Source organism: uncultured Roseibium sp. (genome assembly GCF_947499295.1).
Lineage (GTDB): Bacteria > Pseudomonadota > Alphaproteobacteria > Rhizobiales > Stappiaceae > Roseibium.
Map to the genome: position 1 here is coordinate 173,015 of NZ_CANMNP010000004.1, position 57,671 is coordinate 230,685.

At 54.2% G+C, this 57,671-nt stretch carries 53 protein-coding genes (2 of these 53 running past the window's edge); 19 read left to right on the plus strand and 34 right to left on the minus strand.

All coding sequences use genetic code 11. From position 1 onward, the window contains the following. A protein-coding gene (locus tag Q0835_RS09150; protein WP_298960495.1) for an AAA domain-containing protein crosses the window boundary here: on the plus strand, positions 1-3,883 show its 3' portion. The gene continues 1,307 nt to the left of window position 1, outside the view; 3,883 of the gene's 5,190 nt are visible here — the last part of the coding sequence; the start codon falls outside the window, past its left edge; it ends in the stop codon at positions 3,881-3,883. A gap of 548 nt (positions 3,884-4,431) precedes the next feature. Further along, complete coding sequence (locus tag Q0835_RS09155) at positions 4,432-4,884, plus strand: hypothetical protein (RefSeq protein ID WP_298960498.1); 453 nt, start codon at positions 4,432-4,434, stop codon at positions 4,882-4,884. 202 nt (positions 4,885-5,086) lie between these two features. Here Q0835_RS09155 and Q0835_RS09160 read toward each other — a convergent pair whose 3' ends face one another. After that, positions 5,087-6,634 carry a permease gene (locus Q0835_RS09160; RefSeq protein ID WP_298960501.1) on the minus strand — a complete coding sequence of 516 codons (1,548 nt, stop codon included), beginning with the start codon at positions 6,632-6,634 and terminating at the stop codon, positions 5,087-5,089. Further along, positions 6,631-7,428, minus strand: a complete 798-nt coding sequence (locus Q0835_RS09165; protein WP_298960504.1) for an ABC transporter ATP-binding protein — start codon at positions 7,426-7,428, stop codon at positions 6,631-6,633. Before Q0835_RS09165 ends, Q0835_RS09160 begins: the two co-directional genes overlap by 4 nt. A gap of 198 nt (positions 7,429-7,626) precedes the next feature. Here Q0835_RS09165 and Q0835_RS09170 point away from each other — a divergent pair, with 198 nt between their 5' ends. After that, entirely contained in the window at positions 7,627-8,538 is a 912-nt protein-coding gene (locus Q0835_RS09170; RefSeq protein WP_298960506.1) for a hypothetical protein, read from the plus strand. Between the two features lie 24 nt (positions 8,539-8,562). Here Q0835_RS09170 and Q0835_RS09175 read toward each other — a convergent pair whose 3' ends face one another. Further along, positions 8,563-9,174, minus strand: a complete 612-nt coding sequence (locus Q0835_RS09175) for an alpha/beta hydrolase (protein WP_298960507.1) — start codon at positions 9,172-9,174, stop codon at positions 8,563-8,565. 330 nt (positions 9,175-9,504) lie between these two features. Further along, positions 9,505-10,131, minus strand: a complete 627-nt coding sequence (locus Q0835_RS09180; protein WP_298960510.1) for a LysE family transporter — start codon at positions 10,129-10,131, stop codon at positions 9,505-9,507. A 996-nt stretch (positions 10,132-11,127) separates the two neighbouring features. Between Q0835_RS09180 and Q0835_RS09185 the strand changes: the two genes are divergently transcribed. Further along, a complete protein-coding gene (locus tag Q0835_RS09185) occupies positions 11,128-15,018 on the plus strand; it encodes a hypothetical protein (protein ID WP_298960513.1) in 3,891 nt (1,296 codons plus the stop codon). Between the two features lie 473 nt (positions 15,019-15,491). Here the strand turns inward: Q0835_RS09185 and Q0835_RS09190 are convergent, their stop codons facing one another. Continuing rightward, complete coding sequence (locus Q0835_RS09190) at positions 15,492-16,376, minus strand: hypothetical protein (protein ID WP_298960515.1); 885 nt, start codon at positions 16,374-16,376, stop codon at positions 15,492-15,494. A gap of 408 nt (positions 16,377-16,784) precedes the next feature. Between Q0835_RS09190 and Q0835_RS09195 the strand changes: the two genes are divergently transcribed. Beyond that, a complete protein-coding gene (locus Q0835_RS09195; protein ID WP_298960518.1) occupies positions 16,785-17,642 on the plus strand; it encodes an AraC family transcriptional regulator in 858 nt (285 codons plus the stop codon). 384 nt (positions 17,643-18,026) lie between these two features. Here Q0835_RS09195 and Q0835_RS09200 read toward each other — a convergent pair whose 3' ends face one another. Then, positions 18,027-18,509, minus strand: coding sequence for a MarR family winged helix-turn-helix transcriptional regulator (locus Q0835_RS09200; protein WP_298822157.1), 483 nt, complete (start codon positions 18,507-18,509; stop codon positions 18,027-18,029). A gap of 103 nt (positions 18,510-18,612) precedes the next feature. Between Q0835_RS09200 and Q0835_RS09205 the strand changes: the two genes are divergently transcribed. The 5 genes from Q0835_RS09205 (at position 18,613) to Q0835_RS09230 (ending at position 22,483) form a co-directional block, all read left to right on the plus strand. After that, the gene (locus Q0835_RS09205) at positions 18,613-18,981 is read left to right on the plus strand and encodes an antibiotic biosynthesis monooxygenase family protein (RefSeq protein WP_298822156.1); all 369 of its coding nucleotides are present in this window, start codon (positions 18,613-18,615) and stop codon (positions 18,979-18,981) included. A gap of 38 nt (positions 18,982-19,019) precedes the next feature. After that, positions 19,020-20,105 carry a CDGSH iron-sulfur domain-containing protein gene (locus Q0835_RS30350; protein ID WP_366142333.1) on the plus strand — a complete coding sequence of 362 codons (1,086 nt, stop codon included), beginning with the start codon at positions 19,020-19,022 and terminating at the stop codon, positions 20,103-20,105. A 21-nt stretch (positions 20,106-20,126) separates the two neighbouring features. Beyond that, positions 20,127-20,660, plus strand: a complete 534-nt coding sequence (locus Q0835_RS09220) for a cytochrome b/b6 domain-containing protein (protein ID WP_298822155.1) — start codon at positions 20,127-20,129, stop codon at positions 20,658-20,660. 267 nt (positions 20,661-20,927) lie between these two features. Then, on the plus strand, positions 20,928-21,686 hold the full coding sequence (locus Q0835_RS09225) for a DUF2189 domain-containing protein (protein ID WP_298822171.1): 759 nt from the start codon (positions 20,928-20,930) through the stop codon (positions 21,684-21,686). 335 nt (positions 21,687-22,021) lie between these two features. Continuing rightward, positions 22,022-22,483 (plus strand): hypothetical protein, encoded by a 462-nt coding sequence (locus Q0835_RS09230; RefSeq protein ID WP_298960520.1) that lies wholly within the window; start codon positions 22,022-22,024, stop codon positions 22,481-22,483. Positions 22,484-22,598: 115 nt separating this feature from the next. On the opposite strand, the gene truA is transcribed toward Q0835_RS09230, so the two are convergent. From truA to def, 5 genes are all read right to left on the minus strand, one after another. Then, entirely contained in the window at positions 22,599-23,420 is an 822-nt protein-coding gene (gene truA, locus Q0835_RS09235; RefSeq protein ID WP_298822153.1) for a tRNA pseudouridine(38-40) synthase TruA, read from the minus strand. A gap of 13 nt (positions 23,421-23,433) precedes the next feature. Continuing rightward, the gene (locus tag Q0835_RS09240; protein ID WP_298822152.1) at positions 23,434-23,970 is read right to left on the minus strand and encodes an N-acetyltransferase; all 537 of its coding nucleotides are present in this window, start codon (positions 23,968-23,970) and stop codon (positions 23,434-23,436) included. Positions 23,971-23,994: 24 nt separating this feature from the next. Continuing rightward, on the minus strand, positions 23,995-24,933 hold the full coding sequence (fmt, locus tag Q0835_RS09245; protein WP_298960522.1) for a methionyl-tRNA formyltransferase: 939 nt from the start codon (positions 24,931-24,933) through the stop codon (positions 23,995-23,997). Positions 24,934-25,057: 124 nt separating this feature from the next. Continuing rightward, entirely contained in the window at positions 25,058-25,690 is a 633-nt protein-coding gene (locus tag Q0835_RS09250; RefSeq protein WP_298822149.1) for an NAAT family transporter, read from the minus strand. A gap of 29 nt (positions 25,691-25,719) precedes the next feature. After that, positions 25,720-26,238, minus strand: a complete 519-nt coding sequence (gene def / locus Q0835_RS09255) for a peptide deformylase (protein ID WP_298960526.1) — start codon at positions 26,236-26,238, stop codon at positions 25,720-25,722. A gap of 89 nt (positions 26,239-26,327) precedes the next feature. Here def and rmuC point away from each other — a divergent pair, with 89 nt between their 5' ends. After that, positions 26,328-27,548 carry a DNA recombination protein RmuC gene (rmuC, locus tag Q0835_RS09260; protein WP_298822147.1) on the plus strand — a complete coding sequence of 407 codons (1,221 nt, stop codon included), beginning with the start codon at positions 26,328-26,330 and terminating at the stop codon, positions 27,546-27,548. A gap of 139 nt (positions 27,549-27,687) precedes the next feature. Further along, positions 27,688-27,987, plus strand: a complete 300-nt coding sequence (locus Q0835_RS09265) for a hypothetical protein (protein ID WP_298960529.1) — start codon at positions 27,688-27,690, stop codon at positions 27,985-27,987. Between the two features lie 32 nt (positions 27,988-28,019). Here Q0835_RS09265 and Q0835_RS09270 read toward each other — a convergent pair whose 3' ends face one another. From Q0835_RS09270 to Q0835_RS09280, 3 genes are read right to left on the minus strand one after another with little or no spacing between them, the layout of a single operon-like run. Next, positions 28,020-28,901: an NlpC/P60 family protein gene (locus Q0835_RS09270; protein ID WP_298960532.1), complete on the minus strand. Its 882-nt coding sequence runs from the start codon at positions 28,899-28,901 to the stop codon at positions 28,020-28,022. A gap of 30 nt (positions 28,902-28,931) precedes the next feature. After that, on the minus strand, positions 28,932-29,282 hold the full coding sequence (locus Q0835_RS09275; RefSeq protein WP_298822144.1) for a MarR family transcriptional regulator: 351 nt from the start codon (positions 29,280-29,282) through the stop codon (positions 28,932-28,934). Between the two features lie 59 nt (positions 29,283-29,341). Then, a complete protein-coding gene (locus tag Q0835_RS09280; protein ID WP_298960535.1) occupies positions 29,342-30,736 on the minus strand; it encodes a M17 family metallopeptidase in 1,395 nt (464 codons plus the stop codon). Positions 30,737-30,898: 162 nt separating this feature from the next. Here Q0835_RS09280 and Q0835_RS09285 point away from each other — a divergent pair, with 162 nt between their 5' ends. Continuing rightward, complete coding sequence (locus Q0835_RS09285) at positions 30,899-31,705, plus strand: tetratricopeptide repeat protein (protein ID WP_298822142.1); 807 nt, start codon at positions 30,899-30,901, stop codon at positions 31,703-31,705. 292 nt (positions 31,706-31,997) lie between these two features. Here the strand turns inward: Q0835_RS09285 and Q0835_RS09290 are convergent, their stop codons facing one another. The 9 genes from Q0835_RS09290 to Q0835_RS09330 form a co-directional block, all read right to left on the minus strand. Next, entirely contained in the window at positions 31,998-32,978 is a 981-nt protein-coding gene (locus Q0835_RS09290) for a type II secretion system F family protein (RefSeq protein WP_298822141.1), read from the minus strand. A gap of 10 nt (positions 32,979-32,988) precedes the next feature. Continuing rightward, entirely contained in the window at positions 32,989-34,008 is a 1,020-nt protein-coding gene (locus Q0835_RS09295; RefSeq protein ID WP_298822140.1) for a type II secretion system F family protein, read from the minus strand. A 17-nt stretch (positions 34,009-34,025) separates the two neighbouring features. Continuing rightward, the gene (locus tag Q0835_RS09300) at positions 34,026-35,528 is read right to left on the minus strand and encodes a CpaF family protein (protein WP_298960538.1); all 1,503 of its coding nucleotides are present in this window, start codon (positions 35,526-35,528) and stop codon (positions 34,026-34,028) included. A gap of 29 nt (positions 35,529-35,557) precedes the next feature. Beyond that, positions 35,558-36,865 (minus strand): CpaE family protein, encoded by a 1,308-nt coding sequence (locus tag Q0835_RS09305; RefSeq protein WP_298960541.1) that lies wholly within the window; start codon positions 36,863-36,865, stop codon positions 35,558-35,560. Between the two features lie 8 nt (positions 36,866-36,873). Next, positions 36,874-37,587, minus strand: coding sequence for a CpaD family pilus assembly protein (locus tag Q0835_RS09310; RefSeq protein ID WP_298960544.1), 714 nt, complete (start codon positions 37,585-37,587; stop codon positions 36,874-36,876). A 10-nt stretch (positions 37,588-37,597) separates the two neighbouring features. Next, positions 37,598-39,004 (minus strand): type II and III secretion system protein family protein, encoded by a 1,407-nt coding sequence (locus tag Q0835_RS09315; RefSeq protein ID WP_298822135.1) that lies wholly within the window; start codon positions 39,002-39,004, stop codon positions 37,598-37,600. A gap of 38 nt (positions 39,005-39,042) precedes the next feature. Further along, complete coding sequence (gene cpaB / locus Q0835_RS09320; RefSeq protein ID WP_298822134.1) at positions 39,043-39,810, minus strand: Flp pilus assembly protein CpaB; 768 nt, start codon at positions 39,808-39,810, stop codon at positions 39,043-39,045. A gap of 244 nt (positions 39,811-40,054) precedes the next feature. Next, complete coding sequence (locus tag Q0835_RS09325) at positions 40,055-40,561, minus strand: prepilin peptidase (protein WP_298960547.1); 507 nt, start codon at positions 40,559-40,561, stop codon at positions 40,055-40,057. A 149-nt stretch (positions 40,562-40,710) separates the two neighbouring features. Continuing rightward, a complete protein-coding gene (locus Q0835_RS09330) occupies positions 40,711-40,896 on the minus strand; it encodes a Flp family type IVb pilin (protein WP_298960549.1) in 186 nt (61 codons plus the stop codon). Positions 40,897-41,417: 521 nt separating this feature from the next. On the opposite strand from Q0835_RS09330, the gene Q0835_RS09335 reads away from it, so the two are divergent. The 5 genes from Q0835_RS09335 to Q0835_RS09355 all read left to right on the plus strand — a co-directional run bounded on the left by Q0835_RS09335 (position 41,418) and on the right by Q0835_RS09355 (position 45,793). Next, a complete protein-coding gene (locus tag Q0835_RS09335) occupies positions 41,418-41,882 on the plus strand; it encodes a pilus assembly protein N-terminal domain-containing protein (protein WP_298960551.1) in 465 nt (154 codons plus the stop codon). A gap of 49 nt (positions 41,883-41,931) precedes the next feature. Then, entirely contained in the window at positions 41,932-42,462 is a 531-nt protein-coding gene (locus Q0835_RS09340; protein ID WP_298960553.1) for a TadE/TadG family type IV pilus assembly protein, read from the plus strand. After that, on the plus strand, positions 42,446-43,057 hold the full coding sequence (locus Q0835_RS09345; RefSeq protein ID WP_298960556.1) for a TadE/TadG family type IV pilus assembly protein: 612 nt from the start codon (positions 42,446-42,448) through the stop codon (positions 43,055-43,057). The genes Q0835_RS09340 and Q0835_RS09345 overlap by 17 nt, the downstream gene beginning before the upstream one ends. 136 nt (positions 43,058-43,193) lie before the next feature. Then, positions 43,194-44,606, plus strand: coding sequence for a bifunctional enoyl-CoA hydratase/phosphate acetyltransferase (locus Q0835_RS09350; RefSeq protein WP_298960559.1), 1,413 nt, complete (start codon positions 43,194-43,196; stop codon positions 44,604-44,606). A 2-nt stretch (positions 44,607-44,608) separates the two neighbouring features. Further along, positions 44,609-45,793: an acetate/propionate family kinase gene (locus Q0835_RS09355; RefSeq protein WP_298960561.1), complete on the plus strand. Its 1,185-nt coding sequence runs from the start codon at positions 44,609-44,611 to the stop codon at positions 45,791-45,793. 20 nt (positions 45,794-45,813) lie between these two features. Here the strand turns inward: Q0835_RS09355 and Q0835_RS09360 are convergent, their stop codons facing one another. Beyond that, a complete protein-coding gene (locus Q0835_RS09360; RefSeq protein ID WP_298960564.1) occupies positions 45,814-46,788 on the minus strand; it encodes a PhnD/SsuA/transferrin family substrate-binding protein in 975 nt (324 codons plus the stop codon). Positions 46,789-46,838: 50 nt separating this feature from the next. Between Q0835_RS09360 and Q0835_RS09365 the strand changes: the two genes are divergently transcribed. Then, positions 46,839-47,459 carry an HAD family phosphatase gene (locus Q0835_RS09365; RefSeq protein WP_298960566.1) on the plus strand — a complete coding sequence of 207 codons (621 nt, stop codon included), beginning with the start codon at positions 46,839-46,841 and terminating at the stop codon, positions 47,457-47,459. Positions 47,460-47,466: 7 nt separating this feature from the next. Here the strand turns inward: Q0835_RS09365 and Q0835_RS09370 are convergent, their stop codons facing one another. The 10 genes from Q0835_RS09370 to deoA all read right to left on the minus strand — a co-directional run. Beyond that, positions 47,467-48,495, minus strand: a complete 1,029-nt coding sequence (locus Q0835_RS09370; RefSeq protein WP_298822126.1) for a histone deacetylase family protein — start codon at positions 48,493-48,495, stop codon at positions 47,467-47,469. Between the two features lie 55 nt (positions 48,496-48,550). Next, complete coding sequence (locus Q0835_RS09375) at positions 48,551-49,549, minus strand: aldose epimerase family protein (RefSeq protein ID WP_298960569.1); 999 nt, start codon at positions 49,547-49,549, stop codon at positions 48,551-48,553. Between the two features lie 128 nt (positions 49,550-49,677). Next, positions 49,678-51,177, minus strand: a complete 1,500-nt coding sequence (locus tag Q0835_RS09380) for a phosphomannomutase/phosphoglucomutase (RefSeq protein WP_298960571.1) — start codon at positions 51,175-51,177, stop codon at positions 49,678-49,680. 74 nt (positions 51,178-51,251) lie between these two features. Continuing rightward, entirely contained in the window at positions 51,252-51,767 is a 516-nt protein-coding gene (locus tag Q0835_RS09385) for a TIGR02281 family clan AA aspartic protease (RefSeq protein WP_298960574.1), read from the minus strand. Between the two features lie 80 nt (positions 51,768-51,847). After that, positions 51,848-52,747: a ribokinase gene (locus Q0835_RS09390; protein WP_298960579.1), complete on the minus strand. Its 900-nt coding sequence runs from the start codon at positions 52,745-52,747 to the stop codon at positions 51,848-51,850. A 112-nt stretch (positions 52,748-52,859) separates the two neighbouring features. Continuing rightward, a complete protein-coding gene (gene upp, locus Q0835_RS09395) occupies positions 52,860-53,489 on the minus strand; it encodes a uracil phosphoribosyltransferase (RefSeq protein WP_298822121.1) in 630 nt (209 codons plus the stop codon). Between the two features lie 69 nt (positions 53,490-53,558). Then, positions 53,559-54,803 (minus strand): DUF1688 family protein, encoded by a 1,245-nt coding sequence (locus Q0835_RS09400; protein WP_298960582.1) that lies wholly within the window; start codon positions 54,801-54,803, stop codon positions 53,559-53,561. 51 nt (positions 54,804-54,854) lie between these two features. Beyond that, complete coding sequence (locus Q0835_RS09405; RefSeq protein ID WP_298960585.1) at positions 54,855-55,859, minus strand: adenosine deaminase; 1,005 nt, start codon at positions 55,857-55,859, stop codon at positions 54,855-54,857. A 56-nt stretch (positions 55,860-55,915) separates the two neighbouring features. Then, on the minus strand, positions 55,916-57,136 hold the full coding sequence (locus tag Q0835_RS09410) for a phosphopentomutase (RefSeq protein ID WP_298960588.1): 1,221 nt from the start codon (positions 57,134-57,136) through the stop codon (positions 55,916-55,918). Between the two features lie 84 nt (positions 57,137-57,220). Then, a protein-coding gene (gene deoA, locus Q0835_RS09415; protein WP_298960591.1) for a thymidine phosphorylase crosses the window boundary here: on the minus strand, positions 57,221-57,671 show its 3' end. 866 nt of this gene lie beyond the right edge of the window; only the last 451 of its 1,317 coding nucleotides appear in the window; its start codon lies off the right edge, out of view — the gene reads right to left on this strand; it ends in the stop codon at positions 57,221-57,223.

Here is a 57,671-nt window from a genome sequence, read left to right on the forward strand (position 1 = left end):
GCTGAACGATCTTTATGAAGAGATCAAAAGGCAGATCTTGTCGTCGGAACCCGGTGTTTCTTTTACGTTGGCCGATAAGCCGAAGCGCCGTCTTCTGCACACCACCGTTCGCCGGCGGCTAGACCAATTTCAACGCCGCCAGCGCGGTAACAAGGGCAAACGCGACGGTAAAATTACCGACTATTCCTACGACGTGAAAAACTACAAACCGCTTGGTGTTCAACTGTTCCGCCAACGTGTACGCATTCCCGAAGCGCCTTTCCGCAATATCGCCGGTCGTCCGCTACCACGATATTTCAACATGCCTAAAATGGACGGGGTGACGCAGACGGAGAAAAGCCAAATCTTCGTGCAGGAGGTTGCGACTTCGGAGGGGCGGTTCGACTGGAGTGTGGATACCTCCTCTGTCATTCTCGGAAATTTCAACTACCAAAAAATGTCGCTTCTGCGTGACTATGACCTGCTTGCGCGGACAGAGAACCTGCGTGCCCCCCAGATTTCACGATTTTTCGGCAATGAGCCGCGGGAAAACTTGGCTTGGCAAGACGTTAAACCGGAAGATCTCCACAACATTCTGCCATCAGATCCGTCACAGGATCAGGCAGTGGCAGCCGCACAATGTGGAAGAAGCCTAGTGCTGCAGGGTCCTCCTGGCACGGGAAAATCGCAAACGATCGCCAACCTGATCTCGAACTTCGCCAATCGCGGCAAGAGGGTGCTATTTGTCAGCCAGAAACGTGCTGCTCTGGATGTTGTACGCAACCGCCTGACAGGGGCGGGCCTTGGCGATCTCACCGCCGCGTTTCACGACACGAATACCGGGCGTGCTGCGTTTGTTGAAGATCTGGGCAAGCTTTATCAGGCCTGGAGCGAAACACCGGCACCAAACACACTCGACCGGTTGAAGCGAGACAAGGAAAGCGCTCTGGAACGCCTGCAACAGGCTAGGACGTCAATTGAAACCCTGACACTTGCCATGGCAGATCCTGCAGAAGGCGCGCCGCTGCACCGTCTTCTTGAGAATGCGCTCTCAATGGGTTTAGATAAAGAATTATTCCAGACGTCTGCCCGTCAATCATCAGGTTTTTCGTTACCGAATGCCCAGGACTGGGAAGCGTGGCGTGGTCCAGTGGCTAAAGCACTGCCGATCCTCAACCGGTTGACCGGCACCCGCAACTTCGGCGAAACAAACGAGTTTGGACTCAGTCGTAAGATCTGGGAGGACTCCACCGAAACAGCCCGCCTACCTCAGAATTTAGCGGAGCTGGAAAGCCTTCTTCGCAAAATACAAACGAGGCTCACCAATTTTTTGTCCCAGCAGTCCGATGCTGCACTCCTTAACCTCAGTCAGTTTGCAGACTTGACCCGGCATGCCAGGGCGATTGCTTCCCTCGGTTCGAATGCGACCCGGGCAATTGCGGGTGCTGACCCGGAACTGCGAAAGCAGTTTGAGGAAGTTGCCCGGGTCTTGGAGGAGCTCAAAGGCCAACAGAAAAACACTGCACATCTCGCTTCGGTCTGGGTACTTCCTTTAGGGCTGCAAGAAGCCGCCGCCGCGCTTGCGGTCGCACAAGCGGAAGAAGGCAGATTTCTTGGCACGCTGTTTTCCTCCCAGCTGCAGTCTGTTCGAAGCCTTGTCCAGGCAAGGACTGATCTTTCTGCCTTGGCTGTGAAGCCTACGCTGACACAGCTATTGACCTGGCTTGTCGAACACCTCAAGGCAACCGATGCACTGAACGAAAAAACAGCGGCCTTTGAAAGGCTCTACGGCTCGAGATCCGCGAGTGATATCACGAAAAAGCTAGAGGCCGTCACCAAGAGCAGCGCGTCTCTTTCAGCAGAGCTTGCTCCGCTGGCGGAAAACCTCTTAAAAAGCCCGGACACAAACGGATTGAAATCACTTGCGGACAGCGTCTCGGACGTGGAAGAAGCGGAGAGCCTTGCATTGAGGCTGTTTGGTGACAACCTGCCAGCTTGTTCCTGGCATGAGTTGCTGGAAGTGCTCGATGATCTACGTAACCGGTCGGCTCAATTCCCGGTTTTGGCGAGTGTCCTCAAACCGTTTGTAAACGCTCCAGAAGAAATCTGGGCATTGCTGGCAACCCCGGAAACGGACGTCGAGGAAGTCGGTCACCAGGTGTTGGCCACGGCACTCGAACGGCGTCTTCTGGCCCACCCGGAATTGGAGGGGACCGACTACAGTCTTTTGTCGCTCGCCAGACACCAGCTTTGCGAAGCCCAGTCGGAGTCGCTCAAGATTAACGCAGAAATTCTCAAGGCGAGGCAGCGAAGTCGTTTCCGGAACGACCTCGTGTTGTCCAATCGCTCCGCGAGCGGTTTGTCTCCTGACGAGAAATCACGTCGCGAAACCGTCCTCGCGGCACGGCGTATTCTGGAAAACGAATTCTCGAAAACGCGAACATTTCGGCCGGTACGCGATTTCGTACATGGCGATTGCAGTCACATTGTTTCGGTGATCAAACCTATATGGATGATGAGCCCCACTTCGGTTGCCGACATACTGCCGCTTCACAATGACATATTCGATGTGGTCATCTTCGACGAGGCCTCCCAGATCACTGTGGAAGAAGCATTGCCCGCTTGCGTGCGGAGCAGTCAGATCGTCGTTGTCGGCGACAGCATGCAGCTTCCACCAAGCGTCTTCTTCAGTTCGGCCTCGCTGGACGATGATCTCGATCAAGAGGACCATGATTTCGAATTGAACCAGGAAAGCCTCCTTTCCTTGGCTGACGAAAAACTGCCGAGTGTCATGCTTCGCTGGCATTACCGGTCCCGCCACGAGGCGCTGATAGCATTCTCCAACACTGCATTTTACGATACAAGGCTCCTGTCCATCCCGTCACCCATCCAATTCGCGCAGCCTGGTGAAATTGTTGTGCCAGATGACACTAACCATCGGCCCGACCTGGAGGCACTCATCGGGCGCGCTCTGAGCTTTCATCATCTGCCTCATGGGGTTTATTCAGCACGCTGCAACGATGCCGAAGCGAACTACGTAGCCCAGCTTCTACGTACAATCCTGATGCAGGGTAGCGGCATGACGATAGGAGTTGTAGCATTTTCGGAGGCCCAGCAAAGGCGTATTGAAGAAGCCATCGCTGAGTTATCGGAGGAGGACGGGACCTTTGCGCAACTGCTTGCCGAAGAGCAGGAACGCAAGGAAAATGGAGAGTTTGTCGGTCTTTTCGTCAAAAACCTGGAAAATGTTCAAGGTGACGAACGCGACATAATGATCATCTCGGTGTGCTACGGGCCGAATGTAACGCGTAAGATGCGTATGAATTTCGGGCCGATCAACAAATTGGGGGGCGAAAGGCGTCTGAACGTCATTTTCTCTCGTGCCCGCCGGCACATGGCAATTGTTTCATCGATCACCGGAGATGAAATCACCAACGACTACAACACCGGCGCGCTTGCGTTGAAAACCATGCTGCAATTCGCGCAAGCAACCTCCGCCGGGTTGACCTCGGACGCCGAGCGTCTTCTGGATCGGTATCGCACCGGCGATATCGTCCCTACCCAAAAGGCAGGGCGTGGCATCGCTGCGGCGATCCTTTCGGACTGGGTGCAAGACGAAGTAGGCGTGTCTTGTGATACCAACGTTGGCCTGTCGGAATTTGTCATCGATGTCGTGCCTCGATTGCCGGCTGAAAAAACACTCACCGGCAAGCCAATAGCAATTCTTGTCGACAGTAGTGCTCTTTACGAACAGGGAAAAGCGCAGGAAATGCTCACAACCCGTTCAGAAGTCCTGGAAAATGCTGGGTGGGAGGTCGTAACTATCCCGCTCAAGGACATCTGGTACAAACCGCAAGATGTAAAGTTCGGCTTGAGGCAGTATTTTACAAAGGACAGTTCATGAAAACCTAAATTTGTCTTGTCCGTCATCCATCAAGCGCAGACTTCAATAAGCGAATTTGATCGCCAAATCAGGATCTGCAATAGGTGGCCAAAAGCGTCAAAGTGCCTATGTGAAATTCGATGCGGGAGCGTCGCGACCATCTTCCGGCAGCAGCTTCAAGTTTGTAGCCAGCCAAGCTATACAATCCGTCATCAGACTTGGCCTTACAATCTCAAATCAGAGTATTTCTTTGAAGATTTTTCTTTTCGTTGTGTCAGCAGTTTTTCTGATTGGACCGGTGGTTGCCTGGGGCTACGTTGTTGCGCTCGGGTGTGGTTTTAAAACAAATTCAACGAACTGCAGCGTTCGCCTTTCAGACTATCTGGACAGTGAGTTTCTCACCCTCTCCGCGCTGCCCTGGATCCTGGGTCTTCTCTGTCTCATCAGTGCCATTCGCAGATGATCAAGGTGTTTCCGATCTTAACTTCAGAGCTTTTATTGCGCGAAAGCAAATGTGTTCAGTTCACAGATTTCGGGAAACTTAGGCGATGAGCGTGCCCACAAATCTCGTGGTCCGAAACGACAGCTGGAATTTCAGCGAACTCGCTCACGAATTTACAGTTTGGTTGCGAGTTGAAAATCTGGAAGAGAAAATCAATACCGCAATTGCCCGCTACGCTGCCCACTTTGAAAAATACCCTGACCAAACAAACAGCAAATCACAAAATGCGGTGGAGCTTGGGCGGCTAAGAGCTTTCCAGGACCGGGTCAGGAAAATAGAAAATGCTTCCTTGCCGATTTCCATCGGCGCGACAGAGCTGCCCGTCAGTTTCAACGAACAGATCTTCGAGGGCGATTTTACCTCGGTATTTTGTTTGACGTGTTATCGTCTGAGCGCACCGGAACTGACCTGCCTTGCGCCATTTCAAAATGACACGTACGAGCAGGCTTTTGGGACAATGCGGCACTGTTTATGCGGCAAATGGATTGCTTGGCGCATTGAAGGCCAACGCAAGCCTTAGCAGTGCAGGACTGTGACCTGCCCCCTAGGCAGTCATCCCTGCCGGTCTTGAGTTCGCCTAATCAGCTCTTCGGGGTTGGATGGTATCGGGAACAGGCTCCTCCAAACAGGTTCGTTCTCCACACGCCTTGTGGTCGCCCGGCCGATAGGCTCGTTTCATGGAAAAACTGCAAAACCGCACATTTCAGGCGCGCGCATACCCGTTAGGTTTTTGCGCTGTGCTTCGGGCGGATACTCCATGAGGTCGTAAGCACAATCAAGAGCAGGACAACAGGGAGGAACGCTAGCGGGCTCCCTGCCACAATGAGTGCTGTGCCAGCCGCGCAAGCAATCGATGCTGCAGCCTCCGCAAGCGTCGAAGCCTTCGAAGCGACTTGCCGACGCCGGAAGGTGGTGCGTTTGGCTTGCGCCCGAAACCAGAGTTGAACCAGGATTGCACTTGCTGCCGCGATCATCGCGCCGATGAAGGTAACCACGGCACCCCATAGCGACAGGAGTGCCAGGCTCAGGGCAACCGGCAGCATTATCACGGCGATTATCGTAAGGACCGACAAGACTTTTGCCCAAAGGCGCGTAAACACAGAGATGGGCGCCGTTAAGATCAAATCGGGGGCATCCTCACCAGAGATGGTCAGCCAGGCAAGGCCACCGGCAAGCTGTCCGACAGCCATGACGATGACAGGAGCGACGATCACGGAAATCTCGGTGTTGTCGCCAAAACTGATCCACAGCATGACCGCCGGCGGGATGAGATAGAGAACCTGCATCAACGTCTGGGAAACAAGCCAGGGATCGCGGGCGATGAGTTTAAGTTCCTTATGAACGAGCGCGCCAAGAGGCGAGTAACCGCGAAAGGATCTTTCAGATGCGCGTATGCGCGGGGTCTTTTCCGAAACACCCAGAGCCAGCACGACAATGCGGCGGAACTGGACAGCGCCGCGCCAGGCTCCCACGGCAAAAAACAAAACCGAGGCTGCGAAGAACAGAAACACGGTGCTGGTCTGTCCGGCCACTGCGTGGGCCGGGAACCACCAGAAGGAGCCTGCTGCCGGCGCATGGCTGGCCAGGAAAGCCGGATCGAAGAGCGTGAACCGGGATATCGACCCGAAGGAGAGGATTGCAACCACTTGCATCCCGATCAGGAAGGCCGCACCGACGACTGCAGCCAATATCTGCGCGCAGAGACGCGTGCGCTGCGCCCCAACGGTTCTAAAGAGCGCGAGTGTGATCAACACCCCTGCTCCGGTCGCGCTCAGCGATACCGCCAGGAGAACCACATATCCGGCAAGCCAACGCTCCCCGCCAAGCATCACGGCAACGTTGAGGAATGGAGAAATGACCAGCGCTGACATCATCCAACTTGTCAAAGCCATCATGACGATGCGCACAAGAAACAGGTCACGGGAGGGCGCGGGAGAAGACAGTATCAGGTCGAGATCATCGCGGGCGTAAAACGCACGCGTCACCGACTCCATCGCCTGAGAGAGCATCATGGTGAAGCTGAGCAATACAGTGACCGACAGCATTGCCAGCGCGGTCAGATCGAGCACAAACCCCGCGGTCAAGCGGGGTGAAAGCACCGCGTATGCGATCAGATGCATGATCGCATAAAATATGCTCATGCCGATCAGTGCGCGCCGAAGGCTGGTGTTACGCCAGCCTGAGAACATCCAGGCCCAGTCACGCCAGGCGAGCCGCAATTCATGCCGCGAAAAGCGCAACAGGGCGGAAGGTGCCGCTATCGCGCTCATGCCACTTTCTCATCAAGGTAATTTGCTTTGCCCGCTTGCGCTGCGCCTTCGGAGGCATCACCCACAATTTCCAGGAAAATGTCTTCCAGAGAATTGCCATCGGCGCTTGCTCGTTCGCGCAACTCCTCCAGCGTTCCCTCAGCAACAAGCTGTCCACCAGCGATAATCCCGATCCTGTCGGCCATGCGCTCGGCGACTTCCAGGATATGTGTCGTCATGATGATCGACACTCCCTGCGCAACAAGGCCGGATAGCACCTTCTTCACCTGCCGCGCAGATCCTGCGTCAAGCCCGGTGAGCGGCTCATCGAGAATGATAAGACGCGGTTCATGGATCAAGGCACCGGCAAGCGCCACCTTCTGACGCATCCCTTTCGAGAAGCCGCCACAGCGTTCATGTGCATGGGGGGCAAGTCCAAAGGATTCAAGCAGAGTGTCGGCCTTGAAGCGCGCAAGGTCCGGTTCCATGCTCCACAGGCCTGCCACGAACTCAAGATATTCGAGCGGTGTCAGCTTGTCATAAACCATGGGTTCGTCAGGAACCCAAGCCAGAATTTGCTTGGCGGCGACCGGATCTGAAAAGGCGTCGATCCCGCAGACTTTGACGGAGCCGCTGTCAGCCTCGAGCAACCCCGCCACCATCCGCAGCGTCGTTGTCTTGCCTGCGCCGTTCGGGCCGAGCAAGGCGTAGAATTCTCCATCATGCACGGTCAGAGAAAGATCGTTGACCGCGGGTTCTGTGAAGCGCTTGTGGAGATTGAGAATATCGAGGGCAGCGGTACTGGAGGACGGCATCTATCTCTCGTCAAAAAGGAAGTTTCCTCCAGTTTACCGAGGGGACCTTTCGCTAGTGTAAAACCCCGTCATTTGTCGCAGATTGAGCCCCTTGAATGAAAGAAAGGTTTGAAGACGACCGGATGTGACGGCGGTAACAGACTGAGGCACCCGCGGGCAATAACGTAGCGTCACTTTCGTGCAAACGGGTACCTGGAAATGATCACGTTTACTGCTCCGATCAAGCTGAAACTGCCGCAAGAAAACAACCCGTACTATCAGTACGCAAAGCCGAATACCGAGACGCTCGACAAGGGCTGGAAAGCCGTGTTCGTCGGATCCGAGGGAGCCGATTACATCTTCGGCGATGGCTTTTCCGACACCATGTACGGGAACGGTGGAGACGACGGGCTGCATGGCGGCGGCGGCAGGGATTATCTCTATGGAGGCGAAGGAGACGACACTTTTATCGGTGGTGCAGGCGCGGACGAAATGTTCGGCGAAGCGGGTGACGACTTTTTCTGGGGCGAGCTTGATGGCAACAAGATCGACGGAGGCAGTGGTTACGACACGATAAGTTTTTCCGGGATGGACAAGGGCATTGTGGTGTCGTTGAGAATGGGCGGCGCGCTTGATCCGAATACATTCACCGTCAGAGAATATATCACCGATATCGAAAGCGTCATCGGGACCAGCTACGACGATAGCATCGTTGGCGATGACCGCCTGATCGGCAACCATCTTTTTGGCGGCGCGGGAAACGACGTCCTGGAAGGAGGTGGCGGAGCTGACACTCTTGTTGGCGGTCTGGGTGCAGACGTGCTTAGGGGCGGGACGGAAAGCGACACCTTTGTTTTCAATCTCGGCGACAGCCCTGGCGGCACGTCCGGCTTCGACACGATCAGAGACTTCGATCTCGATGACGACATCATGCAGTTCCAGGTCTATGAACCGACCCTGGCTGATTGGTCGGCCTATGAGACGACCGTTGATGGTGTGGCCGGAACCTGGGTCAGGATCACTGAGCTTCAGCTCGATGGACCGGTTGCTGAAACACAGGTTCGTTATGAAGTGTTTCTCGCAGGAACGAACCTTGCGACCGTCGGTGCCGACGACTTTGCTTTTGTTTGAGCCCGCACAGGTTGAAAGCTCACGTCATGCCTGGTCGCCAACGATGGCTTTTGCGACCAGTTCGGGTACCTTGATCATGCAATAGTGGTCCGCCTCTATCTCAAGACAGGTCCAATTCTCCTGCTCCAAATGCGTTTTGACATGAGCAACGACATTTTCAGTCATGACCAGAAACTGGCTTGCCAGACAGTGGATATAGGTTTTCGGGATCGCCTTGAACGTGGCGCGATCGAAGACAAGCTTCTCGGCAAAGGGCGGCCAGTCTGGCACTCCGAAATCCGCCGGGTCGATCCCTGCACTGGCAAAGAAGTCCAGCAGTGACTTTCCGCTCTCGGGTATCAGCGTGTCCAGAAAGACAAGTCTTTCGACTTTCTCAGGCATTCGATCTGCAGCGCCAGAGATAACAAAGCCGGCGTAGCTGTGCCCGACGAGGTGAAGCCTTTGCTCCCCGGTTTTCTCAATCCGGTCGCACAGCTCTTCAATATGATCCGACAGGGTTGCCTTTTCGGGGTCGGACAATGTCAGGGCATCTGTCTGATGGCCGTCCGCCTCCAGCAAGGCGCGAACCCTGTCGAAATCTTCTTTGGTGCGTTTCCCCCCGGGGACGAAAACAAAGTGGGTCACAAGCAGTTTCACCTTGCGTTGCCGACGTGCATTCGGAGCGAATGACTTTGGTGCGTGGAGCGGCTCTCACACGTATTCGCAGTTGAGGTTGGTATAACGCACCATGCGCCAACGGCAGGCGCTCGTGCAACATAAGCAATCGCTTCTGCTGCTTTTTCGCCGACATCACCCGCCATATCGCGCGATCAATTGTTTCCAAATGAAATGCACACAGAAAAATGGGTTCCTTTAACATGGAACGCCTTTTTGAGAGGCGAAGCGGTTGCGCAAGCCGCCACAGCGAAGGTCGGGTTCATACCCGACGTCTTCGATCCGGCGCCAGGCATGAGTGGCGGGTTTGACTTAGTGTCCGCTGCTTGCGAACAAATTCAGCCCTTCGCGGAAAAGAAGAACTGCGAAGAGGACAAGCACTATCGCCAGCCCGCGCATGATGAAGGGGTAAGCCCGGCCGGTTAGCAGATGGCGGTATCGCCCCGTAAGCGCGGCAACGCCAACCTTTGAGCCGACCAGAAGAAGATAGAACCCGACAATAAACCCCCAGGGGGCAAGGGCAGACGTCTCGGAAGCTGCAAGGACGTATGGGACACCGACTGTGATCCAGAACAGGTAGGGGTGCGGGCTCAGGAAATTGGCAAGAATTCCCTTTTTCAAGGATGCTGGTGCCGTTGCAGAACCAAATTCCCCGACTGAGTTCACCTTGGCGGTCTCGTAAGCCAAAAAGAGAGCGTAAAGGGCGCCAACGATCCCGAGTATACCCAGGGCTTTATTTGGGAGTTCCCGAAGCACAAAAAACAACGTCAGAACAATTGGGACGTCTGTTACAAGCGGCGCAGCCGCAACCAGCAATCCTTCCTTGAAGCCGTGACGTATGGTTTGAGCGATGGCAATGGTCATCAAGGGGCCGGGTGCCAGGCCAGCGGCCAGTCCCAAAGTGATGCCGGTCAGTGTCGCCGAGACAAATTCAGTCAAACCTTCGCCTCCAGTGTCAAGTCAGGCCTGACTGAGAATTCACGTGCCCAGCCTCGACCTTCAGGCGTCTGATTTGCCTTCGAAGCTTTGATCATAGGGGTAAAACCAACACGGCACCGTGTCTACAAGGCGATGTCCGGTTCGCATGCCCAGCTCATTGCGATGGAGAGTTTGCAATGGCGCAGGTCACTTTAGAGTTCAAATGCCTGTCGCTATGCACCCACTGCCGAATGGCTACTCACACTCGCATTGCGGTTTTTTTCCTGAACTGCCACGAGCGCCAGCTTTCGAAGTCTCATCGCAGACGATCAAATGTTCAAATTGGGTGGCTTTGCGGACTGACAACTTCGGGGCCGAGAAGGGAATGTCCGGTCTGGACCTTGTTGATTGTAAAGCGGACATCTCAGCTAGGCCCTTGCATAGTCACTGTCGGCCCTGAGCGGTCATTCACCCGCTGAAACGCTCCTGTAGGCGTATTTCCGACAACGGAGGAAACAAACCCCAGTCCGTTGCCCCGCTTCACCCCTTCCCGCATTTTTCCGCTTGGGAGGGGGCGGCTTGAGAAGCCGTGTTTTTTGCAGCCATGGTTCTGCCCGCACCCTTCGGGCGCAAGACCCCTTGCGGGTTGCGTGCACGGTTCTGGCTGTGAAAAAGTAAGGCTGCCCGCCCACTACCAGGCGAGAAAAAGAACAAAAAAGCCTACCTGAGAATTCAGGCAGACCGCATATCAATTGCATCAGGGATCGAAGCCAAATGGCCAAAATCGCACCTGCGCGGGTTCGGTACACGAGAGCCCGTTAGATGTCCAAAAATGCACATCGAAAATCAGACTAAAGTAAAATTACACCCGTTAGCAACTTCAGGGTTGTGGGTAATAAAACTTCAATTCTTGCTCTCCAACCTGCCTCTATTCTACATTTGTTCTCATGAATCAAAATGCGTTTTCAATAGGCTGTTTCTTGCTTTCTTACGCCGTTAGCGTGCAGGAGCTGTGAGATGGTGACCTATTCGCAGCTCCAACATCCCCGCTTAAAAGGGGAGAAAGCCTTTCAGGATTTTTGTCTCTTATTGCTCAAGCATGAGTGGGATGATGGCTATGCCCGCTTACATGGGCGCAGCGGTCAGGTGCAGCATGGCGCAGACATTACCGGAAGTGACAAACGCAACGGGTACGACAATGCGGCTTGCCAGTGCAAAGGATCGGAGAAAAATGAGCCGCGCCAGATTTCTCTTAAAGAGTTGGAAGAGGAAGTTGAGAAGGCTAAAAAATTTGATCCCAAACTAGATATTTTGATTGTGGCGTATGCCGGTGAGCGCGATCAAAAACTACAGCGCAAAGCCATTGCCCTGAACCTAGCAAACAAGGAAGAAGGGCTTTTCAAAGTCGAGCTGTGGTCATGGGACGACATGGTCGAACGCGCGGAATCTTATCCGGCCGTACAGCAAGAATTGCTTATTCAAAATCAGTACATACACCCACCCACGCTTGATCCACGCCGCCCTCAGATGGGCACTTACCAGAATATTGGTGCAATCTCTGCTCATCAAGATGCCAGCCTTTTGCTCTTGCATGGAGAAGATGGCGCTCGCCCTTCCGCGGAAAGCTTTGAAGATGCGAAGGCAGAAGCAAAAATCGATGCTTGGCGCGATCAGATTCTGGAGGGCAATGGGAAGTCTGTCATCAAGAGCCTTCGAACTTTCTTGGAAGATGCGAGCGCAGGGCATGGCGCACATGTTTTGTTCCGTGCACATGCCAATCTAGGAGCCGCCCTGATACAGGATGGGCAAACCGAATTAGCAGCCGTAGAATTTGAGGAGGCAGCGAAGGCTGAGCCGGATACTGCGGCCAGTGATGCGTTTTTGGGCCGGGCCTCATTTATTCGCGGACGCAAAGATGAGGCATTTGAGCATGCCGAAAAGGCTTTGGAAAAAGATCCCAAGAATCTCCATGCCGCGAGCTTGCTGATAAGCACTGCTCCCATTGCAATTACATGCGAAGAATTGGAAGAGCGTCTAGGAGAATTGGCGGAGCATGTTGATGTCGGATCGAGCCTGACAGAGCGATATTCCGAAGCCGGGCAACATGAAAAAGCGTTGGAAGTTGCCAGAAAAATTAAGATTGAAGGCAGCGCCGCCGCGCAAAATCTAGCGGTTGGGCAAGCAATTTTGTCTAGGCTGCAACACAATCTTTATGCTCGGATTGGGGCCAGGCTTTCCGATGAAGACCAAGCATTGGCCGAAGAGGCACGGGATCGGCTTTCAGAATCTTGGAGCGTTATGCGCGAGCGCTCAGATAGATATAATTGGGTCTTTGTTGGCGCAAATCTCGTGGGGGCCCTACGCCTTACCGGCGAACACGACAAAGCCGATGTGCTTGCTCTGGAAGTGTACGAGCTAAAACCTGATCAGCCCGAAATAGCCGAGCGCGGTATTGTAGCGATGCTGCACCTTGGAGAAAAGGAAAAGGCGCTAAAAGCTGCTGAAAAACTCGTAGTCAACACACAAGCCTCATCCTATATGCTTGCAGCAGATGTGGCAGCTTGGGCGCAGGATTGGGCAAAGCTAAAAGACTGGGCAGAAAAGGCCTATCAAAGCGCCGAGAATGACGAACAAAAAGCCCACGCTGCCGAGCTTGTAGTTTTGGCACAATATCGGCAATCAGATGCTGCGGCCGCTCTATCCAAAGCGGACGAACTCCGGTCTACTATTGTGCCAAGCGTGAGTTTTGAGGGTCGTGTTGCCGAATTGGCGCGCAGAGATAGGGATCAAGACAGGCTTGAAGCGGCGCGCAAAGCGCTTAATGAATTTAAAAAAGATACGCTTAATCCGATAGAGCGTTTTGATCTAGCCAATGCCTTTGCCGATGATGGGGAATGGGCCAAAGCAGCAGAGCTGCTTGAGGGGCTTTACGATGTATCGAGACCCTCCCCGCCACTCGGGCAAAGGCTCTTTTATCTCTTCCGGGCTGATTTAAGAGCGCAGGCGCGGGAATTGTATGAATCTTTACAAGGTGAAGCGCTGGAATCCATACAAATTCACAGGCTGGGCGCGGCGGCTTATGAGCGTTCGGGAATGTTGCCCGAGGCGTTAAAAGCCTTGAGCGCCGCAATGAAAACCGATCCAAAAGACCTTCGCTCACGTCTTGATTGGGCAAGAATTTGCCTGCGCAACAATGAAGAAAAGCGCGTTGCGAGCTGGATCGAAAAAACAGATCTGGACTTTGAAGGTGATGCGGAAGACCGCATGGAATTTGCGCAGTTGCTTGATCGCTATAAGCGGCGAGAAGAAGCACTGGCGCTTGGCTATCAAACGATCCGGGAACAATGGGCAAAAAGCGAGCAGATCCATCTTGGATACATGTCACTGTTTTTATTGCACCCGACTAAAGAGGAGTTTTTAGAACCAGGTCGTGTCGACATCGATACGGTTGTTACGATCAAAAGTGCCAATGGCGAAATAAGAACTCACCGCATTGAAGATGGTGCACCGCCGGATCCTGTTACGCTGGCCACGGGTCATCCTTTTGCGCAGCTTTTGTTCGGCAAATCCTTGGGTGATGTTGTGATTTCGGATGGCGGGATTGGCCAGGAAGAAAACTGGGAAATTATCAATATAAGCCATAAGTTCGTGGATCTGTTCCGAAAGGCGATGAACACCCATGACACAATCTTCCCAGGCAGCACATCTCTTGGACGGGTGCAGATCAACCCCGACACCGAGGATGGTTTCGAGCCGATATTCGAGCAAGCTAGAAACCGGGCGAAACTTGCGGAAAGTGTATCTGAGCTCTACCGGGACAATATCATTCCACTTGATATTGTCGCCAAGACACTGGGTATTGATATAATCGATGCTTCCCGCGGCCTGCGCTTTAAAGCCGGTATTACCCTTGATGCCTGCGGTGGAACGCCTGGCGAGCGAACGCAAGCCTTACAAGAAATGTCCGGATCGGAACGGGTTTTAGTGGACACCCATAGCCTAGCGCTTTGGGAAGAGATTGGCTTGCTTGAAGTTCTGGAGAACATTGAATCGCCGGAAGTTACGGTCGTGCAGGCCACGTTGGATGATTTAGTGCAACGCTGTGATGAGGCCGAATACGAACTCGGGCAAAAAGGCGGCTCTTTGGAGGTGGCAGGTGATAAATTTGCGCTCATAGAACCGAGTGATGCACAAAAGGAAAAGCAGCTTCGTCGGCAACAAAACCTTTTATCCTGGAGCCGGGCTCACCTATCCATTGTTCCCAGTGAAGCGTGCGAGGCACTGAACGCCTTTAAAGAAAAAGGCCTCCTCCTGGACGGTACGATTGATACGCTTGGCACAGCTATTGCAGGCGATATTCCGGCCATCATCGAAGATAGCAGAGTACGTTTGATTGGCCGGCAGAACGGCTTAAAAGCATCGTGCTGGACGCAAGCTTTTTTGATTTTCCTTCTGGAAAATGGCCAGATCGAGCGCAGGCAATATGCGCAATTTATCGCGAAGCTACACAGGCAGAATGTTGGTTTTGTCAGTATTGCGACCGAGGATCTTCTTATTTGCCTAGAAGGCGAAGCAGATACGCAGACATTTGAAGACTTGGCGAATACGTTGCTGGAGCCAAATGTCGAAATCAAATCCTTGGTGATCGTTCTTCTCAGTTTTTTTGAGCATCTCTGGACTTTAGCAAGACTTACCGAAGTCCGGCAGAGCTCCACCGGGATAATTCTCCGGAAACTCCTTAGTCGGGACGATGGGTTGGCACTTTTCAGGCGTGTCGTCGCCCACAGCCACAGACACCTTTCCAAAAATGCATTCCCTCGTAGGCTTAGCGCTGAGCAGTTCGAAAAGTACATGGGCGGGTTCGTTGCCGGCCATTTTCTCAGCTCTACTTTAGAACAATCTGAATAATTCTCTACAATCGGTCAAAAACTAATCAACCCCGTTTGGTTAGGCGCATAAGCGAATGAACTTACTTGTGGGCGAACCACAGCTCTGGCAATTGTCCTGGTCATCGGTGATGGACCACTTCTTCAATACAGTGAATTGCCTGCACAGTGCTCATTTTCGCCTTCCTGAGTCGATCTGAACCAAGGTAGTGATGGCTATGAAACAACAGCCGCAAAGGTCCGCTTTAAACTTCACAGCGCTGATGGAGCCGCGTCGCAGCGAAAATCCGCTTCCCGCCCAATCCGTGAATTTGCTGCCTCTCGAGTAAATGTCAGCTTTCGGGCTCAGGTTGCAACGTGTCGAACGTCCAATAAGGCGGCACATTGTTGCCATTCAGTACACTCGTAGCGAAGGTTGGTTTCGACACAGAGGGGAGACTGCCGGAAATAGCGCGCCTTCTCGCAGCAAAAAAGTTGGCCCCAGCCAACGGTAAATCAATTCAATCCGTTCAAATAACCTGACGCCGAGCCGCTTCCGGACATGGAGAAAAAGACTCTGTTATCGCGCTCAGCGCTGTTTGACTGCTTCCGGACCCTGTTCCTCAGAGCCTCTGCTGTATTGGAGAGCCCAACCTCAAGATTTGAATGATGTTCACCAAGGCTTGGATCAATCAGGCCATGCTGGTAACGGTCGACAAGCGCTTCAGGGAGATCAACCAGCCAGAAGTTTTCGTCAGAATGGAAGGACAGAAGGATCGTATAGGGGGCAATCCCGTGTTCTTTGATCATCGCCTCAATCAGAACCATGCCGTCATCAGGTGAAAGGCCTAACTCCTCGCGAATGGCCTGGGGGGCTGCTGTGTATCTGTAGGCGGGCGGCGCTCTGCGCGGCAATCGAAAGAACAATGGTGGCTTTTCAAGCAGGCTGGGGCAGAGAGCCCCAATTTTCTCGATGAAGACCTTTCCGACACCGAAATCGTCGCCCTGAAAGGCAATCATGTGTTCAGCCGATTTGTAGGCAATCTGTTCGTGTCCGGCGAATTCGGCGGTGGTCGCATCACCGATCCAGACGTCGTTCTGGTAATCGACATCCAAAAGCGTGAATTCACATCCTGTGATCCCGATGCTGAAATTCCATTGATGCTCAAAAAGCCGATCTACGTCTCCCGGATTGCGCATCAGGATCTTGATCCCAATGACGCCAAATGGCGCTTCGCGTGAGATTATCTTTTGAACGGCACCGTCCTGAATATCAAAGACTGTGGAGGTGTTCCACAAGTCGATGAGATGAGACTGGAACTCTGCGCCTATCGTATCAATCAGTCTTTCAACGCGGCCCTTACTTGGTGACACATCAGTCTCCGGTCTCTTTTTGGTCACTCATTCCTCCAGACCAATATATGTCATCCGCGCATTGTCAGTAACTCCCTGCCTTTGAAAAAAGCGAATCTGAAAAAGCGCACCTGAAGAGAATTGGAAAGTCCGGCACATAAGGCCTACTTCCAATTCACAATGAACGGCTATTCCGCGCTCACCTTGTGAATTCAATCCGTCTGCGGTGATTGACGGCTTTCGGGAACAAAGGGAAAACCGGCACACGTCCGATATGGGGGTGCAAAGCAGCCGTTTGTATCCAGTGCGGCAAACGTCTGGTTAGAGCCCAAAAGCGCAGGATGTTGCGTTAGGCACAAATAGCAGCCCTGGCTTCGCGAGCCATTCACATTCAGCAATACAAGCATACTGGACCTGACATATGCTTTTTTTGAAGCAAATTCGGGAGTTATTGGAATGGCAGCGGACGACCGCCCATTTGTTGGATATGAAGATCGGCTCAATCGCGTCCTTTCTTTCATTTATGAAAACCTGGACGAGGATTTGAACCTCGACAAACTCGCCGACGTAGCCTGCATGTCCAGGTATCACTGGCATCGTGTTTTTCGTGCGATGACGGGTGAGACATTGTCAGAAGTTGTGCGAAGGCTGCGGCTGAACAAAGCGGCCAATGCGTTGATTGAGGACAACACTCCGGTTCGGACTGTCGCAGAGCAGGTCGGCTACAAGAACTTGGCGAGCTTTTCGCGTGCTTTCAAACTCACACATGGTGTTTCCCCGAACGCTTTTCGCGAGCAAGGCAACAAAATCAACATCTTCTTGACCATAAATCCGAAAGAAGACGATGTGTATCCTGTCACGGTAAAAGAACTTGAAGGCGTTAGAGCGGCCGGCGTCTCGCACATTGGTCCTTATCGTCTCATTGGCAGCGCTTTCAAAAAACTAGGCTGCTCGCTCATGGCCAATTCTCTGATGGACAACGTGGGCGAGTTGTTTGTCATCTACCACGATCCGCCTGAATCCAGACCAGATGCGGAGCTTCGGTCTCATGTCGCAGTTTCAATCCTTGGTGGTTTTCCAGACAAGTTGAGGGGTCTCGAATACTTCGATGTCAGCGGTGGCAATTATGCAGTTCTGGAACACACAGGACCGTATCCAACGCTCAAGTCAGCCTATGAATGGCTGTATGGGCATTGGCTGCCAAATTCTGGGCTGGAACCACGTGACCTGCCTCCACTGGAGGTTTATCTGAATGACCCAAGAGCGACGCCATCGACCGATCTGAGGACAGATATTCGGCTTCCATTGCAATAGATCGAAACATCAGGAGCGTGAGCTCGAAACAGTCCTTTTGTTTGCTGCGTATCCCAATCCAAATTTCTTCCCAACCGGACGTTCGACGCTAACCAATCAACGGCAACTTTGTCCGCTTTCCGCGTTTCCGTTTGAAGAAGCGAACGTCCGAAATGGCGGCGTGAATTTGCCATTTGCCTCATGCGTGTCTCATCTCCAGCCTTAGCTTGGAGAGCAGCTGGTGCGAGAAGGATCAAGAATGGCTTGTCCGGTAGGTATCGTGAAACAACTGGGGAGCTGTTCAGCACACCTGACCTGACTTCAGCCCCGTGAGTTTTCCCGCTTGTGGGTCCGGTCCCGGACGCCAATCGAAAACCGGCCGTCCTGAGCGTCGGCAATTCGCCCTCACGGGGAGCCTTCGTCTTGCGTGCTTGAGACCTCTTCGAGGTGTTTTTTCATGTGACCGATGACCTGTTGCGCGGTTGAAATGTCTGCGACGGAAAGGTCCTTTGAAAGGTCGTTTACCCAAGGGACCTGTAACGCGATTGCGGCTTCAAACAGGGCCTGGCCCTTTGTGGTCAGCGCAACCAGATGCGCCCGCTTGTGATGCGGGTTTGGCTGAAACCCGACAATGCCTTCCTTTTCCAACTCGTTGACGATGCGTTGAACGCCCTGACGATGAACGCCCATGGTGCGCGCATGCCAGGCAACGGTCTCTGCCCGTTCGGCATAGGCGATTGCCCCGAGTATCTGCCATCTCGCGCTGGTCAATCCGAGCTCGGCTACGAGCCTGTCACCTGCCAGCTGCAGGCGACCGTTCAACCGGAACACATCCAATATCAGCGCCGTCACGGCTTCTCCTGCCTTTGTCCATTGCTCGTCCGCCATGCCAGCTCCTCATAGAATTTGACAACATGTTGTCATTATGTTTTAAACTCACTTAATTGACAACATGACACCAAATTAGCGATGCAATCAAGGAGTGACCCCGATGGTCGAATTCAAGCCGCTTGATCCCGCCTTTCCGATCGAACAGCAGCTGGGGACCGAGTCCGGCCCGGTCGTTCTGGTCAACCTGTTCACTGTTGATCCGGAAGATCAGGAGGCACTGGTCGAGGCCTGGCGCAATGACGCTCTTTGGATGAAGAAGCAGCCAGGCTACATAAGCACGCAGCTGCACAAGGCGGTCGGTGAAAGCGGGATGTATTTCAACTACGCCGTTTGGGACAGCGTTGAAGACTTTCGCAACGCATTTGCCAATCCCGAGTTTCAACAAGCGCTCAGTCACTATCCTTCCAGCGCCGTTTCCGCACCGCATCTGTTTGAAAAGATCGCCGTTCCAAACTGTTGCACGGCCTGAAACGCGTTTTTTCACAGCGGCTTAATGAGGATTTTCCGATGAAAACTCGGGTTCACGCGATAGCAGGCGGCATCGGTTTCCTGATGATCCTGCTCTTTTGGACGTCAACCACACTCACTGAATTGTTCGCCAGCCACGAAACGGTGGCGACGGTCAAAGCCCTGATTTTACGAGGTATGTTCATTCTCATCCCGGCGATGGTTATTGCCGGCGGATCTGGAATGACCCTGGGCAAAAACCGAACCGATGCCCTGGCAAGTGCGAAAAGGAAGCGGATGCCGGTGATCGCGGCCAACGGCTTGCTGATCCTGCTCCCGGCTGCCTGGTTCCTGGCGGGAAAAGCTGCTGCGGGCGAATTCGACACTGTTTTCTATGCCGTTCAGGTGGTGGAGCTGTGCGCAGGAGCTGCAAACCTGACCATGATGGGCCTCAACATTCGCGATGGGCTCACCATGACGGGGAGACTCGGGCGTTTCAACGCCCAGAGCGCCGGCGTTGGTCAGCCCATAATCGAAGAACGTCCTTCCGGACCCCTGGTCGCCAAGAACGTTCCACGGCTCACGGGTGCCGCGGGAGAGCGGCTCGACGTCCAACCCGTGATGGCGTTGTGCCGTTGCGGTCAATCGAAGACCAAGCCTTATTGCGACGGATCCCATAACGACATTGGTTTTGTGAGCGAACCTTCGCCGGGCCGTACGCCCGACGAGCTGAGGGTCTTCAAAGGCAAGCGGATTGATGTGCACTACAATCGGCTTCTGTGCTCGCACGCCGGAGAATGCGGCAAGCGATTGAACGCCGTTTTCGACACCACGCGAGACCCCTGGATTGTTCCTGACAATGCAGCCCCGGATCAGATCAGAGACACGGTTCAGGCTTGCCCGTCAGGCGCGCTTTCCTGGAGTGAACCAGGCGGGATGGCGATACACATCTGCGGCAAAGACCCTGAAATCACTCTCGAGCGCAACGGGCCATTTCGCGTCACCAGGATCCGGCTCGCCTCAGGTGTTCAAACCGAAGGCGCTTCAGCGGACAAATACGCGCTCTGCCGATGCGGCGCTTCCAAAAACAAACCCTTTTGCGATGGCTCACATTCCGAAATTGGCTGGACCGAGCAATCGGCCTGAACGCCGTGAGTAAATGAACCGATGAAAAGCACACCTGAAAAATACGGATCCGTTGCCGTCACAATTCATTGGCTGAGCGCTGTGGTGATCCTGCTGCTCTTGGGCACCGGATTTCGCGCGACGGCGACGACCGACACCCTTTCGAAGGAGGCGATCCTGACGATCCATGCGTCTCTGGGGATGGTGATCTTGCTTTTGACGGCCGCCAGGCTTTTGTGGTGGGTATTTGCCGATCGAAAACCGGTTGCCGTCACAGGCAGTCCGGCCTGGCAAAACCTCACGGCTAAGTTCGTTCACGGGCTGTTTTACATCGTGATATTCGGCATGGCTGCAAGCGGCATCGGCATGCTGGTTCTTTCGGGGGCAGGCGCGATCCTGTTTGGCGGTGCAAACGCTCCGCTCGCCGATTTTTCCGACTTCGCACCACGCATTCCTCACGGCATCGGTGCACGCGTAATGATTGTTTTGCTTTTGATTCACATTGGCGGCGCGCTGTTTCATCAGTTCATCAAGAAGGATGGCTCCTTTGCGCGCATGTGGTACGGCGGACATTGAAGCGACCCCCCAGTTGTCGCCGCCGGGTGAAATCAGCCACCAAAAATGAAAATGCAGCAAAATCTCTACATTAGACCTTAGAACGTAAGTCCTTCTCCCGATTGAGCCCGGTCTCTATCCGTGCCTAAAATCGAAAGCCCGCTGGAGGCGGGCGAGAGATTGAAGCTTTTGGGAGGAAGCTGTCGGATGACTGAAAACACGACCACTCCGGAAGAAGGTGCGCCGGCTTCTGCAAAGGATGCACCGGGCCCAACCGGGCTACGGCCCATGCCTCAAGTCAGGAAGATAAACGGGAACGATGTGATCGATGCCCTGGCGGCCGGTCTTGCGGACATACGGCGCGCTCCGGTCTATGGACTGACGATCGGTGCCCTGTTTGCTGCCGGGGGACTGTTTGTGGTCTTGAGTGCCGCAGCTCTTGAAATGAGTTACCTGTCTTATCCTGCAGCAGCCGGTTTTGTTCTCATCGGGCCCTTTGCGGCGGTTGGACTTTATGAAGTAAGCCGCCGCCTTGAAAGCGGTGACGAACTCTCGTGGAAAACGGTGCTCGGAACCATCTGGGCACAAAAGGGCCGCGAACTCTCCTGGATGGCCTTCGTGGTGCTCTTCATCCAGATCATGTGGATGTATCAGGTCCGGTTGCTGCTGGCACTGTTTTTGGGATTTCGCTCTTTCGCCTCGTTCGATGAATTCCTGACCCAGGTGATCACAACGCCTGAAGGCCTGATGTTCCTGGCCGTCGGCCATGTTGTCGGCGCGATCCTGTCGCTGCTTCTCTTCTCATTGACCGTCGTTTCCTTCCCGTTGCTTCTGGAAGACGACCGCGACTTCATCACTGCGATGATCACCAGCGTCCGCGCCGTCGTGACGTCGCCTGTGCCGATGATCGGCTGGGCAATTGTTGTGACCGCTGTGCTGATTGTCTCGATGGTACCGGCATTTCTCGGTCTGATCTTGACCCTCCCGATCCTAGGTCATACGACCTGGCACCTTTACAAGAAGTGCGTGGTTCTGCCGGAGGAATAAACCGGCAGATAAATGGCGATCCCGGCTATTGCATGAACGGGCATGAGCCGGGCAGTCATCCGGAGTGTGTGTTCGCAGCCGCACAGGGGAAATCGGCTGACAGTCATAAAGAAAACTTCGCTTAAATCTTGAACGAATGGCTTTCGACTAAGCGATAGCGTTCTGACTGACACTGTTTTTCGATTGAACCGCTGAGGAACCAAATTCGTCTTTAAACAATCAATTCATGTTCAAAAATGTATTCAATTCACGTCCAGCCTGTGAGAACCTGAAATCCTTGATGGTGGCGCGGTGAGGCCCCGATCCGGTTTTCATTTGAAAGATAGAGACGACGCATGAGCGATGCCCCAGCAGTCAGGACGCCCTGGTCGGGAATAACTGGAATGATGGCCGGTGCAATCGCGCTGATTCTGGCGCTCTTCATTCACAGTGCTGGTCCGTTCGATCCCCAGCCAACTATCGGACAGTCAATTGGGGAAATCGCAGCAGACATTCGTACATCTGCTCTCAAAGGCCTCAAAGGCGAAGCTCAAACGGCAGCCGAAGCCAAGGCATGGAGCCTGGATCGCATCCTCTCAGCGTCAGCTTATGTACTCGGCGGGATCGCCATCATCCTCGGCGTTGTCGGCTTTGTCCTGAAGGAGAACAGGCGTATTGTCATCGCGGCAGTCGGTTTCGGTGGTTTGGCAGTCGGATTTCAACTGTTTGTCTGGACCGTCATGATCATCGCCGGCGTGATTATCATCGGATACATATTGGCAAATCTCGGTGGTATTTTGGGCGACTTTTCCGGATGAAAGAGATCGTTTGAGCGCACTTGTGTTTTCTGCTTTCAACACTCTTCCGATTGGGGAGTTGCGCTGGTCCTGTTGAATTGCCGCGAGGCCGCAAATGACTGACGGATGGAATGCCTTAGGCTTCGCCGTCTTCTTCCGCTTCCATCACAGCCTTGCGCTGCTGCCAGTCCTTCAGAAGTTCAATGTCCATCTCCACTGAACGATAGTCGACGCGGGTGAGATACAATCCATCTGCCGGAGCAACCGGTCCGCAGGCCTTGCGGTCTCGCGCTTGTAGTGCCCTCGTGATGTCACCCGGGCCCCATTTCCCCTCGCCGACCAGACGCAAAGTGCCAACCATGGAGCGCACCTGATTGTGCAGGAACGACCGTGAGGAACATTCGGCGATGACGAATTCTCCCTCCCGAGAGACGCTGAATTCCTCAAGTGTCCTTTCCGGGCTCCTGGCCTGGCAGCGCGAATGGCGAAATGTCGTAAAATCATGATGGCCCACAAATTCCTGCGCGGCGGCGTGCATGGCATCGGCGTCCAGTTCAGGCTTCACATGCCAGGCAAGCCCCAGTTGATGGGTCAGTGGCGGCAAGCGATTGTGGATCCGATACCGATAGGATCTGCGAATTGCAGAGAACCGCGCATCGAAACCTTCATGCATTTCTTCAACGCCCAGGATCACGACAGGGTCCGGCTGGCAGTGAAAATTCATGGCGCCCATGATGGTTTTTACCGGCCAGGGTTTGCTCAGATCCGCATGACAGACCTGACCTGTCGCGTGCACCCCGGTGTCCGTCCGTCCTGCGCCACCAATCGTTACGGCTTCACCCGTGAACGCCTTGAGGGCACGCTCAATCACGGCCTGTACGGACGGTCCGTTGGACTGGCGCTGCCAGCCGCAAAAGGGCCGGCCATCATATTCAACCGTCAACTTGTAGCGTGGCATTCCCGGCGCCGACCTATTCGAACTCTTGAAACGGCGTTGCAAACGCCACTTCGATGGGCAGATCGCGGGTGCCGGCATCCGTCAAGCCCAGGGCCATGAACGCAGCCCCGGCATAAGGCCCCTGGACCTTCCGGGCCAACTCGGCATCAAAACCGAACCTTGGGAAGAAGGCCGGCGGCCCGAGCACCAGAACCAGGTCTTCGCCGTTTTCCTTCAAGGCTTCGAGCGAAACGCGCGTCAGCGTCGTGCCGATGCCCTTGTTCTGCCTGTCGGGTGCAACGGACACTGGAGCAAGGCAGGAAATCTGCATGGCCTGGCCCGCACCTATAGCAGCCGGTGTTACCCTGCTATAGGCGACATGGCCGACAATTCGATTGGTTTCATCCAATGCAACCTGTTCCAGCACCAGAGCTCCGCAGTGACGCAGTGTGCTCACCAATCGGGCTTCCCGGTCGGACGGAAAGGCCGCCGAAATCAGATCCCGGATCTCGCTTTCATCAGCCGGGGTAACGTCCCGGACTGTCAGGTTGGGAATGGCGGTCGGCGGCATTGTTCTTTCTCCTGTCGTTCCAGACTAGTCCAGAACCACCCCTTCAGATAGGGAAACCCCTCGCAGAAACTCCTCGCCGCTCATCGGCCTTTTTCCTGCCCGCTGAAGTTCGTCCAGTCGTATGGCCCCTTCCACACAAGCAATCACGGGCGCTCCATTTGCAGATATCACCGTTCCCGGTGCACCGCCTCCGTCAGATAGGGCGCTTCGCAGGATCTTCACCCGCTCTGGCTTGGTACCAAGCGTCATTTCGCACCAGGCCCCGGGAAATGGCGACAACCCCCGAATATGATTGTGGACGTCGCCTGCTGTTTGTGACCAGTTGATGCGCGTTTCCTGCTTTGAAAGCTTGGCTGCGTATGTAACACCCCCCTCAGCCTGCACCTTTTCACCAAGCGCGCCTCTAGAGAGCGCTGCCAGCGCGCGCACCATAAGATCTCCGCCCAGCGCTGAAAGGTGATCATGCAGTTCGCCTGCGGTCATGTTTTCGGTGATCACCACTGATTCAGACATGCAGACCGGGCCGGTATCAAGCCCTTCTTCCATGCGCATCACCTGCACCGCGCTTTCCTTGTCGCCAGCCATGATGGCCCGATTTATGGGCGCCGCACCGCGCCAGCGCGGCAACAGGGAAGCGTGCAGATTGAGGCAACCGAATTGCGGTGCGTCCAGAACCGCCTTCGGCAGCAATAGTCCGTAGGCCACGACAACGGCGACATCCGCGTTGAGGTCCGCAAACCGGACCTGTTCATCTTCGCTCTTCAGGCTGGTAGGCGTAAACACGGGGATACCGAACGATTCCGCAGCTTCATGAACCGGAGACTTTTTCAGCTCCATTCCACGTCCTGCCGGGCGTGGCGGCTGCGAATAGCATGCGACCAGATCATGTCCCTGGCCGACAATTTCCATCAGAGTCGGCACCGAGAAATCCGGAGTGCCCATAAAAACAACACGAAGAGACATGGAGGTCCTGAGGCTTTAAAGGATTTCGTCCCTTATTGCGTCTTGAGGCGTGCCTTGCAAGCGTTTGAGTCAGGTTGTTCAAGCGATTGCAGCGAAGGAAAGCGGCATCCTCCTGCGCTGCGGACTATGCCAGGCCGGGCAACAACACCTTGAGACTTCCTGCCATCATTTCCATGGCAATCGCTGCCAGGATCATACCCATCAGGCGGCTCATCACACTGTTTGCAGTTTGACCGATGAAGCGAGACAGAAACGGCGCAGCAAAGAAAGTCCCGACAAGCAGCGCGATTGCGGCCGACACACCCGCGACATAAGCAATTTCCTGCTCCAATCCGCTGACTTGCCCTCTGAAAATGATCATGGTCGAGATCGATCCGGGTCCGAGCAGAATTGGGACTGTCAATGGATAGATTGCAGGATTGTCCTGTGACTTCATGTGTTCCTTTTCGGAGGACGTGCCGTGATGGGCCTGCGTCTTCTGGCCGCGAATGAGGTCCAGTGCAATCAACAGGATCAAAAACCCGCCGGCGAGCCTGAATGCGTCCAGCGAAATTCCGAAGACCTTCAGCACGATGTCACCACTCAGCCCGATGAAAACCGCACCAATGCTGAGACTGATCAAAAGCGTGAACGCAACCTTGCGTTCAAACGCCGGCCCCCTGTCAGCGGTCAGCGACAGGAATACCGGCAAATTGGCAATCGGACTCATGATGGCGAAAAGCGCGGCAAAGATTTTCAGGAAGAACTCCTGATCCATATGCTCTGCCCCTTCTTATTCCCCGGAGATTAGCTTCGTCCGGCCTGTTTTGCCTGTTTCGTGAATTTCTTCACGACGCGATCACGCTTCAGTTTTGACAGATAGTCAATGAACAGCTTGCCGTTCAGGTGATCAAGCTCATGCTGAATGCAGGTCGCCAAAAGGCCATCGGCCTTGATTTCCCGCTCAGCTCCCTCCCGGTTCAGAAACTGGATTGTCACTTCGGCCGGTCGCTCGACATCCTCAAAAAACTCAGGGATCGAGAGGCAACCTTCCTGATAGACCGACAATTCCTCGCTGGACCAGACGATTTTCGGGTTGATGAACACCATCGGTTCTTTCGGCGCGTCTTCCTTGGCGACATCGAGCACGAAGATGCGTTTTAAAATTCCAATCTGACTGGCAGCAAGGCCGATGCCAGGGGCCTCATACATTGTTTCCAGCATGTCGTCAGCAAGCGCACGGGCATCATCATCGACAGTATCGATGGGAGCGCAGATCTCGCGCAGGACCGGATCCGGAATGGTGATAATAGGGCGTATCGTCATGCGACTGACATAGGCAATCACGCCGCGCCGGTCAACGCGGAATTCCGCTGCTTCCCAACCGTTTTCAACGTACTTCGACAGGCGGCTGGATGGGCCTGTCCACCGAATCGTTCTATGTTTGTTTCATGAATGAGATCCTGTTTGAGTTTGGCGGACGTCCCGTCACGGTTCTTGAAACCGCGATCACGGGTGGTTTGCTGCTGCTGACGCTTATTGTCTGGCTGGTTCTGAAAACCATGCGTGAAATCCGTTTGCGTGCAGAGGCCGACACAGCCTCGGCCGAACGCATCCACGAACTTGAAAGCCACTTGTCTCAATTGCTGAAAAGCCAGGGCGAGATGACCGGTCGCATGCAGACGATGGCTGAAGTCTTCGGTTCCAGGCAATCGGACATGATGCGCGCCGTCAACGAACGGCTCGACGGCATGGGTCACAAGCTTGGACTTTCCATGGCCGATACCAGCAAGCAGACGCAGGAAGGTCTGCGTCACGTGCACGAGCGGCTGGCCGTCATCGACCGCGCCCAGCGGACGATTACCGATCTGTCCGGTCAGGTTGGGCAATTGCAGGCGATTTTGTCCAATAAGCAGACGCGAGGTGCCTTTGGGCAAGGCCGGATGGAAGCCATCATTCAGGACCAGATGGCACCCAGTACCTATTCGTTTCAGGCAACTCTTTCCAACAACAGCCGTCCGGACTGTTTGATCCACATGCCGAACGGGGCACCTTCCCTTGCCGTTGACGCCAAGTTCCCGCTGGAGGCATTCAATCTGCTCCGGAATGCAGAAAGCGACGATCAGCTCAAATATGCACAAGCCCAGTTCCGACGGGATTTTTCAAAACATATTCAGGATATCGGCGAGAAATATCTTTTACCGGGAGAAACTCAGGATACAGCGTTTCTGTTCGTGCCTTCGGAAAGCGTCTTCGCGGAACTGAACGAAGGCTTTGAGGATCTCGTCCAGAAATCGCACCGGGCACGAGTGGTGATCGTTTCACCGTCATTGCTCATGTTGTCGATCCAGGTCATACAATCGGTCCTGCGAGATGCCAAGATGCGGGAACAAGCTCACCTCATTCAAGCGGAAGTTGGGCACCTGATTGCCGATGTCAGCAGATTGAACGACAGGGTTGGCAAGCTGCAGTCCCACTTTGCGCAGGCGAACAAGGACATCGATCAGATCCTTATTTCAACCGACAAGATCTCCAAGCGCAGCCGCAAGATTGAGGACCTGGAGCTTGGGGAGCTTGAAGGAAAGGGACAGGAGGAGGCCGCGTCCGAGCCTCAGATGGCGCTAACGCCCAAGTAATGACGGCTTGCTTCAGGTGTTTACCTGCCAACCTTGAAACGTAAACTGGTCCAACTTCAGCACGACGCCTGAACCCGGTTTTTGATAGCACTAGCCCGATTTCAACGCGGCTCATCATGTTTCATCATAGGAGTGTTCCATGCCCAACGCAGTGACGATGGATGTTTCCCAAACCGAGCCGCCGACCACTTTTTCACCACCTCAACAAGCGCTCTGGTGGTTGAAGAAAGGAACGCTGAAGCTGGGCCCTGAATGGGAAAAGGCGCATGAAATCTGTCAGGCCTCGGAAGGGGAAGCCGCGCATGACTGGATCCATGGTCTGTGCCACCTGATCGAAAACGATCCTGGAAATGCAGCCTACTGGTTTCGCCGCGCCGGCCGGCCAAACAGCACAAACGACATTGCTGTACTATGGCAAGAAATTGCGGAAACGATCTGATCTGGCGCTGAACATGGGTCGTTCCAAACAGCTTATGCGGACCTCACGGGCGGCAAGCGGCGAGCGCGCGTGATTGCTCCCCATTCGGTGTCGGCAATCCTCTTGATGGCCAGATCCAGGGGTTCATGCGAAACTGTCATGGTGTTTCCGTTTGCGTGCAGCAACACGTTAGGGCGGGTCACAATGCCAACGTGGCCGCGCCAGAATATCAGGTCCCCGCGCCGGAATGCCGAGGGATCTTCGTGAGGGATCTCCTCACCGACCTCATCTTCCTGCATGTCACTGTCTCGTGGAATGTCGATACCGGCCGCTTGCGCCGCCAGCTGGACCAATGCCGAGCAATCAAGTCCCAGACTTGTCCGGCCACCCCAAAGATATGGTGTGCCCAGAAACTCCTCAGCAACAGCCACCCAGTCGTGATCCCGCGCTTCAAGCGAAACCAGATGCTTTGCAACGACCGCAGACCCATCGCTCAAGAGCGCGTAGTTCAGTCCCCGCGTCTCAGTCTCGTCGACGACAGTAACCAGAGACCCCATAGACAAAAATCCGAGCTGGGGAAACTTCAGATCGGGACCCGGGTAGCGGAAAGTGCGCAAGGCGCGGACGCGATGCGTTGCCGCTCTAATTGGACCAATACCATCGGATGAAAACCAGCCGACATACCCGTCGGTGTCCAATTGCCCCCAGGCCCAGCCCTCGGCCGTTTGCTCGAACACTGTTACCCATTCGCCGCATAGGGCCTCGGTGTCGATCGAGAGGTCGAACCTGGGATCTGCCCGCAAGGCCAGACGGTCCGCCATTACTTGAAAGATCTCTCCTTCGATGAAACGGCTAACCTGCACACGCCCCTCATAGTCAATTGAGGCAAGGTCAGGCCGGACAGGATGTCGACGGCGATCAAGGGTCTCATTCATGGTTTCTCAACACGAGCCAGATTTCAAAATTCAGCGAGGCAGTTCCTGGGCCTTTTCAACCACAAGATCTCCAAGCTGCTCCAAATAAAGCGCGCCTTCAACCGTACGGGTGATAATAACATTGCGTTTGTCGGCTTCGTCCCGTTTCCGCGAGAGAAGGCGCATGCTCCCCAGCGTGTCGAGTGCACGCGTGATGGCCGGTTTTGTGACGTTCAGTTTCGCGGCAAGTCCCCGTACCGTATGTGGCGGCGGTTCCAGATAGACGGTGAGCAATATCGTCATCTGGCGCGCAGACAAATCCTGTTCGCTGTCGCGAACCAGCGCCAGATTGACTTCATGCAGCAATTTCAGCGCCTGTGACGCTCGAATATCGACAGCCATGGATCAATGGTTCCATCCCGTTTTCTTAGCGATAAGAGCACAAAAACGTTTCGGAGCCGTTATTTTACAGATGCGAACTTTTCGGTGATCAGGTCGAACAAACACCTGATGCCCTGAGCCTCGCCACCCGCTGGTCTTCCTGGTTTTTCCATCGGCGTCCAACCGTAAATGTCGAAATGGATCCAGCTTTCGGTGTTTTCGACAAAGCGTGACAGGAACAGAGCTGCGGTGATCGAACCGGCAAAGCCTGTTCCAACCGTGTTTATGTGATTGATGTCGGCGATCTTGCTGTCGAGATACTTAAGGTAGGGCTTCCAGAGCGGAAGGCGCCACAATGGGTCGCTGGCAGCTTCCGAGAAGACCGCCACATCCTCGGCGAGTTCCTCATCGTCGGTGAAATAAGGTGGCAAATCCGGACCGAGGGCCACGCGTGCAGCCCCCGTCAACGTTGCCATATCGACAAGCAGGTCGGGCTTGTCTTCATCTGCCAGGGTAAGCGCGTCACCGAGCACCAACCGGCCCTCAGCGTCCGTATTGCCGATTTCAACCGAGAGGCCTTTTCGACTTTGCAGAATGTCGCCGGGCCGGAAGGCCGAACCAGAGACCGCATTTTCAACACAGGGGATTATCACCCGAAGCCTCACAGGCAGCTTAGCACCCATGATCATGGATGCCAGCCCGAGCACATTCGCCCCGCCGCCCATGTCCTTTTTCATAAGGCTCATTGAAGAGCCGGGTTTCAGGTTCAATCCACCCGTGTCGAAAATCACGCCTTTGCCAACAAGCGTAATTTTGGGATCATCATCCCGACCCCAGCTGAAATCGGCAAGACGGGGAGCCCGTGAACTGGCCCGGCCGACGGCATGTACCATCGGAAAGCCTTCCTCAAGAAGATCGTCACCGATGACAACCCTTCCGCTTCCACCATGCGCCTCAAAAAGGTCCGCTGTTGCCTTTGCAAGTTCCTCGGGACCAAGATCGTTTGCCGGTGTGTTGATCAGATCTCGGGTCAGTTGAACACCATCAAGGATGGTTCCGATTCGTTCCAGATCGACAGCATCGGGAACTGCGAGGCGACGTTCATTGGTATCCTTGCTGCGGTACCGAGCAAAGGAATAGCTGGAAAGCGCAAACCCGAGAGCTGCCTGTTCGGGATCCGGAAAGTCATCCTCCAGATGGTAATCTCCCGCGGGAAGAGTTTTTGCGAGACTTCCCAGCGCCAGGGCATGCGGCAACCCCTCTTCCAGTACGCCAAACAATACAGCAGCAAAACCGCCATTTTGGGACGGAACAAGCAGGACGGTAGATACCTTTCCACTGTAATCGTTGGCTTCGCACCAGGCTCGGGCCGGGTCCCCCAACTCGGCCAGAATACCAGGCAGGCTTTGCTCTGTGACCGCGATGAGGGGAGTAGAAGTTTTAACTTCGCTATTGCGAACGAGGCACTGGCGCACGTCTGGCACTCCGAAATTAGAGACAGGTCTTCAACCACAAGACCTAGGACGATGAGGACGCGGGTGCAACATCATGCCAGGCAGGACCAGCATTTTCGCATTTCGCAATGCCGCTTAACCATCCATTAGGGTTAATTATCTATTTCTCATAGGGAAACGAGAATGCTGCGGACAACAAGGATGTTGAAGATGCACGCGCCCAGAACCGGATCCGTGAAACGACGCTCACGCCTGAATGCCACGCTGATGGCGATGACCGCGGTTGTGCTGCTTGCAGGATGCGCATCCAACAAGTCCAACACAGGCACGCACTCCCCTGCCAACGGCGGTCACTATACGACACCTGGCTCAAGTTCCGCGCGGGCTGCCGTTTCCAAATGGTCGCAAGCCTATGAGAAGGACCGGAAAAACCGGGCCGCAATTCTTGGGTATTCCAATGCCCTCAGCCAGAATGGTCAAATGCCGCAGGCAATGGCGGTGTTGCGCGGTGGTGTGATAGCCCACCCGAAGGATCGTGAAATCGCATCTGCATATGGAAAAGTTCTGGCCATGAACGGTCGGTTCAGTGAAGCACTCAATGTGCTGCAAGGTGCACAGCAACCGGCAACACCGGACTGGAAACTGATGTCTGCACAGGCGGCCATACTTGATCAGACCGGCGAGCACGCAAAGGCGCGCAGCCTTTACAAGCAGGCATTGAAGATCGCACCCGATGATCCGACCTTGCTCAACAATCTCGGACTTTCCTATCTGCTTTCCAATGAGCTGCCGGATGCGGAATATACGCTGCGCCGTGCCTCGACCCTGCCGGGTGCAGATAGCCGCGTTCGTCAGAACCTGGCGTTGGTGCTTGGTATTCAGGGAAAATACGACGAAGCCATCCAAGTCGCTCAGGCAGAACTGGACCCGCGGCAGGCACAGGCCAACATCGCTTATCTTCAGGAAATGATGAAAAAGCGACAGGGTTAAAGCCGAGAACCTTTTACTTCCAAGTGTGAAACCTAAGCCTGAAACGGGCGTCCTATATTGGGCGCCTGTTCTGCCTTTAGGACCTAGCAAACAACGATAGATCCAACAGACCCGCATCGTTCGGCTTGCAAATCAGGACTGCCCATCCAACACCTGTGTCGAATGGCGGCATTTCTCAACATTGCGAGAGAGAGCCAGGAACGTTGTACTCAGTTCAACAACACAAAGAAGGCGCGCTCCAACTCTGATGGAACGCGCCTCGCAGGAGTGCTTTCAGTCAAAGGCTTGGCACCTATTCGGAGAAGGTCTCTATAACCTGGATCACAGCTGGTCCCATGATGATGAGGAACAGGACCGGCAGGAAGAACATGATCATCGGAACCGTGAGCTTCGGCGGCAGGGACGCAGCTTTTTGCTCAGCCAACTGCATCCGCTGTTCGCGTGTGTCGTCTGCCATGGTGCGCAGTGCGGTGCCAATCGGTGTACCGTAACGTTCGGCCTGAATAAGTGCCATCATCACGTTTTTCACACCGTCTACACCAGTCCTCTTGGCAAGGTTTTCATACGCAATGCGGCGGTCACTCAAATAGGAGAGTTCCGCAGTCGTGAGTGTCAGTTCCTCCGCCAGCTCAACGGACTGGACGCCGACTTCCTCGGCAACACGCCTGAAGCCCTCTTCAATAGACATGCCGGATTCAACACAGATCAGCATCAAGTCGAGCGCGTCTGGCCAGGCACGTTGGATCACCAGTTTACGTTTATCGATCTTGTTTTTGAGATAAATGTTGGGCGCAAACGCTCCAACGCCGGCAAAGGCGATACAAAAACAAAGTTTTGAGAATGCCGGTAATGTGTCCGGCATGACCACGAAAGCATAGAAGGTCGCAAACACGAAGATGACGAGCGGCAACGCAATTCGAGCCGTCAGGAAGTAATAGAGAGGTGCTGAGCCGCGATAACCCGCCATTCTGAGGTTCTGGATCGTGTTCTCATCTGAGAGCATTTCTTTCAGATTCAGGCGGTCAACCAAGCTCTTCATCTGCGCCTTCGGCTGGTTGCGCAATGCCGCTTTCGCATCACCTTGATTTGCCTGAAGACGGGCACGCTCGCGCGCTCGCATCTGATCTCGCTCCAGTGCAACCGACTTCATGCGCGACTTCAAAGTGTCGCGTGACAGGAGCGGCATCACGAGAGAGAAAATCGTACCGGTGACTGCGATCATCGCAAGGACAGCGGCGGCAAATTGGGTCGAAACGATTGTATCAAGATCCATGTCGCCGCCCCTAGAAATCGAAGTTGATCATCTGCCGCATGACCATGATGCCCGTGAACATCCATATCAGGCCGCCGGCAATGATGATGTTGCCTGTCGTAGTTTCAAAAAGGATCATCACGTAACTGGGTGCGATGAAATAGATGATGCCGCCGACAAAAAAGGGCAAAGAACCGATGATCGCAGCAGAAGATTTCGCTTCCGCACTGAGAGCCTTGATTTTCCGCTTCATCGCCTTTCGGCCACGCAGAACCCTGGACAGGTTGCTGAGTGCTTCCGCCAGTCCGCCACCAGCCTTTTGCTGGATCGCCACCACGATGGCGAAGAAATTCGCTTCCGCAACAGGCACGCGATCCGGCAATCTGCCAACCGCATCGCCGAGCGAAATACCCATCACCTGCGTTTCCGTAATCTTTCGGAATTCTGTTGCAACTGGCTCGCGTGCTTCCCGTGCCACAACTTTGATGCAGTCACTCAATGGAAGACCCGCTTTCACACCGCGGACAATGATGTCCACGCCGTTCGGCAGTTCATCGAGAAATGCATTGAACCGACGCTTGCGTTTGTTGCCGATATACCAACGCGGGAAGCCGAGCAGTCCGGCAAAGGCAAACGCAATCCCGATCCATAGGTTCCCTGAGGCAATTAGAGAAACCACGAAGAAAATCAGACTTGAGATTATGCTGAAGATGATGAAATGCTTCATTTCCCAGCTTAAGCCAGCCTGCTCTATCAGGACTTTGAGAGAAACTTTTTTCTGTTTGTCCTGTTTGGACTTCTGGCGTTCTTCAAAGTCTTTCAGCTGATCCTGAATGGATCTCTTTCGCCGATCCGTGTCGCGCAACTGATTACGCTGGTTTTCGTTTTGCGGTCGTGCGGCCACAGCTTCGATACGCTGATCGCGCTTCTTGCTGCCGGAAAGCGTTGGCTGAAAAAGACTATAAATGATCCCGCCAACCGCAAACATGACAAGCAGTGCAACGGCGATACCGGTGACTTCGGGCGTAAGAAATTCTTCAAGTCCAGACATAGACAGTATTCCGTTACCTATTCGGGCACTTCCGCCGCATCCAGCGCCTGAGCCAAACGACTTTCCTCGCCAAAGTACCTGGCGCGTTCCCAGAATTTCGGGCGACCGATTCCAGTTGAACGGTGACGACCGATTATGTTGCCGTTCGGATCCTCACCGATCATGTCGTAAAGGAAGACATCCTGAGTGGTGATGATGTCCCCTTCCATGCCCATAACTTCGGTCACATGGGTAATACGGCGAGAGCCGTCTCGCAGGCGAGCTGCCTGAACAACAACGTCGATCGACGAAACAATCATTTCCCGCAAAGTTCGGGACGGGAGTGAGAAGCCACCCATGGTGATCATCGATTCAAGCCTCGACAGAGCCTCACGCGGTGAGTTGGCGTGCAATGTACCCATTGAACCGTCGTGACCAGTGTTCATGGCCTGCAAGAGGTCGAACGCCTCTGGGCCACGAACCTCACCCACGATGATGCGTTCAGGGCGCATACGCAGACAGTTCTTTACAAGATCGCGCATTGTGATCTCGCCCTCACCTTCAAGGTTTGGCGGACGCGTTTCCAGACGAACAACGTGAGGCTGCTGCAGCTGCAATTCCGCGGAATCTTCGCAAGTGATAATGCGCTCTGTGTTTTCGATATACGCAGTCAGACAGTTCAACAGGGTGGTTTTACCAGACCCCGTACCACCTGAAATCAAGACGTTACATCGCGACCGTCCAATGATTTGCAGGATCGTGGAGCCTTCCGGCGTAATTGACCCGAATTTGGTCAGCTGATCCAGAGTGAGCTTGTCCCGCTTGAACTTACGAATGGTGAGTGCAGGTCCATCGATTGCCAGCGGCGGGGCAATAACGTTGACACGAGAACCATCAGGCAGACGGGCGTCACAGATCGGACTTGAATCATCCACGCGGCGGCCAACCTGGCTCACGATCCGCTGACAGATGTTCATCAGCTGCGCATTGTCGCGGAACGAAACACCGGTCTGTTCCACCTTACCTTGCGTTTCGATGTAGACGGTCTGAGCGCCGTTGACCATGATATCGGCGATGTCGTCACGCGCCAGGAGCGGTTCAAGCGGTCCATAGCCCAGAACATCGTTACATATGTCTTCCAGCAGATCTTCCTGCTCGGAAATCGACATGACTACGTTTTTCAGCGCGATGATGTCATTTACAACATCTCGAATTTCGTCGCGCGCATCTTCCGCATCCAGCCTGGCCAGCTGAGACAGGTCGATCGCCTCTACCAAAGCATTGAATATTTGCGCCTTGGTTTCGTAGTACTCGCTATTTTTCTTCCGCGCTTGCGGTGCCGGTTGAGCGGGTTCTGGCGGCGGAGGCGGTGGGGCCGCTGCTACCGGCTTGGCGGCCGGCTCAGGCTGGACCTGTCGCGGCGCAGGTTCTTCTGCTCTAACGGTTTCTTGCGCCGGAACAGGTGTTTCCTGCAACCCTGGCACACCTGCCGGGCGGAGGGTCTGAGGTCCAGACGATGAACTGCCACGTCTTCCAAACATAACGAACTATCTGCTCCGTCGAAAACCGGTTATCCGGCCTTGCGTTTCAGTTTTGACAACAAACCGCCGAGGCTTGAGCGCGACGATTTGCTGGGCTGGGCCTTGCCGGACACCGACTGCGCAAGGTCCTCGAACATCTGTGCAATTGCATGCTTGTTGTCCATTTCACCGATCATCTGCCCGTTATTGGCCGCAGTACCGAACAGTTGCGGCTCGAACGGGATGGATGCCTGAACCTGAAGTCCCAGCGCACTGGCAAACTCCTCGGGCTTGATTTCCGGTCGCTTCGGAACGTTGACCTTGTTCATGATTAGGTGCGGTGGCCGATCATTGGGCCGCAGTTGTTTCAGCATGTCGACTGTGTTCTTAGCATTGCGCAGATTTGCAAGATCCGGCTCCGCGACCAGAACTATTTCGTCAACACTCAGAAGCGTTTCCTTGACCCATGCGTTCCAAACGTGTGGTACGTCAAGTACGACGAGCGGAACGCTTGACTTCATTGTTTCCAATAACGGCTCGAAAGCCTTTTCGCTCTGATCATACGTGCGCTCAAGTGTTGCCGGTGCAGCAAGAAGGCTCAGGTGATCGCTGCATTTGGACAAGATGCGATCAAGGAAGGTCTCATCCAAGCGTTCAGGCGAAGAGACCGCCTCAAAAACTCCCTGCAACGGGTCCTGGTTGTAATCGAGACCCGCTGTGCCAAAGGGCAAATCCAGATCTGTCACAACAACTTCAGTCTGGAAACTGCGGGCAAGCGACCAGGCGCCGTTATGGGCAACGGTCGAGGAGCCGCATCCACCTTTCACACCAAAAAAGGCGATCGTTCTTCCCAGCGGCTCTGCTTCCGGATCGGCATAGAGGTTGCCGATCGATCCAATCAGCTGAAATACGCTTACCGGTGCAATGAGATATTCGCTCACTCCCCTTGAAATGAGCTCGCGATAAAGCGTGACATCGTTCACGTCACCGATCACGATCACCTTCGTCCCCGCATCGCAGAACTCAGCGAGATGGTCGAGATTGGTCAGCAGTTCCTCACGCTGACCTATTGTTTCGACAATGATCAGATTGGGCGTCGGCGCTTGCTCGAACGTTGAAATTGCTGCCGGAATTCCGCCAGAATCAAGTTTCAGATGCGCCTTGGACATACGCCGATCTTCCATCGCAGCTTCCGCAACCCGCATGGTGGCATCACTGAGACAGAAGGCGTGGACGGTTATCCGGGGTATGGCACCTATTTGCATGCCTTCTTCATTTACCGTTTGCTGCTGTTCGAACGGCGTTGACGCAGCCTCGAGATATCCGGCCATATCGTTGAAATCCTGATTAGCGCTCATACTTTCACCTATTCGGAAACAGAAGCTCCGACACCTTCTTCAAATTCAGATGCAGTCTTCTTGCCTTCGCGGTAGTTCTCAAAGACAACAGCTCGGCGCGCCTGATCAGAAGGTGTCGATGCTCTTGGCGTGATCAGGTCAGACGGATTGTCGACCATCACTGCCAGGTTCGCCTGGGATGCACAGCCAAAATTTTCGTAGTCAGTGTTTTCACCGATACCGCCGCCGATGTTTCTCGGCCAGGCGCCACATTTTCCAGCTGTTGCCTGCATTCGCGCGTAAGAAAGTCGAATTGGTGCATCCGCAGAAGGGTCCTGTACAGCATAAGTGCGTGTACTGATCTTTGACCGGCTCAATCCACCGTTTTGCAGGGCTTTCCGGATGCTGGGCGTCACAGCATGAACTGCGACGTCGTTTGCACCACCTGAAGGCACCAGAATTTCGACAACACCATTGCCTTTGTTACGGGATTCCACCGCAAAAGCAGAAATCGTGTGTTCGATTGGGCCGTAGAGATTTCGTGTGTTTCGACCGATCGGAAGATCGAGGGTTTCCGGCTCCTCGGTGATCACAATTGGGTGGCGCAGACGATAATCGTTGGATGCCAAAAGGCCGTCCGGATTTTGTGACTGGCTCTGGCAACCCGCGATCGTCAAACAACCGAGGAAGACAAGAACAGGATTTGATACGGTTGCAAACCGGACTTTCGTTTGTGTACTCATCCGTCCGTCCTCACTTGTAGATGAAGCCGACCTGGCCGTGATACGTGCCGGCCACGTCACCAGTCGGGTTGTAGATTTTGTTCAACCGGTTCAAGAAAATCGTCTCTGCATCGGACGCAGGTATAAGGTTCTTGTCTGGGCGCACCATTTTGCTCGCAGCCACAGGACGAACCACATAGGGAGTTACGAAAACCGCCAACTCGGTTTGATCCCGCAAAAAGTCACGGCTTTTGAAAAGCGCACCGAGAATCGGAATTTGCATCAAACCCGGCACCCCCTCGACAGCTTGCGAGTAAGTTTCCTTAAGCAAGCCCGCCATAACCAGAGTTCCACCTGATGGCAGTTCCATGGTCGATTCAGCGCGCCGAACTTTCAGTGCGGAAATTGTGATGCCGCCTGCGGAGACAGCTCCTTCGTTGCTGAGTTCGCTGACTTCGGTTTTGACGCGAAGACTAATTCTGCCGCCAGAGAGAACAACGGGGGTAAAATCGAGGCCCACACCGAACTTCTTGAATTCTACCGAGATTTCACCGTCGTCCTGCGAAATCGGGATCGGGAATTCACCGCCTGCCAGAAAGCTTGCGTTCTCGCCGGAGATTGCCGTCAACGTAGGTTCTGCTAGCGTCCGAATGACGCCTTCACGCTGAAGCATTTGAACCTGGGCCGTGATATTGCTCGACCCACTAATGAACTGTGTCCCGCCCGTGGCCTGGTTGACGATAGAAGGGTTGACGGTAAAGTTTGGAAGGCTCGAAAAGAACGGGGCGAAATTTCCGGTTCCAACGGAACCGGAAAATTGAACTCCGAGCTGCTTGATGATGGTGCGTTCGACTTCGGCAACCGTCACCTTCAAGTGGACCTGATCCTTGCCTTCAACCGCAATGAGATTGACTACTTCAGTAGCGGAGCTAGCACCTTGAAACTTTGTCGCAATATCAGCCGCCTGTTGGGCTTCTAGAGTGCTCTTTGCCGAACCGCTCAGAATCACATTTCCATTCACTGATTCTGCGGAGATCTTGCTCCCGGGGATAAGCTTTTGAATGATCCGGGTTAGATCGGAGGTATCTTTTTCAACACGAATATTGAAGCTTGCGAGTTCGCGACCGCTGCGGCTGAAGAGAACCAGTCTTGATTGTCCCGCCGTGTTGCCGATTACGAAAATCCTGCGTGGTGTTCTGAGAACCGCATCCGCAATTTCCGGATTGGACACCAGAACATCAGCAGCATCTTCTGCAAGATTGACGACAACGGAGCGTCCGACACCTACATTCAGAATGCGTCCGCTTGCTCTTTCGCCCGCCGCGATATGGACCTGGCTCGGAAAGTTCCCTTCGGCCAGCGACGCACTTGCCGGCATCGCAACCGAAGCTCCCAACAGCAATGCTGCCGCTGCAAATTTGACTATCTGCTTTTTCATTGCGCCCCTCACACTGGACGTTCTGTTGTGACCGGGTTTCATTGCGCACCTGCCTGGCTTGTTACGCCATATTTCACGTAGCTTACGCCTCGGCGCCTGGAATTGTCCGCTTCCGCATCATCTGCCGAATCTTGGGCACTCCGCAGCGCCAGATCGATCGTTCCGACTTGCTGCGACTGCGTTATGATTTCCGACTCAGATAGAGTTAGTTCGAGAGTCGCAGTCTTCTTTGGCGAAAGGTTTTTCTGATCCTGTTCGCCAGCAGTTGTGCTGTCGATTGCCAGAACCCTGATATTTTCGAGGATAGTCTCACTCAGAGCACCGCCAGAATCCGATGATCGCGTCAGAATGACGTCTACTTTGTCACCTGGTAAAATGAACCCGCCTGCAGTGGTTTCAGCCTCCACGCTGACAGCGATTGCTCTCTTTCCTTTCGGAAGGATCGCTGCCATGAAACCTTTATCCGTATTGATCAGTCTTTCGGGGCGCACAGGTTCTCCAGCGAAAATCGGCACTCGTGCGATTCGCCCCTGATATTCGTTGTCGGCAGAAGGATTCGATTTTTCGGTGACGGCCCCGAGCGGTATCGCGTCTTCCGGCCAAGCTGCCCACGAAAGATCTTCTTCCGTTAGTTTTCCGCCCAGGCTTATGTCTTTTGCGGCGACCAGAACCTTGGAGTTCTTTTCTGAAACAGGCTCTTGAACGATTTGCGGTTCACTATCGCCACCAGAGGACATGACCAAACGGAAAGCGATGAAGCCGGCAACCACAGCGATTGCCAAAACAAATATGCGTGCCAGTTTCATGACCAATACCCAAAAATTCACTGCGCATTTGCGCTACCTCGCGTAGTGTGCGGGTGAATTGGTCAAAACATGGTTAACCAGATCTGCATGTTTTTGGTTAATTTCCGTTAACTTTACTAAATAACTTATTAAAAGAGTGCATTTTGCACTTCAAAAGCCAAAAATCACGCATGATTTTCACTTGCGAAATTCTCGAAAAACTAATTTGAAGAAGAAAATTGCGGATCAGAAGGATCTGATTCTCTTAGCCGATCAGCTTGAACCATGCTGTGTGCGAATAGATCTGCAGACCAGCGATCGCAATCGCAACACCGTAAGGGATACCGCTTTTGCTATCATGCAAACGCGCAAACCAATCCTGCTGAAAAAGAACAGTCGGCACGATCAGTTTTTGTCGCATCAGCAACATTCCGACGGTCAAGACCATTCCATATATGGCAACAAGTACTGCAAACGCGGCGAGTTCAGGTGTGAATCCGATCCAGAGTGCAATGGCACTAATGAACTTCACGTCACCACCACCCATCCAGTTGAATGCAAAAAACACAAAACAAGGGACGAAAAACACAGCCATTCCTAGTGCGTGCAAACCCCAAGCCTGCATAGGTAGCCCTGTCGCAAGCGCCAGGATGCAAAATCCGGCGACAAGCAAAATAGCAACACGGTTCCGGATCGTCATTGTCAACAGATCCGAGATACCTCCAAAGGCAACCAACATCGGGAAAATCACTAGAACAGCTGCTTGGATCATATCGAACCCATTAGTACAGTTTTTTCATCGGACCAAAGATCCCAGACATTCGTTAAGAACGCGCAAAGGGCGGATCAAATGAAAAACGGGCGGAAAACCGCCCGTTTCACGTTTCAAGACGTCGACGCCATGAGCGCCGTTCCGATCCATTACTTGATGGCGGTGTCTGCAGTCTTCAGAGTTGTCGAGATAGACGTGAAGATAGCGGACAGAGACGTACCGGTTGCAGTCACAGCAGCAAGAATGATGATGGACAGCAGGCCAGCGATCAGGCCGTATTCGATTGCAGTTGCGCCAGATTCGTCTTTTGCGAAACGGTTGATAAGAGATTTCATGTGTTTGCTCCAAGTACCACTTAGTTGACAGCTTCAAAAGCCCGCCGGATCTTTTGTTAGTCCGATCGGACATAAGCTCACCCTAGGACAGAGAGCTTTCCAACCAGTTAAATTTGACACCTATCTTTGCGATAGTCGCCACAAATACATCTATAGTTAATAATGGGTATAGATAAAAAACAGTTAATTCAAAATATGAATCATTTAATATTCAAATTCTTCTGGATACTTATTTAGTAAAAATCACAGTTTACTTTATAATCAACATCTGAGGGGTTGTCGTATTTATTTTCACAGAATAACGTCTCAAAATAATTCAAATAAATTTCCGTAATCTCATTCTACAAGATTTGCACGACGGGAGTGATTGCTGTCCACTTTATAACCGACGGTGTTCTTTTCTTGTTCAAATGGAGGCGAAACACGCAGGCAATTCTGTAATTCCGGCGCCGTTAGCAGATCGTTCACCACGTTTGCTGCATCATATCGCGAGAAAAGCCCGATATGGAGTACCCATAGGCATGTTTAAAAAGCTGATCAAATGGACGAGCGTGTTCACGCTTGTGTTTCAAGCTGGCGTCGCAATCGCCCAAGATGGGCCGGTCATGGTCACCGTCGACCGTGCAAAGGTATTCCGGATAGATGATGGCGCGTCTGCCGTTATTGTTGGAAATCCCTTTATAGCCGATGTCTCAATGTTTGACCAAAACACTGTCGTCATTACCGGCAAGAGCTACGGCACAACGAACCTCGTTATTCTCGACGAGAACAACAAGCCGATCGTTGATGAAATCATTACGGTTCGCGCGTCTGAAGAGGGTGTCGTATCCGTTTACAAAAAGTCTTCTCGCGTGACGCTGTCCTGCAGCCCAACCTGCGAACCGACGCTTCGACTCGGGGACAACAACGACGCGTTCAAGGAAACCGCCGAACAAGCAACCGCCCGCAACGAACTTGCCGTCCAGGCGGCCGGTGGCGGGTCTTAAGCTTTGACCTTGGAGTCTTAGAAACATGCGTTTGAGCAAAAGAAATACCATGCCACGTTTTCGGCGACGTTTCTTTTCTATCCGCAAAGACGAAAGCGGTGCGACAGCGATCGAATTCAGTCTCGTCGCAATCCCGTTCTTTTTGCTCTTGTTCGGAATTGTCGAAGTCGGGCTCATTCACATGGTGAACCGGATGCTGGACAATGCGGTTATCGAAGCATCGAGAATGATCAGGACCGGCCAAGCACAAACCTCAGGTTTCGGCGCTGACGACTTCGAAGGTGAAATCTGCAACGCACTACCAGCATTCCTTTGCAGCACGGAACGTATCGTTGTTGTAGTTGACAATATCGCAAGTTTTTCGGCGACATCGGATATCAATATGTATGATGGCGACGGCAATCTGGTAGAAGACTCCAGTTATGTAGACGATGCCAATAAATCCGGAGCAATCGTCTTCGTGAGTGTTGTTTACCGTTGGCCCATGATTACATCCCTGCTGTCGCTCAACTTGGCTGACCACGGCACCGAACGTCATCTCACATCAACATTGGTGTTTCGAAATGAACCTTGGGAATAGCAGGGCCTCCCGTAGGCCCAAGGCCTCGTCAACGATTGTCGCCATCTGGCGTCGGCTTCAGGCCGACACCCGTGCTGTTTCTGCAGTGGAGTTTGCACTTATCCTGCCGTTGATGCTGATTATTCTTATCGGCATGGAGGAGGCGACAGGTGCCCTGAATCAAGACCGCAAGGTCAGCCGAATCGCCAACTCCGTTACCGATCTAGTTGCCCAGGCACAAACTGTCGACAAGAACGATCTCCAGGGAATAATGGATCTTGGCGAAAAGATCTTGACCCCCTACCCTGCAACTACTCTCGGTATCACCATTGCGAGCGTAACATTCGATGGAGATGGTGATGCCTCCGTCGATTGGAGCTACAACAACGCTGATGGCACCCCCTGGGCGAAGGGAGCTGTGCCTCCGATAACACTTCCGGGCACTGTCGCCGTGGCGAACACTTCCATAGTCGTCGGTCAGGTGAGCCTGACTTATACGCCGACCTTCGCTGGCATCTTCACCGAAGTTTTTGAACGTGATTCGGCCATAGACCTAGGCGATATTTATTATCTTAGACCGCGCCTGACCAACACCGTTGCCTGCTCTGATTGCTGACAACTGACAAATTTGGAATGGCGTGAAGGGCAGCGGGGTCAAATCACTCAACGCACTTGTTTCGTCATACAATCCCGCTACTCTCCCGCAGGATGTTGCGTCGCAATACGCAAATTGAACTCGGGAATATTGGTCGATGGCGACAAACAAGACGTATGAACAGATCGAGATAGGCGACACAGCGGAGATCGTCCGGGAGTGCTCTTCCAACGATCTTTTGGTTTTTGCCCACGCCTCAGGAAATCGCAATCCAATTCATCTGCCCGACACCGACTGGACCGGAGACGGCAAGATCGACAAACCGATGGCACCGGCCATGTGGGTCGGAGGTCTCGCGTCTGCGGTACTTGGCAACATTCTGCCCGGCCCCGGCAGCGTCTATAAGGCCCAGTCCTTCCGCTTCCTGGGTCGAGCAGCTGTAGGCGACAAACTGACCGTCAAGGTGACTGCCACCGAGAAACGGCCTGACAATATTGTCCTCTTTGACATGTCTGTGACCCGTGAAGACGGCGTCAGGCTAGTTGAAGGTATTTCTGAAGTCCGCGCCCCGACAGAAACAATTGAATTCGACGCCAGCGAAATTCCTGCGCTTCTTGTCCAGCGACATCGCCACTTCAATCGGATGATTGAGTTGGCCAAAACCCTGCCGGCCATGCCGACGGCGGTTGCTGCACCAGATGATCCGAACTCTCTGGAGGGTGCCCTCCTGGCTGCCAGGGAGGGATTGATCGTTCCCGTCTTAATCGGGGCAAGAGACCGGATCGAAAGCGCCGCAAGCGAATTGAATGAGGACATCAGCCAGTTTGAGCTGATTGATATCGAGGATGAATCGGAAGCAGCTGGACGTGCGGTTGCAATGGTTCATGAAGGACGTGTCAAAGCGGTCATGAAGGGCCACCTTCACACCGATCACCTGCTGAAACATGTGGTCAAACGCGATGGAGGCCTCAGAACCAAACGACGGATCAGCCATGTCTTTGTCATGGATATTCCCGGTCGCAAAACGCCGGTGCTGATTTCGGACGCGGCGATCAACATTTCACCCGACCTCAACACCAAGGTCGACATCACGCAAAACGCGATTGATGCCGCCCGGTCGCTGGGTCTGGACACGCCGCGCGTCGGCATCTTGTCCGCGATCGAGACCGTTAATCCCGCCATTCCTTCTAGCCTTGATGCGGCGATTCTTTCGAAGATGGCCGAGCGGGGCCAAATCAGCGGAGCAGTTGTGGACGGTCCTCTGGCAATGGACAACGCAATCGATGTCCAGGCAGCACGGACAAAGGGAATTACCTCGCTGGTTGCCGGGCATGCGGAAGTCCTGATCGTGCCCAACCTTGAATCCGGCAACATGCTGGCTAAAGAACTCACTTTCATCGCTCACGCAGAAGCAGCAGGCCTCGTCATAGGCGCGAAGGTTCCGGTCATGCTGACAAGCCGCGCGGATGACGGCCGCGCCCGCCTCGCCTCATGCGCGTTGGCAATGCTTTATGTGCATTGGCAGAAGAGCGGTGTTCCAGCCGGAATACTCGACCGCGAGGAAGAGTGAGCGTGGCCCCGGTTATCCTCGTCCTGAATTCCGGTTCCTCCTCAATCAAATTTTCGCTCTATTCCGCAACGATTGAGCAGCTCAAAGGACAGATCTCGGGGTTGGGTGCCGAACCACATCTTGCGCTGGTATCTCAGGCCTCCGGTCTGACGATTGATCGCGCCCTAGAAGGCGAAGAAGGAAGAACCAACAGGACGGCGCTGGCTGCGCTTTTACCGGTTCTTGAACAGGAACTCGGAGGTCTTCCGGTTGACGCCGTTGGCCACCGGGTTGTCCATGGCGGCGTTTCTCACACGAGACCTTTAACGATAACCGACACGGTTCTTCGTGATCTCAAGGAACTCGAACCCCTGGCGCCGCTGCATCAGCCTCACAATCTTGCCGGGATAGAGGCCGCGCGCGCTGCATTCCCGGACGCTTTGCAGACGGCTTGCTTTGACACCGCCTTCCACCGCAAGCATCCCTGGGTCAACGATACATTCGCTCTTCCCAGATCTCTTTATGATGAAGGTGTCCGCCGGTACGGCTTCCACGGGCTTTCCTACGAATTCATCTGCAGTTATCTGCAGGAGACGCGACCGGAGGTTTTCCAAGGCAAGGTCGTCGTCGCTCATTTGGGAAACGGCGCTTCCATGTGCGCCATCCGCAATGGCCAAAGCATCGGTTCGACGATGGGCTTTACGGCATTGGACGGGTTGCCGATGGGCACTCGATGCGGACAGCTCGACCCAGGTGTCGTTCTTTATCTTTTGACTACAAAAGGCATGAGCGCCGACGCGGTCTCAGATCTGCTCTACAGGAATTCCGGTCTTAAGGGCCTATCCGGCATCAGCCAGGACATGCGCAGTTTAAGCGAAAGCACCGATCCGCGCGCCGCAGAGGCAATCGATTATTTCGTATTTCGCATTCGGCGTGAACTTGGCGCCATGGCCGCGGTTCTGAATGGCCTGGACACGCTCGTATTCACCGGTGGTATCGGCGAAAACGCTGCGCTCATCCGGCAACGGGTCTGTGCTGAGCAGGATTGGCTTGGATTGTCGATTGACGAGGCCCGGAACACAGCGCGGGAAGAAGATATTTCCGCCGCCAATTCTCAGACCAAGGTGCTGGTCATTCCAACCAATGAAGAAGAAATGATCCGTCGGCACACGGAAACACTCCTGTACGCCGACGCTTCAACGCGCTGAATTCCGAGAAATTCCAAAACCTATCGGCCAGACGGTTCGAGCACGCCTGCAAAGGCATCTTCGTAAGTGCGCACAACCGGGCGATAATCAGCATGAACAACCGGTTCGAAGCCACCCGGCAGATCGGGTTCAATGGCCAGATAAGCGCCTGGGTCCTCTCGCCGCATATCCATGAGCCCGGCTCTCAATCGGCGTTTCAGCACATCCGGCAGACCTTTTCCCAGACTGTGAGCAGAATAGGGTATGGGGGGCGAGCGCCAGACAATCTCAAGATCCTTAAATCCACGCCCACCGCTCACGTAATAGTCGTTGAGCGTTCCGGCCGTGTATCCGTTTTTTGCCTCTCCCGCCAAGGTCGACCAGGCAAGAGCCGCCTGGACCCGGCCATCCAGTAACGCGCGGATCCCGTCGACGGGATCCTGAACTTCTACCAGCGTGCTGAAATGCGATTTAACGTCGACACCGTCGGCCGCAAGATTTGCCAAGGGAACGCGGTAGCCAGTCGAACTGTTTCTGCCACCAACGGCAAGGCGGACACCTTTCAGGCCCGCAAGCGATATTTTCGCATCGCCACGCTTACCGACAAGGATGGCATAAAAACGCGCCGGGAAGTCATCCGGCCCAGCGGTGACCAAAGGTTCGATGCAACTGCAAAGCCTGTATGCTGCCGCATAGGCGGAGGGTGACAGGCGTGCGTAGTCAATGCGCCCTTCAGCTATCGCTTCCACGGCATCGCCCATTGTATCCATTAAAAAGAGATCAACCGGCAAGTCGGCAATATCTTCAAGTGCAAGCCGAAACGGCTCAACTCTATCCCTGGCGTTTTCGTCTGCGGCAACCACTACACCAAGACGAAGCCGATCCGGCAATTCGGTACTTTCCTGGGCAAGTGTTGAACCGGCGAAGACAATCAAAAAGAGAATGAGTGCAATAAACCCGGCGGCGTTTTCTGTCCGCGTCGCAATTCCGACATAACCTTCTGGGAGAAAACGCAAATTCTTATCTCACCTATCTTGTACCCTAAAAACGTTGACCGGATCAGCCCATGAATGACGTTATCACGACCGTGGTATTCGATATAGGAAATGTCCTGATCGAATGGAATCCTGAACATCTTTATCGTCGCCTCATTCCAGATACGGCGGAAAGAACGGATTTTCTCCAAAACGTTTGCAACATGAACTGGAACCTTCAACAGGACCTAGGACGCTCCTGGGCAGAGGCTGTTGATACGCTTTGTGTACTTCATCCGGACAAGGCAGATCTGATCGCAGCTTATTCAGATCGATGGCACGAGATGATACCTGGCGAAGTTGCCGGGACACGCCAGATCCTTCAGGAGCTTCAAGAAACGGACATCCCGCTTTTTGCGGTCACCAATTTTTCAAACGAAAAGTTTGCGGAGTGCCTGGTTCGCTTCCCGTTTCTTAAAACAAGTTTTGTCGACATCGTGGTTTCAGCAGAAGAACGCCTGATCAAACCGGATCCCAGGATCTATCAGGTTCTGTTTGAGCGAAATGACCTCAAGCCCGGTGCATGTTTTTTCATCGATGATTCCGAGGCCAATGTTGAGGCAGCCAGGAAAGTCGGGATGGAAGCGCATCATTTCCTGGAGGCCAGCACATTGCGGCAGGACCTCTGCAAACGTGGCTTGCTCGCAAACTAAAGCTTCCTTAGCCGGCAAATCCTTCAAGCACATTTACACAGTTCGTGCCCAGCGCGTCGACGGCATAACCACCCTCCATGACGAACAAGGTCGGCACACCGACTTTCTTCAACCGTTCGCCGAGGCGGGTGAAGTCATCGCTTTTGAAACGGAAACCGGAGATCGGATCGTTCTCATAACAATCCATGCCGAGCGAAACGATCATTGCGTCCGGCTTGTACACCAAAAGCCAGCGACACGCTTCTTCGAGTGCTGGAGTATAGCCGTCCCAGTCTGTGCCAAGCGGGAGCGGCCAATTGCGCGTGAAGCCCGTCCCGGCGTGTTCGCCCGTTTCGTCGGCATAACCGAGAAAATAAGGATATTCATCCTTCGGGTCAGCGTGAATGGACAAAAACAGGATGTCGGGCCGGTCATAGAAAAGCGCCTGCGTGCCGTTTCCATGATGATAGTCGACATCCAGAATAGCAATGCGATGCAATCCGTAGTCGCGCAGATACTGTGCTGCGATGGCCGCATTGTTGAGGAAACAATACCCGCCAAAAAAATCAAAACCGGCGTGGTGTCCAGGCGGCCGGCACAGTGCGAATGCGGATTGATCTCCTTCCAGGAGAAATTTTGACGCCGTCAGCGCCGTGTCGGCAGAGGCACGAGCCGCCTTGAAGGTATTTTCACCCAGCGGAGTTCCGGCGTCCATCGAATATCGGCCGAGCAATCCGTCAATGTGGTTCACCTTGATGTCCTGCCGGAGGCTTCTGATCGGCCATACAAACGGGAAGGCCTCGTTGGAGCGGCCCGCTGCCAGCCATTTGCTCCAGAACTCCTCCAAGAAGCCGACATATTCGGGAGAATGCACCCTTTGAAGGGGCCTGACCGGAAACTCTTCCGGTGAAACGATTTCGCCGACTTTCCGACTTTTAACGGTTTCAAGAACCATTTCGGCCCGGCTCGGAATCTCGACGGCGGGTTTCAATTCACCGTCAGAAATCTCCTGCTTTGGCGCGTGGGCAAGCTGGGTGTCTGAAAAAACGGTCTTCAAAAACTTCTCCCCAGTCCCGCTTTGGATTCACCCGCAGATCTTAGTCTATCTGATCTTACGAAAAACGGAATTCCGTCACATGACTATAAGTCTCTGTAGGCCGCAACAAAACATTTGTGAAGTTTGGTCTGTTGACACTGTCGGGCCAACGCTGCGCTTCCAGACACAGACCAGCATGTGGGCCGTAGAGTTTTCCACCCAGCCCAGGAACGGTAACATTCAACTTTCCGGCATCGTACAACTGAAGACCGGGTTCCGTGGTCCAGATTTCCATACGCCTACCACCCGCGCCGTCTTCCAATGCCGCAGCGAAAGCAACCTGGTCGCGCGATGCGTCCGCCAAGCAGAAATTATGATCGTAAAATGTGTCTTCTTCACCGGGTTTGCGTTTCAGTTTTCGGCCGTCCTGAAAATCAAACGCCGTCCAAGCAACGTTCCTGATCTCTCCCGTCGGGATCAGATCCTCATCCACGGGTAAATAGCTTTCTGCAGCAACTTCAAGCGTATGGTTCAGGATGGTGTTACTGCCATCCAGATTAAAATAGGCGTGCTGAGTCAGGTTGACCGGTGTCGTTTTGTCAGTCCTTGCCGTAATCTTGACGCGCAAGGCTCCAGAGCCGGTAAGCGTATACCGGACAAGCGCTTCGACACGACCCGGGTAGCCCATCTCACCGTCTTCAGAAACCAGCTTCAAGAGCACACTGGCCTTGTCGCTTTGCTCAATCTGCCAGACGCGGTTTGAGAACCCTTCAGAGCCACCGTGAAGGTGATTGCGGCCTCCATCATTGCAGTCCAACTGGTATTCGATTCCGTCAACGCTCATTTTTCCATCGGCGATGCGGTTGGCGCATCGCCCGGCGACTACCCCAAAATAGGGGGAATGATCCAGGTAGCTTTGCAAGTCATCAAAACCGAGCACAACCGTTTGCCCAGCCACTTTCAAGTCCCGGATAACCGCGCCCAGGGTCAGGATCGAAGCTTCCAAGACACCCTTCTTCAAGGTGATTTCCTGAACAACAGTTCCATCGGGAAGTGACCCGAATTCATTGATCATGCAATTCTCCGTAGACCCGTCTCGGGCGTGTTTTCCGAACACTTCCGGTCGGCGGGATCATTCGTTGCGCCTGGCCGCAAGGTCAAGCCCACGCCAAAGCACTCATCGGCGTGGCTCTCAGCCTGTAATCAGATTGTCTGATTGTAATCGCCGACTTCCGGGTTTTCGCGCAGAATACCATCGACGGCCTTGAACATGGCGTGCAGACGATCCTCTGAAACAGGACTTTCGACCACGACCACCAGTTCAGGCTTGTTCGAAGAGGCACGAACCAGTCCCCAGGTTCCGTCCTCACTGACGACACGCACACCATTGACTGTAATCAGGTCAGTAATCGCCTGCCCCGCAACAGTTTCACCCTTTTCCTTCATACCCTGAAATTTCGACACCACTCGATCGATGACATCGTATTTGATTTCATCGGCGCACTTTGGAGACATGGTCGGCGACCCCCAGGTCTTGGGAAGATCGCGCCGCAGGTACGCCATTGTCCTGTTCGGGCTACGGTCCAGCATGTCGAGAATTGCGATGGCGGACACGAGACCGTCATCATAACCTCGTCCAATCGGCTGATTGAAAAAGTAGTGCCCTGATTTTTCAAATCCGACGACCGCGTTCAGGTCCCTGACCCGGCGTTTGATATAGGAATGGCCGGTTTTGTAGTAGTCGGTCTTTGCACCGTTGGCCTGGAGGACAGGATCGGTATGGTAAAGCCCGGTTGATTTCACATCGACCACGAACTGGCTGTTCGGATGCAGGGCGGAAATATCACGCGCCAGCATGACGCCAACCTTGTCGGCGAAGATCTCTTCGCCTTCATTGTCGACGACGCCGCAACGGTCACCGTCTCCATCAAAACCCAGACCGACTTCCGCGCCGACTTCCAGAACCTTGTCCCGCAATGCATGAAGCATCTGCATGTCTTCCGGGTTCGGATTGTATCTCGGAAACGTATGATCCAGTTCCGCATCCAGCGGAATGACCTCTGCACCAAGTGCCTCAAGGATCTTTGGCGCGAAAGCTCCTGCGGTGCCGTTGCCGCAAGCTGCGACCACCTTGATCGGGCGTTTCAGTTTGGGCCTGTCCGTCAGGTCTTTGGCATAGACCTCCGGGAAGCCATCGACGAACCGGTAGCTGCCGCCACCTTTCAGGTCAAACGCGGCGCCCAGGACGATTTCCTTAAGGCGGCCCATTTCGTCCGGACCAAATGTCAAAGGTCTGTCTATCCCCATTTTGACGCCGGTCCATCCATTGTCATTGTGGGATGCCGTGATCATGGCGACAGCGGGAACATCCAATGCGAATTGTGAAAAATAGGCCATCGGCGACAATGCCAGCCCGATGTCATGTACGTTGACACCGGCCGCCAGCAACCCGTTGATCACGGCCATCTTGATGGAAGCGGAATAGCCACGGAAGTCGTGTCCGACGGCAATGTCAGGTCTTACGCCGCGCTCATGGATCAGGGTTCCGATACCCATACCAAGTGCCTGCATGCCCATCAGGTTGATTTCTTCCTCGAAAAGCCAACGGGCGTCATACTCCCGGAACCCTGTCGGTTTGACCATGGGCAAGGATTCATATTCGAGCGTGTTCGGCTTCAGGCTTGCCACAGGTTTCGGGAACATCAATACCTCGCAATTGATTTTTTTCGGGGCTACTCGGTTGAACGAATTGAATAAAACTCAGAAGCTTCCTTTGACTACTGAATCAGTACTAGCGTCCCGTTTGAAATGTCAAACCGGTCCAGTTGATTGAGCGCGGACATACCGAGCAGCGGTTGACCAAGGCTTTGATCCTTCAAGACCAGGGCATCCAGGTTTCTCAATCGAATGCTTCCGATCTGCATCCCGTCGATTACCGCCATGGCACCATAAACCGTGCCATTGGCTGTACGGATAGCGTATTTGTAGTCCGCTGCCTTCGGAAAAATGCCAACTTCGCGGGCAACCGATTCAGGCAACACGGTGTGCGTTGCACCGGTATCCACCAACATCTCAACTGTTTGTCCATTCACTTTGAACAAATCGACGAACTGGCCCTGATAGTTGGCAGAGATACGATGTTTGCGGTCGCCTTGCGGCGCATCGTCAAGATCAGCTGTTTCCGCAGACTGGATGTTGCCCGCCGCAAAATGAGGTGCAAACTTCTGCAGCAGATTTGGCAGAAACGGGGTTATCCCGATGAAAAACAGCAATATCAGCACAAATCGCGCCATGGCTGACCTTTAGTCCGAACTCGAAACAACAATCGGTCAGCCTGATTACCACGGTTTCCTTAGCGGGCTGTAAAACCACCTTAGAGAATTTGATCGGCAAGACGCATGATGTCTTCACGGTGCGGAGCACTCGTCTGGGCACCCGTCACCGTACAGGCAAGTGCGCCGGCTGAAATTCCTTCCTTAAGTGCACGGGAAAAGGGGGCGTTCCGATCCAACGCGGACGCCAGTGCGCCACAAAAGGCATCGCCGGCCCCTGTCGTATCGACGGCCTCTATTTTCGGGGCACCAAACCGGACAGGGCCGTCGCCACCGTCGGCAATGACACCTTTGGATCCTTGAGTGATGACGGCAACCTGCCCTGCAGATGCGAAGTGCGCCAGAAATGCATCCGGCTCCCCGGGTAACCCTAAAGTGGACGAGATCAGAGCCGCTTCACTTTCATTCACAACCAATACATCCGTTACCTCCAAGGCTTCGCGAAGATTGCCGTCAGGAACGGGGGCTGGATTCCAGATGACACTGGAACCTTCGGACTTGGCCCGTTGCATTGATGTCAGGTTTTCGGTGAAAGGGATTTCACCCTGCAGCAGCAGGATGCAATCCGGCCCAAGCGCTTCTGAAAGCCATTCGGCATCGACGCGTGCATTCGTACCGCTGGCGACGATGATCTGGTTTTCGCCCACCGGATCGATACCTATCAAAGCGATGCCGGTCGTTCCTGGAAGCGACCTGACGCCGGACAGGTCAACATCGGCTTCGCGCAGATTTTGCAGCGCCAAATCCGCAAATGTATCTTGCCCGACAGCACTGATCATCGTCACAGCCGATCCTGCGCGCCGAGCGGCCAGCGCCTGATTTGCACCTTTGCCACCCGGGAACATTTGATGATCGGGACCGCTCACGGTCTCTCCAGGACCTGGCAGGCGCGGTACAGCAACGACCAGATCCAGATTAATGGATCCGAATACCGTGATCATTCTTTGCCTCCCCGTTTGGTCCTGAGGTTAGAAGCCCCATCGCCAAGCGCAAGAAAAAAGCGCGGCAGGAACCCGCCGCGCAATCGTAACTGTCATATTGTGAATGCAAAGTCTATTTCGTCCCGTACATGCGGTCGCCTGCATCTCCGAGGCCTGGAACGATATAACCTTTTTCATTGAGCTTCTCGTCGATGGCCGCCGTATAGATCGGCACATCCGAATGCATTTCGTTGAACTTCGCAACACCTTCGGGAGCTGCCAGCAGGCAGAGAAACCGGATATTGTTCGCCCCTCTTTCCTTCAGTTTCTGAACTGCGGCGATTGCCGAATTGGCCGTTGCCAGCATCGGGTCCACAACGATCACCAGACGCTCATTCAGGTCTTCCGGGGCCTTGAAGTAGTATTCCACCGGCTGCAGTGTTTCCGGATCGCGGTAGAGCCCGACATGAGCAACACGTGCGGATGGAACCAGTTCAAGCATTCCCTCCAGAAGTCCGTTGCCGGCTCGCAGAACAGACGCAAAGACAAGTTTCTTGCCAGCTAGCATCGGCGCCTGCATTTCAGCAAGTGGGGTTTCGATGGTCTGGCGAACAAGCGGCAGATCGCGGGTGACCTCGTAGCAGAGCAGCGTCGATATTTCTCGCAACAACCGCCGGAAACCCTGTGTGGACGTCCCCTTGTTGCGCATGATGGTCAGCTTGTGCTGAACCAGCGGGTGACTGATGACATTTGCTCCGGACATATCTGCCTCTCTTGATACCAACGACCGTTCGCCCACGGTCAGATTGTGACTTCACTGCATGTTCAGGACCTATGCCCCGAACGGCAACCAAAAAACAGTCCGGGGGTTCAAGTATTGCCCGAGTTTTTTGAAAAGATTTGCATTCTGGCTCAAAATCCGATGCCCGGTCCGGCTTGTCCCGCCTTCCAGAATGCATGTCAAAGGCACTTGATCCGCACTGACATCAAGTTCGCTGCGTAGCCTGTCTGCGAGTTTGTCCGCCAAGGCTGCGCTCACTGAACGAAGTTCTATCATGCGGTCAATTGTTGTCTGTTCCGATAAAGCTTCGCCGTTCTCGGCTCCGATCACCAGAACGCCCGCGTGAATAAACAAAGCGGCATGGGCAAGGTCTGATGGCGGCGTGATGTTTTCAAGGCCGGTCACTTCAAATCCAGCCCAGGCAAAGGGTTCCACCAGCGAATAGACCATTTCCTGGGCAGTCAAATGAAACGGAACTGTCGTCATCTCTGAAGCGGTGGGATTGCCGGCGTAGTCGAAACTGTCACCAAGACCAACGTCACCAACCTTCGCGCCACCGTCCCAGACCGGAGCGAAAGTCTCCAGCAGGTTATCAAGCAGCTTGCTGGCATCTATGCCGGCACCAGCTTCACCTGCGAGACGGAGCGCGAGGACGCCTGGCCGTGTGACCTTGCCTTCTGAAAACAAATCGGGCCTCAACGCCATGGCTTCACCAAAACGTTTGAGATGGGTCTGCATTGTGTTGAGTAAATCCCGATCTGCATCCCGATCCCACTGAAGCCCGGTAGTCAGTTCGTTCAGGTCAAGCCGAACAAGCGTCTCGGCGTCTGCACGGTAGGGATCAGTCATTTCGCCAGAAAATGAACCGGAAGCGAACATGTGAAAAGCGGCGAGCGCCAAAGCATCGGCTCCATCGACTTTCGAGCCGGTCATCGGGTCCTCAAATACCCAGTTCGCCGGGTGCCGGGTTTTCATGAACATAGCGAGCACGGCCAGGTCGGCAGCGGCCAAAAGCATTTCCTGCGCCGTTTCAAATTCCCTGGCACTTGCCATCGCGGACCAGCGGTCGACGCCACCTGCTTCAAAGGCGCGCCAGATCCCGTATGGCGGTATCTGGAAATCGGGGTAATTTTGCTTTGTCGTTTCTAGAACCAGGCCGAGCGCATCATCAAGCTTCGTCAGGTCTAAGACAACGTGGTTCAGTTTTCCCGCAACCCCCAAATCCAGAAACGCGTGGGCCTTGCGGCGCACCTCCTGTGGCTGGAAGAGGATCGGCGCGGGAAATTCAGCACTCATAAACTTACCAATCTTAAATGAAGTCCCAGCGGCATGAGAAGCTCCTGAAGTTCATTCAACGGGTTGCTCCCTGGCGCTGTCGAGGCGGACCAGCAAACGCTTGCGAGTGGCATCGTCGCAAAAGGCCGCTTCGAGCGCTGTGCGCGTTATCTCCATCTGGTCCTCAAAGGTCCAGTCGAAAGTCTCGGAAACCGACGAATACTCCTTGCCCAGCGTTGTGCCGAAGAACGGGGGATCATCGGAATTCAGCGTTATCTTGACGCCTTCCTTGCGCAAGATATTCACCGGGTGAAAACGCAGATGCGAATAGACCCCGAGCGCAGTATTGGAACCGGGACAAACTTCCAGGACGACTTCTTCATCGATCAGACGCTTGACGAGATCCTTGTCCTCGATCGCGCGCACCCCATGTCCGAGGCGTTTGACGCGCAGGAATTCCAATGCGGCTGTCACACTCTCAGGTCCTCCGAATTCTCCGGCATGGGCGGTGGTTCCGAGCCCGGCTTCGGACGCCATTCGAAAAGCCTTGGCGAAATTGGCCGGATGCCCCGACCGTTCGTCTCCCGCCAATCCAAAACCTGTCACCAGCGGATGCGGGTTGCCGATGACCTCCTTGATGACACGTTCCACGGAGGCCGCCCCGAAATGGCGAACGCCTATGGCAATCATGCGCCCCTCTATGGCCGTTTCATTCTTGGCTCTCTCCATTCCTGTCGCCAGACCTTCAACATAGGAACGGTAGGAAAGGCCAGCAGCCTGTGCGTGGTCGGGCGATACGAATATTTCTCCGTAGATCGCACCTTCTGCGGCCAGCATCCGAAAATAGGTTTCAGCCAGCAAGGCATAGTCTGCAGGTGTCTTGAAGACACCGCTCGAAACGTCATAAGCCCTTAGAAAGGTAGTGAAATCCGACCAGACATATTTCCCGTTGCCGTCGATCACCTCGGACACATCGTGGCCATGAGCTTCGGCAAGGCGCTTGACCAGAGACGGCGGCGCAGCCCCCTCAATGTGACAATGCAATTCCGCCTTCGGCACAAGGCTTGAAACATTCATATCCGGCTGATCCTCAAGTTGGTCTGGGCCTTCCGCGGCTGACTTTTGCAAACAGACTACAGAAAACTGGCACCGTTTGGACCGGTGGCGACATTCAGATGAACTGCGATGCTCTCGCCGATATCGGCGTAAGTCTTGCGCCCACCGACGCTGCGCCCTGAAATTCCCGGACCGCATCCGATTACAGGCACGTTCTCACGCGTGTGGTCGGTCCCCTTCCAAGTCGGATCACAGCCATGGTCTGCAGTCAGTAGCAACAGATCGCCTTCACGCAGAGCGGCAACCATCTCGGGCAGTCGACGGTCGAAATGCTCAAGTGCGGCGGCGTAGCCAGGGACATCACGTCGGTGGCCATAGAGCGAGTCAAAATCGATGAAATTTGCAAACACAAGATCTCCATCCTGTGCCATTTCCATGGCTTCGAGCGTCTTGTCGAAGAGCTGGTCGTTTCCGGCACCTTTCAAGACCTTGGAGACGCCCTGATGCGCAAAGATGTCCGAGATCTTGCCAATGCCAAAAACAGTTCGGCCCGCCGATGTCAGCCGGTCCAAAAGTGTCGGTTCAGGAGGCAGAACCGAGTAGTCACGTCTGTTGGCAGTCCGCTCGAATGTGTCGGCACTGTCTCCGACAAATGGCCGGGCAATCACGCGTCCAATATTGTAGGCGTCTGCGAATTCACGCGTGATCTCACAAAGCTCATAAAGCTTGTCGAGGCCATAGTGATCTTCATGTGCGGCAATCTGGATGACAGAATCTGCTGAGGTGTAGAAAATCGGCTTGCCCGTACTGACATGCTCTTCACCAAGTTCGGCAATGATGACGGTACCCGAAGCATGTTTGTTGCCAAGAATCCCGTTCATTCCTGCTTTTTCACTGATTTTTTCAATCAGCTCCTGCGGAAATGTCGGCACCGTTTCAGGAAAATAGCCCCAGTCGAACCGAACCGGAACACCGGTAATTTCCCAATGCCCGGATGGCGTGTCCTTGCCGTTTGAAACCTCAGCCGCATAGCCCCAGAGTCCCTCGGGGTCCCCTGAAAAATCGAGCCCGGGAATTTCCTTGCCTGTCGACAGCGTTCCGGCAGCGCCCAGACCGAGCCTGTCCATATTGGGCACGTTCAAGGGACCGCTGCGCAGTCCATCCTTGTCTGCCTTTCCGGCCGCACACTGCTCGGCAATGTGACCCAATGTGTCGGATCCAGCATCGCCGAACGCTTCGGCGTCCGCCGCGCCGCCAATGCCGAAACTGTCCAATACGCACAGAATTGCACGAGGCATGGGCATCTCCTCAGTTGTTGTTGTTGCCGGTTCTTCAATGACCGGTGAGCGGCTGGCAACCATTTGCCAACCGTTAGTCGCCGTTTAAGGAGCGATGCGGTCGACGACACTCTGACGGTCGACGACGTCGCGCGCAGATCCGACCGAATAGGCTTCGCGCAGGGCTGCAGCCGTCGCTTCTGCAGCCGCCTCCGACTTGGCATGCACAATTGCAAGAGGCGCATCGGCATCGACCGCGTTGCCGACACCGGCCAAGCTGGTGAGACCAACCGAATGATCGATGACGTCCGCAGCAGCCGTACGCCCGCCGCCAAGCGCCACCACGGCGACGCCAACGGCCCGTGCATCCACCTGTGTGACAACCCCATCATGCTGGGCATAAACCGGAGCCACGACTGGGGCCTTCGGCAAATAAAGTTCAGCTTTTTCGAGGAAGTCTGCCGGCCCGCCGAGAGCGCTGACCATCTGGCCGAATTTCTCCGCTGCCCTGCCGCTTTCAAAGGCCTGGCGCATCATCCGTGAACCATCCTCAGCG

What these genes read in the sequence shown, in the direction of transcription:
- Q0835_RS09160 (WP_298960501.1), bottom strand. Translation starts at nt 6,634, where the DNA reads ATGAGCGCGATAGCGGCACCTTCCGCCCTGTTGCGCTTTTCGCGGCAT.
- Q0835_RS09165 (WP_298960504.1), bottom strand. Translation starts at nt 7,428, where the DNA reads ATGCCGTCCTCCAGTACCGCTGCCCTCGATATTCTCAATCTCCACAAG.
- Q0835_RS09170 (WP_298960506.1), top strand. Translation starts at nt 7,627, where the DNA reads ATGATCACGTTTACTGCTCCGATCAAGCTGAAACTGCCGCAAGAAAAC.
- Q0835_RS09185 (WP_298960513.1), top strand. Translation starts at nt 11,128, where the DNA reads ATGGTGACCTATTCGCAGCTCCAACATCCCCGCTTAAAAGGGGAGAAA.
- Q0835_RS09195 (WP_298960518.1), top strand. Translation starts at nt 16,785, where the DNA reads ATGGCAGCGGACGACCGCCCATTTGTTGGATATGAAGATCGGCTCAAT.
- Q0835_RS09200 (WP_298822157.1), bottom strand. Translation starts at nt 18,509, where the DNA reads ATGGCGGACGAGCAATGGACAAAGGCAGGAGAAGCCGTGACGGCGCTG.
- Q0835_RS09205 (WP_298822156.1), top strand. Translation starts at nt 18,613, where the DNA reads ATGGTCGAATTCAAGCCGCTTGATCCCGCCTTTCCGATCGAACAGCAG.
- Q0835_RS30350 (WP_366142333.1), top strand. Translation starts at nt 19,020, where the DNA reads ATGAAAACTCGGGTTCACGCGATAGCAGGCGGCATCGGTTTCCTGATG.
- Q0835_RS09220 (WP_298822155.1), top strand. Translation starts at nt 20,127, where the DNA reads ATGAAAAGCACACCTGAAAAATACGGATCCGTTGCCGTCACAATTCAT.
- Q0835_RS09225 (WP_298822171.1), top strand. Translation starts at nt 20,928, where the DNA reads ATGCCTCAAGTCAGGAAGATAAACGGGAACGATGTGATCGATGCCCTG.
- Q0835_RS09230 (WP_298960520.1), top strand. Translation starts at nt 22,022, where the DNA reads ATGAGCGATGCCCCAGCAGTCAGGACGCCCTGGTCGGGAATAACTGGA.
- truA (WP_298822153.1), bottom strand. Translation starts at nt 23,420, where the DNA reads ATGCCACGCTACAAGTTGACGGTTGAATATGATGGCCGGCCCTTTTGC.
- Q0835_RS09240 (WP_298822152.1), bottom strand. Translation starts at nt 23,970, where the DNA reads ATGCCGCCGACCGCCATTCCCAACCTGACAGTCCGGGACGTTACCCCG.
- fmt (WP_298960522.1), bottom strand. Translation starts at nt 24,933, where the DNA reads ATGTCTCTTCGTGTTGTTTTTATGGGCACTCCGGATTTCTCGGTGCCG.
- Q0835_RS09250 (WP_298822149.1), bottom strand. Translation starts at nt 25,690, where the DNA reads ATGGATCAGGAGTTCTTCCTGAAAATCTTTGCCGCGCTTTTCGCCATC.
- def (WP_298960526.1), bottom strand. Translation starts at nt 26,238, where the DNA reads ATGACGATACGCCCTATTATCACCATTCCGGATCCGGTCCTGCGCGAG.
- rmuC (WP_298822147.1), top strand. Translation starts at nt 26,328, where the DNA reads ATGGGCCTGTCCACCGAATCGTTCTATGTTTGTTTCATGAATGAGATC.
- Q0835_RS09265 (WP_298960529.1), top strand. Translation starts at nt 27,688, where the DNA reads ATGCCCAACGCAGTGACGATGGATGTTTCCCAAACCGAGCCGCCGACC.
- Q0835_RS09270 (WP_298960532.1), bottom strand. Translation starts at nt 28,901, where the DNA reads ATGAATGAGACCCTTGATCGCCGTCGACATCCTGTCCGGCCTGACCTT.
- Q0835_RS09275 (WP_298822144.1), bottom strand. Translation starts at nt 29,282, where the DNA reads ATGGCTGTCGATATTCGAGCGTCACAGGCGCTGAAATTGCTGCATGAA.
- Q0835_RS09285 (WP_298822142.1), top strand. Translation starts at nt 30,899, where the DNA reads ATGCTGCGGACAACAAGGATGTTGAAGATGCACGCGCCCAGAACCGGA.
- Q0835_RS09290 (WP_298822141.1), bottom strand. Translation starts at nt 32,978, where the DNA reads ATGGATCTTGATACAATCGTTTCGACCCAATTTGCCGCCGCTGTCCTT.
- Q0835_RS09295 (WP_298822140.1), bottom strand. Translation starts at nt 34,008, where the DNA reads ATGTCTGGACTTGAAGAATTTCTTACGCCCGAAGTCACCGGTATCGCC.
- Q0835_RS09300 (WP_298960538.1), bottom strand. Translation starts at nt 35,528, where the DNA reads ATGTTTGGAAGACGTGGCAGTTCATCGTCTGGACCTCAGACCCTCCGC.
- Q0835_RS09305 (WP_298960541.1), bottom strand. Translation starts at nt 36,865, where the DNA reads ATGAGCGCTAATCAGGATTTCAACGATATGGCCGGATATCTCGAGGCT.
- Q0835_RS09310 (WP_298960544.1), bottom strand. Translation starts at nt 37,587, where the DNA reads ATGAGTACACAAACGAAAGTCCGGTTTGCAACCGTATCAAATCCTGTT.
- Q0835_RS09315 (WP_298822135.1), bottom strand. Translation starts at nt 39,004, where the DNA reads ATGAAAAAGCAGATAGTCAAATTTGCAGCGGCAGCATTGCTGTTGGGA.
- cpaB (WP_298822134.1), bottom strand. Translation starts at nt 39,810, where the DNA reads ATGAAACTGGCACGCATATTTGTTTTGGCAATCGCTGTGGTTGCCGGC.
- Q0835_RS09325 (WP_298960547.1), bottom strand. Translation starts at nt 40,561, where the DNA reads ATGATCCAAGCAGCTGTTCTAGTGATTTTCCCGATGTTGGTTGCCTTT.
- Q0835_RS09330 (WP_298960549.1), bottom strand. Translation starts at nt 40,896, where the DNA reads ATGAAATCTCTTATCAACCGTTTCGCAAAAGACGAATCTGGCGCAACT.
- Q0835_RS09335 (WP_298960551.1), top strand. Translation starts at nt 41,418, where the DNA reads ATGTTTAAAAAGCTGATCAAATGGACGAGCGTGTTCACGCTTGTGTTT.
- Q0835_RS09340 (WP_298960553.1), top strand. Translation starts at nt 41,932, where the DNA reads ATGCCACGTTTTCGGCGACGTTTCTTTTCTATCCGCAAAGACGAAAGC.
- Q0835_RS09345 (WP_298960556.1), top strand. Translation starts at nt 42,446, where the DNA reads ATGAACCTTGGGAATAGCAGGGCCTCCCGTAGGCCCAAGGCCTCGTCA.
- Q0835_RS09350 (WP_298960559.1), top strand. Translation starts at nt 43,194, where the DNA reads ATGGCGACAAACAAGACGTATGAACAGATCGAGATAGGCGACACAGCG.
- Q0835_RS09365 (WP_298960566.1), top strand. Translation starts at nt 46,839, where the DNA reads ATGAATGACGTTATCACGACCGTGGTATTCGATATAGGAAATGTCCTG.
- Q0835_RS09375 (WP_298960569.1), bottom strand. Translation starts at nt 49,549, where the DNA reads ATGATCAATGAATTCGGGTCACTTCCCGATGGAACTGTTGTTCAGGAA.
- Q0835_RS09380 (WP_298960571.1), bottom strand. Translation starts at nt 51,177, where the DNA reads ATGTTCCCGAAACCTGTGGCAAGCCTGAAGCCGAACACGCTCGAATAT.
- Q0835_RS09385 (WP_298960574.1), bottom strand. Translation starts at nt 51,767, where the DNA reads ATGGCGCGATTTGTGCTGATATTGCTGTTTTTCATCGGGATAACCCCG.
- Q0835_RS09390 (WP_298960579.1), bottom strand. Translation starts at nt 52,747, where the DNA reads ATGATCACGGTATTCGGATCCATTAATCTGGATCTGGTCGTTGCTGTA.
- upp (WP_298822121.1), bottom strand. Translation starts at nt 53,489, where the DNA reads ATGTCCGGAGCAAATGTCATCAGTCACCCGCTGGTTCAGCACAAGCTG.
- Q0835_RS09400 (WP_298960582.1), bottom strand. Translation starts at nt 54,803, where the DNA reads ATGAGTGCTGAATTTCCCGCGCCGATCCTCTTCCAGCCACAGGAGGTG.
- Q0835_RS09405 (WP_298960585.1), bottom strand. Translation starts at nt 55,859, where the DNA reads ATGAATGTTTCAAGCCTTGTGCCGAAGGCGGAATTGCATTGTCACATT.
- Q0835_RS09410 (WP_298960588.1), bottom strand. Translation starts at nt 57,136, where the DNA reads ATGCCTCGTGCAATTCTGTGCGTATTGGACAGTTTCGGCATTGGCGGC.